Genomic DNA, 57,671 nt, shown 5'->3' with positions numbered 1-57,671 from the left:
TGGCGCGGCGGCAGTTTCTTATTGTCGTCAGTTCGGGAGCCCTGGCGGGCACGTTCGTGGCTGACCGTCCCCTTCAGCTGCCCCAGGCGCTTCCCGAAACTCCGTCCCAGTCGGTGAACGTTAAGGCATTCGGGGCACGGGGCGACGGTACAGGCGACGATAGTGGCGCGATCAATGCCGCGCTGGAATTCGCCTACCGACATTCAGTAGCAGTCGTCATACCTCCGGGGCGGTACAGAACAGTTAGCGGAATTGTTCACAAGAGCGGAGTGACAGTACGGGGAGCCGGCGCCGGCTCGACAACGATCGTCAACATGTCTCCGATCCGCAACATGGCACAGGCAGTGGCATGGCACCTGGGGACGTACGGACCGGGAAATGCGGCGTCCTCCGTGCACCGTGAACCCGGAATCATCATCGAGGACACCGCCGAGGGGTCAACGAGCGTTAAGCTCAGCGACCAAGCGGCGGGAGCACAACTGGCTCCCGGCGACCTGGTCTCGCTCGAAGGAGGCAATGTCAACAAGTCAGTGGAATCCCCGCGGACTCCCAACGCCGTGGCGCGGATCATCAGGTCGGAGCCTGCAACGGGCCTTGTCTTCCTTGACGGGCGCGCACCGAAACTGGCCACGGTCGAGGGGCGAAGGCCGGTTCTTCGCAGGCTGAACTCCGGGCTGGTTCCTTCGCTTGGGCCTGATGCAGCCAGCGGCGGGACGGCCCACCTCACTGTGAGGGCTGCACTGTCTGGCGTGACGATTATCAGCGCGGCGGAGGGATATCCACCGATTAATCTCGCATGCGCCGAGACGACTATTTCTGACGTTCAGACGGAGGGCTGGACCTCGCTGTCCGGTAATCCTGTGGTGAGATGCGTGTTCAAAAACATCGTCGGGCTGTACAACCATGGGGCTGTGGAGCTCGCTTACATGTCCCACGACAACCAATTTGAGAATTGCCAGTGGACCCGGACCGGGAGGGACCCCTCGCCGGGCACATCATTCGGAGTCTGGGTGAACCCCAGCGAGGGCGCCCGGGACAGCTCCTTCACGAACTGCAGCGTCAGCGACATGACTGAGCAAATGACAGAGGCTGCGCTGCCTGCGCTGGAACTCCACGCAGGCTGCCGCTGGGCCGGCGGCACAGTGGCCTCGTCCCGGTCCCGCTTGGCCGTTCTTGCATACTCCGGAGCAGTTGTCGAAGGAACGACCATTGTGGCGCATCGGGGAAATGCAGTTGAAATTGGCGGAAACAGCATCGTTAGCGGTTGCAAAGTGGAGACGTTGGGCGGTCCGCCGGCGAAAGGAATCCATGTTTCCAAATGGGGCCGCGGGGCCCGGGTGAGCGGCAACGTACTCGGAAGGACCGGAGCCAGGACGCCTTCCGATACGATCATCGACGAAGGCGTGCAGACAACGCTGCTCAACAACGAAACGTACTAGTTCGACACCTCCACCGGGCGCCAGGCGCGTTGATGGCCGCACCCCGGGCACGTTGTTTCCTGCCCGGAGTACGGCCAACGGAGCCTGTCCACTCCTTCGCTCGGCCGGCTAGCCGACCAGCCCGGCGACACCGATCGCCGCGGTGGCGGCTCCCAGCACCATGGAGACGGACACCAGGACAACGTGGACCGTCAGGAACTTCGTGGCCTTGCCGGCGGCGTCACGTGCCCGCGGATCCTTCATGACGCGGCGGAGGAACTGCGGCCACACCACCAGGGACCAGATGCCGGCAATGATCAGGACCCAGGCAAGTGCTGCGGGAAGCTGCACGGGTTAATGGCTTTCCAGCCAGGCCTGGGCCTGCTGCGACTGGATGTTCAGTGCCTTGCCCACCATGGGCTCCGCGGCGTCGGCGATCTTGCCGCCCAGGAACGGGACAGAGGACGTGACATTGCCCTCCAGTTCCACGCGGGTGCTGCCGCCATCGGCGATAAGCCGCTGAACTGCACTCACGTCCAGCGGTGCCCCGGCAATCTTCAGGCTGATGCTGCTCTGGCGGGAGCCGTCTGCGGCGGGAGCTTCCCACGACTCAAGCTGGGTCACAGTGAGGCTGTCACCCACGAACTTGCGGGCAATCTCAGGCAGCCGGGTGGTGGGCAGGGTGCGCACCGAGGTGGTGCTGAACGCGCCGGCAACATCGCCGTCGACCTTGAACGATTCAAGGGTTCCGCCGACCAGTTCGCTGGTGTGGCGCTGGAAATCCTCGTTGGCGAACACAGCGGCTACGCGATCGACGCTGTGCGGCAGGGTGGTGGAAGCACTCAGTGCCATTGTTCCTCCATTGGGTTGGGGGTATGGGGCATCGGTTTTTTGCCTCCCACATCCTACGGTGCGGAGCGCGCCGACTCCGATTCTGCTTCTTCCAGCTTTGACGCGGCGGCCGTGATGTTGTGCGACATGGCGGGAAAGATGACGCTGTGAAACGGCAGCACAGCGAGCCAGTACAGCCTGCCGCTGAGGCCCTTCGGGAAGAAGATGGCACGCTGCCGGTAACGGCTGCCGGCGCCTTCCGGCTCCACCGAAAGCTCAAGCCAGGCCCGGCCCGGGGCGCGCATCTCTGCCCGCAGCCGCAGCAGCCGGCCCCGTTCGATCCGCTCAACCCGCCACCAGTCCACCACTTCGCCCCCGGCAAGCAGGTGCGGATGCCGGCGGCCGCGGAGCAGCCCGGCCCCGCCCTGTAGCTTGTCCAGCCAGCCGCGGACGCGCCACGCCAACGGCAGGGAGTACCAGCCGTTGCGGCCGCCGATGCCCTCGATGATGGTCCACACATGCTTCGCGTCGGCGGGGCTGGAAAAGCTCCGCTCGTCCAGGTACACACGGTGTCCGGCCCAGTCCGGGTCGCTCGGGAGCGGGTCGGCGTCCGCACCCGCGCTGGCCCAGGTGGTCTCCACCTGGGCATCCCGTTCCTTGCCCAGGGCGAGGGCCACGGCCTGGCGGTACGAGGTCAGGCCGCCCTCGGGCACCGGGATGTACCCGTCGACGTCGTTCTCAGTCGCCACCGCGTCGTGTTGGAGTGATTGGACCAGCGGCAGGGACATGGACAGGGGAATAGGCGTGGTCAGGGCGACCCACATGCCGGCCAGTTTGGGCGCAGGAACGGGCAGCGCCAGCACCACGCGGTGCGGCAGTCCTGCCTCGGCCGCGTACTCCTTCATCATTCCCGCGTAGGAGAGCACCTGCCGGCATCCGATGTCGAAGGTGCGGTTGATGGGCCCGTCCAATGACGCTGCGGCAACGAGGTAGTGCAGCACGTCGCGGACCGCGATGGCCTCGATCCGGTTCCGCACCCAGCTCGGCGCCGGCATGAAGGGGAGGGTCTCTGCAAGATGCCGGATCATCTCAAACGAGGCCGATCCGGAACCGATCACGACGCCGGCCTGGAACACCACCGCGTCCACCGGACTCGAAAGGAATACCTTGCCGACGGCCTCCCGGGACCGCATATGCGTTGAGAGCCGGGCGCCTTCAGGATGCAGGCCGCCGAGGTAGACAATCCTGCCCACGCCGGCGTCGGCAGCGGCTTTCGCCGCAGTTTCCGCCATGGCTTTTTCTTTGGTCTCGAACCCGGCGCCGGCGGCCATGGAATGGACCAGGTAGTAGAGAACGTCGACGTCGTCGAGCGCCGCCCGCAGCACCTCGCCGTCGTCGAGGCTGCCCTGCACGACCTCGACCTGTTCCAGCCACGGTACCCCGGCTATCTTTGCCGGTGTCCGGACCACCACTTTCACGGCGTGCCCTGCCTCGAGGAGACGGGGCACGAGCCGCCCGCCGATGTAGCCGGTGGCACCGGTGACAAGCACGGTTTTAAGACTGCCGTTCATTGGGGGTCTCCTTGGAACGTCGCGGAATGCCTCGGTGCAAAGCCAGCTTAGCAATCCACGTTTTCGGACGTATTGCCCCCTACGGACCCAAGGCAGGCCGGAGGGAGCGTAGTCACGGCGGCTCGCGGTAGGCTGGGAAGACCCGGGATTCTCGCGAATTTCGGGTTTTCGTGTTGCCTGCTTTCAGCGATCATTTCAGGAGCGTCCGCCATGAGCCTCAACGGCCCGTCACTCACCGGCCTGCGCCGCGCGCTGGCCGGAGACAAAACGTTTGCCCGCGTGCAGGCTGAAGCGTCCCGGGGCTTTGGAACCCGCAGTGAGGATTACCAAATCAGCGCGCCGGCCGGCCTCCGCGCTGCCCTGCTGGCGGAGATGTCCGATGGCCTCGCCTCGGTCCCGGCCGGATCCGCAACGGCAACGAACGACGGCGGCGGGTCGCCGTTGGTGCTGGCCGTCACGGCAACCGGCCGCGAAGCCGAGGACCTCACCGCCGCACTGCGCGCATATCTTCCGGCCGACTCAGTGGCCGAGTTCCCCAGTTGGGAAACCCTTCCGCACGAACGGCTGTCCCCACGCTCCGACACCGTGGGCCGCCGCCTGTCCGTGCTCCGCAGGCTGGCGCACCCCGAAACTGCTGCCGGCGGTCCCTTGCGCGTGGTGGTGGCTCCCGTCCGCGCGGTAGTGCAACCGATCGTCGCCGGACTCGGGGAGCTCAAGCCCGTCACGCTGCGGGTGGGCCAGGAAGTGCCTTTCAGCAGCGTGGTGAAGAACCTGGCAGACGCCGCCTACGCCCGGGTGGACATGGTCACCCACCGCGGCGAGTTCGCCGTCCGCGGCGGGATCCTCGACGTCTTCCCGCCCACCGAGGACCACCCCGTCCGGGTCGAGTTCTTCGGGGACGAGGTGGACCAGATGCGCTGGTTCGCCGTCGCCGACCAGCGCTCGCTGTCTTCACCCGGCCTGCACCATCCCACCGAACTGCATGCGCCGCCGTGCCGTGAAATCCTCATCACCCCATCGGTGATGTCCAGGGCCGCCACGCTCAAGTCCCAGCTGCCCGCCGCGGCGGACATGCTGGAAAAGATCGCCGGCGGCATCGCCGTGGAAGGGATGGAATCCCTGGCTCCCGTCCTGGTGGATGCCATGGTCCCCTTCGTGGAGCAGCTGCCCGGCGGGTCCATTTCCGTGGTGATCGAACCGGAAAAGGTCCGCACCCGCGCCCACGACCTCGCAGCCACCAACGAGGAGTTCCTGGAAGCTGCCTGGTCCACGGCGTCCGACGGCGGCACCGCGCCTTTGGCGCTGGACACCGTTCTGAACTCCCAGGCCTCGGCTGCGCTCCACTCAGCCAGCTTCCGTTCCTTGGCTGAGACCCGCAGCTCGGCCCTCGGCCAGGAGGTCTCGTGGTGGTCCATCACCTCGCTGGCCACGGACGAAGAGCTGACCCCTGATGTCGACGTGCTGAACCTTCATGCCCGTGAACCCCGCGGGTACCAGGGCGACGTGGCCGAGATGATGGACTTCATCGGCTCCCACGTCCGGGACCAGTGGCGGATCGTGGTGGCCACGGAGGGCCCCGGACCGGCCCAGCGCCTGGCCGAGCTTTTCCACGACGCCGACATCCCGTGTGCGCGGGTGGACTCCCTGGACAACGAACCCCAGGCCGGCATCATCGAGGTGACCACTGCCGCCGTCGGACGTGGTTTTGTCCTGGATGGCCTCAAACTGGGCCTGCTGACCGAAGCGGACCTGCTGGGACGCACGTCCGCCGGATCTACCAAGGACATGCGGCGCATGCCGTCCAAGCGGCGGAACGCCGTGGACCCGCTGCAGCTGCTGGCCGGGGACCATGTGGTCCACGAACAGCACGGCATCGGCCGGTTCGTGGAGCTGATCCAGCGAAAGGTGGCGGGCGGCGGCGACGGCGTCCGCGAATACCTGGTCCTCGAGTACGCGCCGTCCAAGCGCGGCGCTCCGGGCGACCGGCTCTTTGTGCCCACCGACCAGCTGGACCAGGTCACCCGCTACGTGGGCGGTGACACCCCGGCCCTGAGCAAGATGGGCGGCTCGGACTGGGCGAGCACCAAGTCCAAGGCGCGAAAGGCCGTCAAGGAGATCGCCGGCGAGCTCATCCGGCTGTATTCCGCCCGGATGGCGTCCAAGGGTTTCGCCTTCGGCCCGGACACGCCGTGGCAGCGGGAACTGGAAGAGGCCTTCCCCTACGTCGAAACCCCGGACCAGCTGACCACCATCAACGAGGTCAAAGCGGACATGGAGCGCGAGATCCCAATGGACCGGCTGGTGTCCGGCGACGTGGGGTACGGCAAAACGGAAATTGCAGTCCGTGCTGCGTTCAAGGCCGTCCAGGACGGCAAGCAGGTGGCGGTGCTGGTGCCCACAACGCTGCTCGCCCAGCAGCATTACGAGACGTTCACGGAACGCTTCTCCGGCTTCCCGCTCCGGGTGAAGCCGCTCTCGCGCTTCCAGGCGTCGAAGGAGGCCAAGGAGACGGCCGAAGGTGTGAAGAACGGTTCGGTTGACGTGGTGATCGGCACGCACCGGCTCCTGTCCAAGGACTTCGCGTTCAAGGACCTCGGCCTCGTGATCGTGGACGAGGAACAGCGCTTCGGGGTGGAGCACAAGGAAGCGCTGAAGAAGATGCGCACCAACGTGGACGTCCTGGCCATGAGTGCCACGCCGATCCCGAGGACGCTGGAGATGTCCCTGACGGGAATCCGCGAAACGTCCACTCTGGCCACCCCGCCGGAGGAACGCCATCCCGTCCTGACCTACGTCGGACCGTACACGGACAAGCAGACCTCCGCTGCGGTCCGCCGTGAACTGATGCGCGAAGGGCAGGTGTTCTTCGTGCACAACCGCGTCTCCACGATCGAGCGCACTGCCGCCAAGATCCGCGAACTGGTGCCGGAAGCCCGGGTGGAAGTGGCCCACGGCCAGATGTCGGAAAGCCGGCTGGAACAGATCATCGTGGATTTCTGGGAGAAGCGCTTCGACGTGCTGGTGTGCACCACCATCATCGAAACCGGCTTGGATATTTCGAACGCCAACACCCTGATCGTGGACGGCGCGGACAAGTACGGGCTCTCCCAGCTCCACCAGCTGCGCGGACGCGTGGGCCGCGGCCGGGAACGTGCCTACGCCTACTTCCTGTACCCCTCGGAAAAGCCGCTGGGCGAGGTGGCGCTGGAACGGCTCAAGGCCGTGGCCACCCACAATGAGCTCGGCGCCGGCATGCAGCTGGCCATGAAGGACCTCGAAATCCGTGGTGCCGGAAACCTGCTTGGCGGGGAACAGTCCGGCCACATCCAGGGGGTGGGCTTCGACCTCTACATCCGCCTGGTGGGCGAAGCCGTGGCGGACTTCCGCGGCGAGGCCGAGGAGAAGGCCGCGGAGATGAAGATCGAGCTGCCCGTCAACGCGCACCTGCCGCATGATTACGTGCCGGGCGAGCGGCTGCGCCTCGAGGCGTACCGCAAGCTGGCGGCCGCGCTGACGAATGAGGCCATCGACGAGGTACTGGCCGAACTCGTGGACCGCTACGGCGAGCCGCCGCTGCCGGTGCAGAACCTGATCGCCGTCGCGCGTTTCCGGGTGGGGGCCCGGGAAGCGGGGCTGTCCGACGTCGCCCTGCAGGGAAACTTCATCAAGTTCTCCCCGGCGCAGCTGCCCGAATCGAAGACCATGCGGCTCAACCGCATGTACCCGGGCGCGCAGTCCAAACCTGCCCTCGACGCGGTGCTCATCCCCAAGCCGAAGACTGCGAGGATCGGCGGCCGGGACCTCCAGGATGCTGAGATCCTGCAGTGGGCCAACGGAGTGATCCGGAACATTTTCTCCGATGCACCTGTTTCCCTCGAAAAGGCAGGTAGCTAACCCATGATGGGAGGACACCACGCCGCGTCGGGAGCCGCGGCGTGGGTGGCTATTGCGTCAACGGGGCCTTACACGCTGGGCTGGTATCCGCTGGACGCCACCGGGATCCTGATCGGCGGCATGGCGACGGCGGGAACGGCGCTGGTGTGCGACTGGGACCACCGGCACAGCACGGTGGCCAATTCGCTGCCGCCGCTGTCGAACGTGATTGCCGTGGGAATTGAAAACGCCAGCGGCGGGCACCGGCAGGGCACGCACTCTGTGCTCGGGGCGGCCTTCTTCGTGCTGCTCGCCACGCTGGCCGGGCAGATCCAGCTGCAGACGGACTGGGGACTGCTGTCGGTGGGTGCCGGACTGCTGTGCATGTTCATGATCAACATTGCGGCCAAGGCGCTGAAGCTGTTCCCGAAGGCCGGCTTCGTCAGCAACTGGCTCTTCGCCCTGACCATGGCCGGACTGGTGGCCTGGTTTGCGCCGGACCAATGGACGTGGCTGCCCGTGTCAATGCTGACCGGCGTGGTGGTGCACATCGTGGGGGACATGATCACCACCGGGGGAGTGCCGCTGCTGTGGCCGATTGTGATCAAACCGCCCAGGTTCCTGCGGAAACTGCCCGTCCTCAACGACGTCTGGAAGGCCAACGGCGCTTTTTCCGTTCCGCTGCTGGGGCGGGCCGGCTCGAAGCGGGAATGGCTCGTGCTGATCCCCGTGAGCGCCTACGCCATGGTGGGAATGTGCGTGGCGGCCTGGGCCCTGGCCGAGGCGCACTTCCCGGCCGCCCTGGCGCTCGGAAGCACCCTGGTCAACAGCTTGTTCGGGACGGCGTAACGCCGAGGCCGGAATGCAAGAGCGCTTAAACGGCTGAAGCCCCTGGACAGTCCAGGGGCTTCAGCCGTTTCAGCGCGTCATGCTTAGTGCTCGCCGGCGGAATCCGAACGGCCCAGGATGGTCTGCGGGATCCAGAACGCGGAGGCGAAAAGGCCCAGGCAGACGGCCATCGGCCACGGGTTGCCCAGCGTGAGGAAGGACAGGGAGTAGATGGAGCCGAGGAACAGGGCCATCATGACCACAAAGACGGCGATGCTGCCTGCGAGGCTGTTCTCGTTCTGAGGGGTCTTGGGGCTATCAACGGACTTGGACATTCATTCCTCCTCGGCCCCGCAGGGCTCAAAACGCCCCGAAGGGCTCAAAAACTGTGGCGGTTCCGGACCGTATCAGTACGCGGACGAACCCTGTTCGCCTTTGACGATCGCAATGCCGGAGCTGGCGCCAATTCGGGTTGCACCTGCAGCAATCATAGCCTGCGCGTCGGCCAGTGAACGCACACCCCCGGAGGCCTTGACGCCCACCTTGGGGCCCACCGTGCGGCGCATCAGCGCTACGTCCTCCACCGTAGCGCCGCCGCCGTTGAAGCCCGTGGACGTCTTGACGAAATCCGCCCCGGCCTCCACGGCCGCTTCGCAGGCAAGGACCTTCTGGGAATCGCTGAGCAACGCCGTCTCGATGATCACCTTCAGGACGGCCTCACCGGAGTGGACAGCCTCGGCGACAGCCTTGATGTCGTCAACCAGCGTGCCTTTGTCGTCCGCCCGGGCAGCCGCAATGTTTATCACCATGTCCACTTCGTCGGCCCCGTCCAGGACGGCGCCCCGGGCTTCGAAGGCCTTGACGTCACTCGGCGTGGCACCCAGCGGGAAGCCGACCACTGAGCAGGTCAGGACGCCCGAACCCTTGAGCGCCGTGGTGACGGTCTTGACCCATACCGGGTTCACGCACACGGATTTGAAGTGGTACTCGGCGGCCTCCGAACACACCTTGAGGATCTCCGCTTCGCTGGCCTCCGGCTTCAGCAGGGTGTGGTCGATGAAGGAGGCGATTTCTGCCGGTGCGGTGACCCCGGGTGCGGTGGCGCCGGAAGCGGTGGCTTCAGGCAGCCCGGCCGCGGTGGCTTCGTTGCTCATGATGGTCCTTCCTGGTGGGTGCCGGGCCTCGTGGGCAACAGGCGCCGTGTTCTTCGGGGCTTCTCAGGTGACCATCTTGCCACAACGGCGCTAGGCGGCAGCCGGGACAGGTTCCTGCATGGTTGCCTGCATGAGCCGGGCAGCGCAGACGCCCGCAGCCGAGCCTGACGCCACCAGGAGCCCCAGTCGGACACCGTCGAACGAGGCGGCGTCGCCGATGGCCCAGATTCCCGGGACGGAGGTCCGGAAGTCCTGGTCGATCACGACTCCGCCGTTTGGCGCCGTTGCAACACCGGCGCTGGCGGCGAGCGCGTCACGCGCCACGCGCTCTTCGGCGAGGACCACCAGGTCGCCGTTCATGCTGCTGCCGTCGTCGAAGACAATCCCGGCGGCGGGCACCGCCGAACCGGGCAGCGCCGAACCCGACAACCCCGGGACCACTGCGGCGGGCCGCATCGTAGTGCGGACAGGGCGTACGCCGCGTGCCCGCAGCACCGCCTCCGCCTGGCCTGCCTCGGGCCCGGTTCCCACCAGGATCCCCAGCGGCCGCCGGCCCAGGACCCGGGTCACTTCTTTGACGGCGTTGCCGATCCGTACGGCGTCATCGATGGTGGAGTAGCTGAGGCAGCGGCCAGCGCCGTCCACGGGGGCGAGTGCCGGGGCCGAGCCGGTGGCAATCACCAGCTGGTCATAGCTGAACTCCATGCCGTCCGCCGTGGTCACCATCCGCTGGCGTGCGTCGACGAAGCTGGCGGGCTGGCCGAAACGGACGGAAACCTGGGGCAGGGCGGCGAGTTCCAGCAGCTCGGAGGGGGCGTCGTCCCGGTTGCTGAGGATGGTGATGCTGCCGGCGAATCCGGGGCGGTCCAGCTGGCTCACCAGAGCCCTGGCCGCCGGACCTGCGCCGGCAATGACCACGCGCGGCAACGGGGACGCCTGGATTTTGGTGGAAGAAGAGATGGACGCTGCCGGAGCGGACATGTGAAGGCCCTTTCGCTGCTGAGGCCCTTGTTTGGCCTGGGTTGGTGATGGAAACCAGCGTAGGCTTACGGTTTTTCGCGGGTGTTTCCCGGCTGTTGCCGGAATATCGCCGTTTGTTCGCCACTGTTTACCGAGCGGTAACAAATGTGTTCAGCGGTACCGGCGGAACGCCTCCCGCACCCCTCCTGCAGCGACTGCTGCAACGACGGCGGCCCTGTCCGCGGGCCCGTGGACACCGGCCGGTTCCACGGACGCGATGAGCGCGGCCGCATCTCCCAGCCCCATGGTGACAGGAACGTCCAGCAGGGATCCGACCGTGAGGTGCGCCCGGCGGGTATCGTCCCAGGCGTCCGGGCCCGGATCGTCGTGGAAAACCCGAGCTACGGCCAACCGGTGCCAGGCGCCGCCGGCATGGACGGAGGCCCGGTAGGTGACGGATTCGCCCCTGGCGTCCACCCGGCCGCCGGCAAGGAAAATCCTCGGGCCGAAGGGAGCATGGTCGATGAACCCGGTGAGGCCGGCCGGCGCGCCTGAACCGTCGAGGGGCAGGGTCACCGTGAGCGTAAGGCGGACTTCCTCGCCTCCGCCCTGGTTTCCGGCGCGGCCGTGAAGGCGCTCAGTGAAGCGGATGCCGGGCGGAGGCTCCACCATTGCCGTGCAGGAAGCATCCTTGGGCAGGCCCTCGGCGGTCATGGCCTTCAGGTAGCTGCGGGCATCGCGGTAGCCCATCCCGATCAGGGTGTCGGCGTCGATCCGGTCCAGGTAGAACTCCGGATCCAGCGGCAGGGGGTTCTCCGGCCTGACCACGTGGAGGATGAAGTCCCGTCCGGCCGCCGCTGCCGCGTCGAAGTCGGCCAGGAGGGCGCCCATGGCGCTCATCTCGATCATGTGGACGTACTGTTCCAGCGGGCCGTCCCCCCAGTAGTCGGTGTTTCCTATGCACCAGATAAGCCACACTTCGTCTGCTTCGCGGCGGAGCGCTTCGGCCACATTGGCATCCCGGATCCAGACCGCGTCCGTCCAGATCTTCCCGTCCCGCCGCAGCGGGGTGAGGAAGATGGGAAGCGACATCCCGGCTGCCATGAGTTCTGCGTCCACGTCGCGGGCATCGATGGCGTGGCAGCGCTTCGCGGTGAACTCCGCCACGTTGAAGGTACCTTCGACGGCGCCCGGGAGGGCGGCGCGGCGCCGGATCTCGCCGTCGTTGATCCCGAGGGCCGGGAACACTTTGCCGAGCAGGCCGTCCGCGTCACCGATCGCGGGCAGCGACCACGGCCCCTTGACGTAGTCTCCCGGCGGAAGAGCCGAGCCGAAGTCCCTGACGTTGACACCGGACCAGTTCCGGCACATGTCCTCGGGTGACACTCCGGAGAGCAGCATCCCCGCCGTCAGGATGCCGCCGGATGTCCCGTCCACGTGGTCAAAGTGCAGCCCCTCTTCGGCCAGTGCCCGCACCACTCCGGCCTGCCAGGCCACCCGCATTCCACCGCCGGCCAGGACCAGCGAGCGCTTCACGGACCCCTCCTCCCGCCGGGGCCGCCGTGCTCCCAGTAGACCCGGCGCAGGTAAATCAGGCACAGCGCCGCCGTCGCCAGGTCAAAGACAGCCACGGCCAGCGCCACGGGTGCGAATACGCCGTTCATGACGCCGACGGCGACGGCGGCGCAGGCGCCCGCCTTCTGGACGCCTGACCACAGCAGCACCTCCGGAGCCGGCGTCGGACGCAACAGCGTATGGAGCAGGAGTCCGCCCACCACCACCATGAACATCCCTACGGTGGCGAACAGCTGGCGTGCCGCCGTCGTCGGCTCCGCCCCCAGCAGCTCCAGGACGGGGCCGCCGAACGGTATCTGAACCGCGCCGGAAAAGATGGTGATGACGGCGACCGCGGCCAGGACTGCGCGCAGCGGATCTGCCCCGATCCAGGTGCCGATGCCGGGAAAGGACGCGCCGGACGGGCTTGCCGCCCCGCTCATGATGCCGCCCCGCTCATTCGAACGCCTCCCACAGCCGGCCGCGGTCCACCAGCAGCCAGACGATGGCCAGCCAGGTGAGGGTGGAGACGTAGAAGCGGATGTCGTTGAGCAGCATCCAGCGCCGCAGCAGGGAGCGCAGTTCTGCGTCGTCGGCGAAGTCTCCGCCCCTGATCCTGATGTTGACGGGGATGATCATGGCCTGGCCCACCACCGTCAGGACGATGATGCCGAGGAGGCAGAGCACCGCGGGAATGACCCGCACGGTGCCCCACTCCGTCCAGGCCAGGATGATGCCGGAGATGAACATCGGCGGCACCACCACCGTGAAGAACTTGGTTGCCTGGCGGGTGGGAATGCCGAAGTGCATGTCAACGTTGCCGCGGTCCAGTGACTCCCAGGTGGGGTAGAGGAAGAACTTCAGGACCCACATGGTGCCGACGTACATGGTTGCGCCGAACAGGAAATACAGCGCGTTGAGCAGCAGGAGCCAGTTCACGGAGTGCCTCCGGTGGCGGCGCCGTCCGAAGTACCCAAGGCCGTGGCGCTCCGGTCCGGCGCGGGCAGCCAGTCCTGGCCCTGGCCCATTCCCGCCACGGATTCGAGCGGGTCGCCGCCGCGGATCCGGGCGGCCTCCTCGGCGGTTGCGGCGGTCAGGAACCAGGCCTCGAAGTGGTCGTCCAGTACTCCGTGGGCTTCGGGGAGGTACGCGGTGAACACCGGCTTGTCCGCCGGCCGGAGGGCTTTGAGCGGGGCCACGCCGGGTGCATCACCCAGGACCAGCCGTGCTTTGGCCTCCCGGCCCAGTGCGATGTCGCCGGTGGCTTCGAAATAGATGTCGGACTTCATCAGCATCCCGCGGAAGGCACAGTAGTTGGATGCCGCCAGCTTGAGCGGGATGCTCATCGGCCGGGGGCGCTCAATCTCGATGAAGCAGCCGAACTTCCCGGCGTCGTCGTACTGGGCGGAGACGGCGGATTCGGTCACCAGAAAATCCAGGCTGGCCTGGTGCTTCGGCATGCCCCAGATGCCTTTTCCGCCCTTGACGGAGACTTCGCTGCTCACGGGCAGGTCCACCACGAATTGGCCCAGCCCGAACGTTTTTTGGAACGCGAGCGGCAGCAGCGGAGGTGCCGGCCGGGAGCCGTGCGTGACGGCAATCGCCAGCGAATACTCGATGTATTGGCCGATGTCGGTGGACCTGTAGTTCACCACGGTCACCACCAGGAGCCCTTTGCCGCCAAGACTGAACGGCCTGAGCTCCGTTCCCGGCAGGACGGCCGCGGCGGCCCTCTTGTCGATGGGGAAGGCCGCCATCAGCACGGGCGAGTCGTCCGAGTTGACGGGCATCGAGTACTTGATCCCGTCCACCCTCGCGTGCTGCCCCCGCAATCGTTCCTGGCGCCGTGGCACAGGGGAAGGCACCAGCCGCAGCAGGGAAGCGGCCAGACCGGTCAGTTGGTTCATCTGTTCAGCTCCTTGAGGATGACGGGATAGGTGTCCGCCCAGGCGCGGGCACCGAAAAATACGTCCAGGTGCCCGTACCCGGGCAACAGATGGAGGGAGTCCTTGCCGGGGCGGTGGCCCTGGAAGAAGGCGAAGGTCCGCTCCTGGCTTTCGGGGAGGAAGCAGCGGTTGTTGCGCCCGGCCAGGAACGAGAACCTCGCGTCCGTCTGCGGGGCTTCGGCCAGGAAGTCCGCGGGCAGCTCCGGGTGGTTTCCAGCGGCCACCATCCGCCTGGCCAGCACGCTGCGGCCCATCTCGGACAGGAAGGTGAACGGCACCTCGGCAAACTCGCCGCTGATCCAGTCGTGGGTGGCCTCGTCCAGGTTCTCGTGGGACCACAGCGCGGGCCGGCCGCTGCCGTAGGTGAAACTGACCAGCCGGCACACCAGGTTGTCGCATTCGTGGTGGGTGGCCTTAACTGTCGACCTGAGCATGCGGGAGAAGTACCCGTTGGACTTGTAGCCCCACGCCGGGGAAAGGTACGGAGTAAACGGCTTCAGCAGCTCGGCGAGGTACGAGATTTTCACGACCGACCACAGCGGAATCACCGGATGCAGCGACACGGCGTTCGAGACCACGGTGTCCACCCGGGGAAGGAGCCCCGCGACAGCCGCCATGGTGAAGGAAACGGACCCCTGGCAGTGGATCACGGCTTTGAGCGTTTCGGCGCCGGTCGCTCCCAGGACATAGTCGACGGCGGCCGGGTGGTCGTACACGGCGGCGTCCCCCAGCGTCCATGAGAGCGGTTCAAAATCGATCGACGCCCGCCAGTTCAGGAGCCAGACGTCCCAGCCGTCCTCGAGCAGGGCGTCCACCAGGGTGCGGGGCAGCGGCGGGCGGAACAGCTCGGCACGGACCCCCGCTCCGTGGACCAGCAGCACCGGACCTTTGGCCGGCGCCCCGGCGTCGGGCGGCACGGCGGAGGTGACGTGCACCAGGGTCAGCTGCATTCCGTCCCCGGCGGAAAACGGAATGACCTCCGTTACGTGGTCCGCCCGGGTGATGGTGTGGGGGCTGGTCATGACGGAAATCCCTCCCTGGCAACGGTCACCGGCGGTTCGAAGAGCCGGAGCGGCGGCAGCCCGTCCGCGGGCACCGGGCGGAGGCCGCCGTCGTCGTTTTCCTTCAGCTTCCAGTCACGGCAGATGCGGTCCACTGCCACCGGATAGACCGTGAGGTCGCCGTTTGCCGCAATCCGCATCCGGAGGAAGCCCTTGTGGTCTTCGATGGCCTGGCCGGACATGGCCCATGACGCCACCTCTCCGCTCGTGGTGCCCAGGATGAAGAAGGCGAACGCTTCGCTACCCGCCGCAAACCCGGTAAGGAACGCGACGGCGAGCACCAGCGCAAGGGTCAGGAACGGCGGCCAGTCAGCCGGCAAGGGCAGCAGGAGGACGACGGCGATTCCCGCCCCGAGCGCGGAAAGCTGCCAGAGCGCGCCGCGGACAGCCGTGAACCCCGCGCCGTGTTGCCGGCGGCCAAGCACAGTGCGGAGGGCGGCCACGAACAGCAGGAGGAACACCGGGACGGCAAACACGGCCAGCGCCATGAGCCCGCCGGCGGTCCGGAGGCTCTGAAGGCTCTCGCCAAAGGCGAGGCCGCGGAAGGCGCTGAACACGGTCCATAGGGTCAGGACAGCCACCAGGTGCCCCAGGCCGAGCGCCGAGCCGAAGCCCGGGTTCCGCACCGGCAGCCAGAACGGTGACAACGGATTGGCCAGCCGTCCGCGGAACTGCATGGAATCAGCCCGGCCCGGAAAGGTTGATGGAGCCAGGACGAAACGGCGGCCGGGGCAGGGGGCGCTGTGGTCTGTGGTGCTGCCTGTGCTGGTGCCTGTGCTGGCGCCTGCGCTGCCGGTGGGCGCCGCCGTCGGCTGATGGGCCGGAAGTGTGAGTTCCGCGGGGAGCCACCGGGCGTCCGCAAGGAAGGCGCCGCCGAGTCCGCAGGTGATGAGCTGGATCCGGCGCGGGTCGGCCCCGTCCAGGGCACCGTCCCGGGCGCCGGCAGGTGTGCCTGCCGCTGCCGCCGTATCCGCGGCCGTGTCGCTGTCCGGTTCGAGTTCCTCGTAGCGCGAATAGTGGTGCAGGTCCCCGGTGAGCCACAGCCGCACGGAAGCCCCCGTTTCCTCGAACACCCCCGTGCGGCGGTTGAAGCGGCGCCGGAGGTAATCTTGTTCGAAGAAATGGACCTGCCGGAACGCATCTGTATCCTCCGCTTCCCGCACCCAGTAGGGGGCCGCCACGCAGAGAACGACGGCGTCACCCGGCAGAAGCTGCGTGGTCATCGCGTTGTAGAAGTAATCGAGCTGGGGTTCGTCGATGTACTGTCCCAGCTGGCTGTCCAGCCCCACGAGCCACCACCCGGGGGAGTCGTCTCCGCCCGTCAGCCGCAGGGCGAAGTAGCTCCGCGTCTGGATGGTCCGCCAGCCGCCGATGTTCCGTTGCCGGGTAAACAGGCGGATGAAGGACGTCAGGCCGTCGTACCAGTCGTGGTTGCCGGGCAGGGCCAGCAGGACGCCGGCCCGGCCGGGAGAGCGGCCTCCGGGAAGTGCCGTCCGGTACGGCCCCACCATGCGGTCCTCGTATGCGGCGGGCGAAGCTACGGGGTACACCTCATCACCGCCCAGCACCAGCACCTGGCCGCGGCGAAGCGTGCGCCCGGCCACGGTGAGTGAGTCTTCGGCCAGCAACGATGCCACTGTGTATGTGGGATCAAAGCCGTCGCCGAGGTCGGCTGTGAAATCGAGCCACATCTCGGCCGGGCGGGGCGGCGTGCTTCGCAGGTCCAGGTCGCGGACCACCGGCTGGGCAGGCTGGCCGGGGACGGGCAGCCGGTCGAGGTCGAGTTCGTAGCGGGGAAAGCCGCCCTCCAGTTCGCGTTTATCGCCGAAGTCGGCGAAGACGGATGCCAGCACAACCCTCACGGCGGTCCGGCCCAGCTGGGCCGGGGCGAGCCAGCGCACGGCATCCCGGGGAGTGAAGCCAAGTCCGTTGCTGTGCTGCGCCAGCTCAGCCCGCTTCATGCCCGGTGGCCCTTCATTGCCGGCCGGAGACCTTGCCGGCGGATCCCCGGTGGGCGGTTCCCCGGTGGACGCTTCTCCGGTTGGCTGATCCCCGGTGGACGCTTCCCCGGTTGGCTGATCCCCGGTTGGCGGGGCGGCCGTACACCTGCCACAGTTCGCCGAGGAACAGCTTGCCGAAGGCGGCAAGGGCGCTCGCCGGGGCCGGGCCAACCGCGCGGAAGGTGGTCAACTGGCGGGCGAAATCCCAGGGCCGGATGTATAGCATGCCTGCCCCCGCCACCGGGTTTTTGTCCACATAACGCGAGCTTAGGGCCCCGGAAGTCCCCGTATCTGGACGAAAACTCATAGGCGCCTCGGTGGTGGGGTCCGGGCGCGGCGTGTGATCCGGGTCCGGCGTGTGGTCCGGCGGGGGTACGTGCCCGCGGAGGACGGTGACGTAGAGCGTCGTGGTGTCGCCCCAGACGTCGAGCCCGGGATCATTGCGGATGTCCTTGTGCCCCACGAAAGTCAGCGGAGTCCCGCCGGGGTCCCGCAGCCAGAGCCGGTAAAGCATCTTCCGGCCGGCCGCGCCGTCGGCCTTTCCAACCCCGTCCGGACCGCCGTCCTGGACAAAGCCGTCCTGGACAAAGAGATTGAACCAGCCGCGTTCCACGGGCAGGCGGCCACCGAACTGGTCGGCGAGGACGTAGCCTTCCGCTGCCGCCGGGTGCAGCGGATCCCGGACAAACACGTCAATGTCCGGGGCGGTGATGGTCAACTCGAACATCATCCGACGGCTGCGGTCCCGGCCCAGGCTGCGGCCGGTCTCGGGATCGGCAACTCCGGCGCTGAACCACCCGTGCATCTGTTCAGTGAAGCTGACGGACGTGGGTCCGGTGGCGGCGGCTTCGGCTTCCTCCTCGATTTGAGCCTCCTGCAGGGCTTCGCTGGCAGGCATCCCAACGGCAGGCACCCCAACGGCAGGAAGCCCGACGGCGGAGGGTCCGACGGCGCCCGGCACCCCCAGTGCCCGGCCCGCGGCCCGCGGTCCAAAGATTCTTTCTTCCTCCGGTGCCTTCGCGCCTTTGGTGGCATCCGGCACCAGTGCGCGCGGCGGGGCGACAGCGTACTCGGCAGTCCCGCCGTCGCCAGTCCCGCCGTCGGCATTCCGGTTCGGGAGGTTGGCGCTGTCCAAGCCGCCCCGCTGATTGTCGCCTGCCCGCCCGTTCAGGATCCGGTCGCAGGTGCGCTCGGCGAAGGCTGCGATGGTGAGGGCCGGATTGGCGCCCACCGGCCCGGGCATCACCGCGCCGTCCACCACGTACAGCCCGGGGTAGCCGAACACCTCACCGAAGGAGTCGCACACCCCTTCGCTGCTGTTCCGCCCGGCCGGGGCGCCGCCCAGCGGATGCACCGTGATGACGCGCTTACTCCACCAGAGCGGATTCTGCTTGAAGCTCCCGCCCAGTTCCTCGGCGATCGCGTGCATGGTGGCCTGCATCCGGCCGAAGTAGGAGGCGGAGGTGGCGAGGGTCCAGTTGATGGCCAGCCGGCCGCCCTGCAGGGTCATGACCCCGTCCGGTATGTCCCGACCCATGCCCAGCAGCGGCACCGACGACGCCGAAAGCCGTCCATCACCCAGGGCAGCCGCCAGGTCGGCGGAGATGTTGGAACGTTGGGCCTGGAACAACCGGTCCTTCAAGAGCTGGACCATCACCTTTCCGGCCCGCTTCGCCACCTGGCGGAACTGTCCGGTTTCGAGGAGCCAATTCATGAACGAGGGGTATCCGGCATCCTCGATGTAGTAACCGCGTCCCTCGCCGCCGTCGGTGGAATCGGCGGTCCGGATGGCCGTGGTGATCACCGGCCCGATGCTGCCGGAGAGCGTGCGCGTAATGCCGTCGGGGTCCTTGGCGTCCAGGACGAAGCCCAGCAGGTCCCCGTTGCCGCTAAACCGGGTGCCCAGGGCGGGGCTCAGCGCCGGCAGCGACGCCCGGTTGCGCAGCAGCAGGAACGTGGTGCCGAAGGCTCCGGCGCCGAGGATGAGCCGGCGGCAATGGATGACCTGTTCGCGCAGGAGCCCGGGCGTGGCGTCGGCCGGATCATGGATGACGTAGCGGACTTCATAGCCGCCTGCCGCAAGGGGGCGGATGCCGCGGACGTCGTGGTGGGTCCGGATGTCCGCCCCGGCAGCCTTGGCCGCGGAGATGTAGTTGTGGTCCAGGGTGTTCTTGGCACCGGCGTTGCAGCCGATGTCGCACTCGCCGGAGAGCGTGCACGTGGTGCGTACTGCCCCTTCGCCATGGACGCTTCCGTACGGGGCGGGCGGCAGCACGTGGTTCCTCACGGGTGCGGCGCCGGGCTTCGGGGAGAAGGTGACGGCGATGGGTGGCCGCGTGATGCTGAGCCCCAGGGCCCGGGCGGCGGTTTCCATGGCCAACGTCTTCGGGGTGTCCTGGTAGGGATAGGGAACGGGGCGGAGCATGGCTTCGGCGGCGTCGTAGTACGGATCGAGGTCCTGCCTGCTGAACGGCCAGCTTTCGTAGCCGCCGCCGGGCACGGGAGATTCCTGGACGAACCAGTTTTCGTCCTTGCGCAGCAGTACGTTCGCGTAGATGAGGGAGCCGCCGCCCAGCCCGCTGGAGACAATCCCTTCCAGGCCGCGAAAGGTCCAGGCGTCAAAAAGCCCGTAGAGTCCTCGGTCCGGATCCCAGAAGTTCCGGCCCATCTCGGACGGTGTCCTGGCGAAGCTCCCCGGCGGGTACGCCTTGCCCCGTTCCATGAGGACCACGGACTGGCCGCCGGCTGCCAAGCGGTAGGACGCTACCGATCCGCCAAAGCCGGAACCCACCACCACGGCGTCCACAGACTCCGCGGGATCGTCGCCGCCATTCACCACCGGTTCCACGCAATTCCCCTCGGAAGAGCAGACCCGCCGAACCACCCTGCGGCCGCGCATCTGAACGGTGCGGTACCTGCCATGGGGCGGTCAAACGCAAACCCTAGCGACATGTTCCCACTGCGGCCCGGGTCTGTCCACGGGCGGCGGAGCCGGCAGGGGCGGCGGGAGGCGCTAGACCCGGATCCGGTATCCGCGCTTGACGACGGTTTCAACCATCCGGCCGTCCGGAAGTGAGGAGCGCAACCGGCTGACGGTCATGTCCAGCGCGTGCACGGAGCCGCGCAGTTCGAGCAGGTCGGAAAGCGATTCCCGCGAGAGGACAGCGCCCTCGGCCCCGAGCAGGGCCCGCAGCAGCAGGAGCGGTGCCGGCGCCATTTCGACCGGTTCGCCATTGATCCGCAGCGACCGTCCGCGGAGCTCCACGCTGCCGGACCGGGTGTCCAGGCGGCGCACGTGGTTCAGGGCGAGATGCTCGCATACAAGCCGGATCAGGGCCCCCATCCGGAACCGTTCAGGAATGAGCGGGGACAGCCCGGCGTCGAGCAGCGGCTGCGCCGTGATGGGACCGACGACGGCGGTGGTGACCGTGGTCTTGAGGGCGTCAACGAGCTGCTTGTAGAGGCCCATCTCGTGGGCGGTGCTCCACATTGCGTCGACAGCCGGTGCGCTGGTGAAGGTCAGGACGTCCAGGTTGCCGCTGCAGGCGGCCTCGATCAGCCGCGGCAGCTTGTCCTCGCCGTCCGGCTTGACCCAGCGGTAGGGCGTAACCGTGAGGACGGTGGCGCCGGACATCTTGAGGCGTTCGAGCTGGCGGACGTCAGTGTAGCCGTGCAGCTGGACTGCCACGGTCTTGCCGCGGACGCCTTCCTTCAGCAGCATGTCCACTAGCGTGGCCGTGGTTTCGTCACTGCTGATCCCGACGTCGGCGAGTCCGGCGGCGCGGACGGCACCGCGCGCCTTCGGTCCGCGGACAAACATCCGGCAGGCAGCGAGGGTCTCCAGCAGTTCGTCGCCGATGCCCGAAGCGTCGGCCGCCTCGCACCAGCGGCGCATGCCGTAGGCGGTGGTGGCGATGCAAAGATCGGGCTTGGCAGCGATGATGGCGCGGGTGTCATCGATGAGGCGCATGTCCTCCTGCACCGGCGCGATCTTCAGCGCAGGCGCGTGCAGCACCTCCGCTCCGCGCCGTTCCAGGGCCTCGATCAGGTCCTGGGAACGCCGATGCGACGTCACGCCGATCCGGAACCCCTCCAGGGGCGCGTCCGGGCCGTCGGCAGCAGGGGAGTCCTGCGGGCCGGAAGCCGCGGGAGCCGTAGCGGGGGCAATAGAGTTCAAGGCGCTCATGGTGTTACTTTCACGATCCCATCAGTGACGCTGCGAGGCGGTCGAGATCGGCCGCCGCCTCGGCGTGCCCGCGGTTGGCTTCAGCCACCCGCACCACCTCGCCGATGACAAGCACTGCCGGGTTGGTGCAATCGGCGGCCGCTGTGACAATCGTACCCAGCTGGGCGATGGTGGTGCGCTGTCCGGGGCGGTAGCCGCGTTCGACGACGGCCATCGGCATGTCTGCCCGCATGCCGGCCCGCCGCAGTCCGGCGGCCAGCTGGTGCAGTGTTCCGATGCCCATGAGGACCACGATGGTCCCGCCCAGCCCGGCGAGGTGGGTGAGCTCCTTCTCGGTCAGCGGTGCGTGGCCGGACACCACGGTGAACATGTGGCTGACTTCGCGGTGCGTCACCGGAATTCCGGCGGCCGCCGGAACGGAGATGGCGCTGGTGACGCCGGAGATGACCTTGACCGGTACGCCGGCTGCCACGCAGGCTGCCACTTCTTCGCCGCCGCGGCCGAATACGTAGGGGTCGCCGCCCTTGAGCCGCACCACGTTGTTGCCGGCCAGCGCGCTTTGCACCATGAGCTTCTCGATGTCGCCCTGGCTGACTTTGTGGTGGCCGGGCTGCTTTCCCACATCCACCAGCTCGGCCGAGGTCAGGGACGGCAGCTCCTGGTAGGGTGCGAGCCGGTCGTAGAAGACGACGTCGGCATCGCGCAGTGCCTTGACGGCGGCCACAGTCAGCAGCTCGCTGACGCCGGGGCCGCCGCCCACCAGGGTCACGTGGCCGACTGCGCCTGCGGCGGATTCCATCGAAACCGGGATGCCGGCTTCCCGGCACCGGTCCAGCAGTGCGTCCCAGCCGGGCTGGGCGTCGTCGACGGCGGCCACGAGGAACAGACGTTCGGGCAGCGGTCCGTCGGAGCTTGCGCCCTCCGGGGTGCTGAGGCGGGAGACGACGGCGCCGGCAGCCTGGTAGCGGCGGACCGCCTGCCGTGCGGCGTGGTCTGAGCCGGTGACCAGGACTTCACGGCCGGTGAGATCAATGCTGAGCTGCATGGCTATACCTCGTTCTCGTCAATCAGTTCTCAGTGGAGGGCCGCATGGGGATGGAAGAGCCGATCAGGACCTTTCCTTTCTCCTCAGCCGTGGCGGGGCGCATCTGGCCGCGCTCGTCCGGGACGAAGGTGATGGAGTCATCCTTCTGGTCCGGAGCGTTGACGAAGGAGCGGAACCGGCGCAGGCGCTCGGGATCCTTCAGGGTGTCGGCCCATTCGTCAATGTAGGTGTCGACGTGCTTGGCCATGGCTGCCTCAAGGTCCTCGGCAATGCCCAGGGTGTCCTTGACCACCACGTCCTCCACGTGCTTGATGCCGCCGTCGAGCTCTTCCTGCCAGCGCGCGGTGCGCTGCAGGCGGTCGGCGGTGCGGATGTAGTACATGAAGTAGCGGTCGATGTACTTGATCAGCGTCTCGTCGTCGAGGTCCTTGGCCAGCAGCTGGGCGTGGGCCGGGGTGGCACCGCCGTTGCCGCCGACGTACAGGTTCCAGCCGTCAGCCGTGGCGATCACGCCGACGTCCTTGCCGCGGGCTTCGGCGCATTCACGGGCACAGCCGGAGACGCCCATCTTGAGCTTGTGCGGGCTGCGGAGGCCGCGGTAGCGCAGTTCCAGCTGGATGGCCATGGCCACCGAGTCCTGGACACCGAAGCGGCACCAGGTGGAACCGACGCAGGACTTCACCGTGCGCAGGCTCTTGCCGTAGGCCTGGCCGGATTCGAAGCCGGCGTCCACCAGTTCCTTCCAGATCTCCGGCAGCTGCTCCAGCCGGGCACCGAACATGTCGATGCGCTGTCCGCCGGTGATCTTGGTGTACAGGTTGTACTTCTCGGCCACGGCGGCGATGACGCCGAGCTTCTTCGGGGTGATCTCGCCGCCGGCGATGCGGGGGACCACCGAGTATGTGCCGTCCTTCTGCATGTTGGCGAGGGCGCGGTCGTTGGTGTCCTGCAGGGTGCCGCGGCCGGCATCCAGGACGTAGGCGCTGTTCTGGCTTGCCAGGATGTTGGCGATGGTCGGCTTGCAGATATCGCAGCCGGCGCCGGTGCCGTACTTGGCCATGATCTCTTCGAAGGAGGTCAGTTCCAGGACGCGGATGGCGTCGAACAGTTCCTGGCGGGACAGCTCGATGTGCTCGCACAGGGCCTTGGAAACTTCGACGCCGGACTTGGTAAGTTCCGTTTCCAGGAGCTTCTTGAGCATCGGCACACAGGAGCCGCACTGGGTTCCGGCGCGGGTGCAGCCCTTGAGTTCGCCGAGTTCCTGGACCGGTGCGTTGCCCTCGCAGGCGCCGCAGCCGTTGATGGCGTCACGGATGCTTCCGGCGGTGACGTTGTTGCAGGAGCACAGGGTGGCGTCGTCCGGCAGTTCCGTTTCCGGGGCGTCGCCGCCTCCGGCCGCGCTGAGGAACGCGCCGGGTTCGGCCGGAAGTTCGCGGCCGAGGAGCGGACGCAGGCTCATGTACGGTGAGGCGTCGCCCACGAAGATGCCGCCCAGCAGGGTCTTGGCGTCATCGGTGGTGACAATCTTCTGGTAGACGCCGCGGGCGGGGTCGGCGTAAACAATTTCGAGGGCGTGCTCGGTCTTGGCAAACGCGTCGCCGAAGCTGGCAACGTCCACGCCGGACAGCTTCAGCTTGGTGGCGGTGTCGAAGCCGGGGAAGGTGGCATCCCCGCCATGCAGGCGGTCGGCCACGATCTCCGCCATGGTGTTGGCCGGGGCAACAAGGCCCAGGCACATGCCGCCGAAGTTGGCTACTTCACCGATGGCCCAGATGCCCGGTACTTCGGTGGCGCAGTAGTCGTTGATGACCACACCGCCGCGCTGGCCCAGGCTGAACAGCTGTTCCTCGCCCTCGGCGGCGCGGAAGAGTTCATCGCGGGGCCGGACGCCGATGGCGACAATCACCATGTCGGCGTCGATGATGCGCCCGTCGGCCATGAGGACGCCTGTGACCTGGCCGTCGCCGTCGGAGAGGACTTCCGACGGGAAGACGCCGCCGTGGACTTCAAAGCCCTTGGCCTTGATGAGCCGGCCCATTGCCTGGCCCGCTCCTTCGTCCAGCTGGGTGGCCATCAGCCACTGCGAACCGTCGATGACGATCGGCGTTGCACCGAGCTGCTCCGTGCCGGCGGCCGACTCGAGGCCGAGGAGGCCGCCACCGATGGTGACGGCGTTGACCTTGCGGCCGAGCTTTTCCGTCAGCTCGGCGATGGCCTTGTTGATGGCCCAGACGTCTTCAAGCGTGCGGTAGACGTGGGTGAGCTCGGCGCCCGGGATCGGCAGGCGGGCCGCATTCGAACCGGTGGCGACCACCAGTTCGTCGTATTCAAAAGTGTTGCCGGCAGCGGTTTCCACCGTCTTGGCTTCGGCATTGATCTTGACCACGCGCTCGCCGGTCTTCAGGTCCATGGAAGCGTGGTCCCACATGGCGGCCTCACCCAAGGTGAGGTCATAATCCATATCGGTGAGGGCCTTCGAGAGAGCTACGCGGTCGTAGGGGAGGTGCGCTTCCTCGGTGAGGACAGTCACATGCCAGCCTTCAAGGCCACGGGCATGCATTGCATCCGCAAAACGGTGGGCCGCGGGGCCGCCGCCGGCGACCACGATGCGGCGTGGTGTCTTTGTGCTTGAAGTCTGTCCGGTCACTGTGGGCCTTTCGCATGGGGCGCAGCGGTGATCTGCGACCATCTCAATCGAGGTGTCCATCCAGACTAGGCAAGGGCAGTTTCGCTTCAGTTTCCCTTATGTTTCGTGAACTTAACTTCTGCATCACGAATGGATTTCCGGACAGGTGAGTTGCCTTTTACGTGCCGGACACATTGACTGCACGCTGTTGAAACACCGCAGCCCTAGCTTGGTGATGTGGCCGCGTCGGCGGTCCGGGCCCGCTGCGCATCCCAAGAGCGCCGGGCCGCAAGCAATGCGAGAGGGGCCGGAAATGACCGCAATACTTGAACTTGACCACCAGACCGCCGGATTTGCAACGGGCTGGAACCGTGTTTGCGCCGTGGAGGAACTGGAGCTGGCATGGGGTGAGGCTGCACTGATCGCCGGCCGCCAGGTGGCGCTGTTCCGCACCGCGGCCAGCGAGGTGTTCGCCGTGGCGCAGGAAGATCCCGCCACCGGGGCGCACGTGATGGCACGCGGCATTGTTGGCTCGCGCGGATCGCGCCCCACCATTGCATCCCCGCTGCACAAAGAGGTCTACGACCTGGAAACCGGCGAATGCTTTGGCACCGCCGGACTTCGCCTCCCCACGTTCCCGGCCCGTGTCGTGGACGGCTTCGTCGAAGTCGAGCTCTAACCTACAGCCCCAGGGCCTCCCGCACGTCCCCCAGAACGCCGTCGAGCGCTGCCCGGGCCGCCTGCCGCGCTCCGGGCAGCTCTGCAGCGGAGCCCACGCTTTGAATGACCTCCAGGTAGCACTTGAGCTTCGGCTCCGTGCCGCTGGGACGGATGATCACCCGGCTGAGATCCTTCGTCAGGTAAAGCAGGCCGTCCGTCGGCGGCAGGTTTTCACTGCCCTCGGCCAGGTCCCGGAACGCTTCGACGGCGGATCCGCCAAATGATTCCGGGGGATTGACCCGGAGCCGGTTCATCATGGCGTCCAGCAGGCCCAGGTCCGCCACGCGGATGCTGAGCTGGTCGCTGGCGTGCAGACCGTGCACCAGGTACAGCTCGTCCAGCGTGTGGAAGATCGTCTTGCCGTCCGCCTTGGCCGCAGCTGCGAGTTCCGCGATGAGCACCGCCGCCGAGATGCCGTCCTTGTCCCGGACGAGTTCGGGTGCCACGCAATAGCCCAGTGCTTCCTCGTAGCCGTAGAGCAGGCCGGGAACGCGGGAAATCCATTTGAACCCGGTGAGGGTTTCCTCGTGGGCATACCCGGCCGCAGCGGCAATCCGTGCCAGCAGCCGCGAGGAAACAATCGAGTTCGCGAAGACGCCCTGGGCCGTGCCCGCAGTGCCGCCCGCAGGGCCCTCACTGCCGGCGGCAAGCCTGGCCACAACGTGCGCGCCCAGCAATGCGCCCACCTCATCACCGCGTAGCATGCGCCACGCCCCCGAATCCGGGTCCTTGGCTGCCACGGCTGCGCGGTCGGCGTCGGGGTCGTTGGCCAGCACAATGTCCGCGCCCACACGGGCTGCCGTTGCCAAGGCAAGGTCCAGCGCGCCGGGCTCCTCGGGATTGGGGAAGTTCACGGTGGGGAAGTCAGGGTCCGGCTGCGACTGCTCTGAGACCAGGGTGACGTCCCCGAATCCGGCGGCGTTCAGCACGGAAACGGCGGTTTCTCCACCGACGCCGTGCATGGGCGTCAGGACAATTTTCAAGTCCCGGGCCGGGAACTGCCTGGAAAGGGCCAGGCCAGCCACCGCTGCCTGGTAGTCCGCTGCGATGGACGGCTCAAGCACGGTCCAGCCCGCAGGCGCCAGCTTGATCGATTCCACCGTTCCCACGCGGCCAATTTCCGCGGCGATCCGCTCATCGTACGGTGCCACGATCTGCGCGCCCCGGCCGCTGTTCTCCACCGCATGCCGGCCGAGGTACACCTTGTAGCCGTTGTCCTGGGGAGGGTTGTGGCTGGCCGTGACCATCACGCCGCCGTCGCAGTCCAGCGCCCGGACGGCGTAGGCGAGCAACGGCGTGGGGAGCGCCTGCGGCATCAGGAAGGTTTCGATTCCTGCGGCCGTGAAGATGGCCGCCGTTTCCTCGGCGAAGATATCGGAATTGTGCCGGGCGTCGTAGCCGACGACGGCGCGGGGTGCGGTTCCGGGAGCGGCTTCCCCGACGGCGGCGGTCAGGAAAGCGGCGAAACCGGCGGCTGCGCGCCGGACAACCACGCGGTTCATCCGGTTGGGGCCGGGGCCAAGCTCCGCGCGCAGCCCTGCCGTGCCGAACTGCAGTGTTCCGCTGAAGCTGTCCGCGAGTGCCTGACGGGCGGAGGGAACTCCGTCCTCGGAAAGCCGGATCAGTTCGGCCAAGGCTGCGGAAGTGGCGGGATCCGGGTCCTGGGCGGCCCAAACCCGGGCATCGCTCAGCAACAGCGGAAGTTCGGCATCGGAAGACGTCATAGGAACAAGCTATCGTCTAACCGCAGCAAAGCGCTGCGCGGGAAGCACCCAAACGCATCCTTGACACCAAATTTTCCGGACAAGTAGTGTCTGAAAAATGAAGATGGGGCAGGGCGTCGAGTGGGCCCTGCACTGCTGCGTCGACATGTCCTGGGCGCCCCCGGGAGAGGCGGTCAACAGCGGCCGGCTGGCGGAGTTGTACCAGCTCCCTGCTGCCTATCTGAACAAGCAACTGCAGGCACTGGTACGGGCTGGCATTCTGTCCTCCGTGTCGGGACCGCGCGGGGGCTTCCAGCTGGCGCGGCCGGCGGAAAAAATTACCGTGCTGGACGTGGTCCTGGCCATTGAAGGTCCGGAACCGGCCTTTCGCTGTGATTCGATCCTCGCTAACACCCCGGGAGCGGATCCCGGCGCAGACTACCTCCGCAGCTGCCTGGTGTCCCAGACCATGCGGCAGGCCGAGCTTGCGTGGCGGCAGACGCTGTCCCGGCAGACCATTGCGGGCATTGCCGCCTCACTGGAACGGAAGTTTCCAGGGTCGCGGGTGGGCACGCTTCGCCGGCTGATGCCCGCCAGGAACCACAGGTAAAAACCCGGCGGGCAGCAGCGGTAAGCTGCTGTCAGAGCTTGGCGATGATGTCCGCAAGCAGCCTGGAGATGCGCGGACCGGCGGCATGCCCGGCTTCCAGGACTTCCTCGTGGCTCAGCGGCACGGGGCTGATGCCGGCGGCAAGGTTGGTGACCAGTGAGATGCCGAAAACCTCCATGCCGGCATGCCGGGCGGCAATGGCTTCCAGCGCTGTGGACATGCCGACGAGGTCGGCCCCGATCCGTTTGGCATACTGCACCTCCGCCGGCGTTTCATAATGCGGGCCGGTGAACTGCGCGTACACGCCTTCATCGAGGGACGGGTCAACGTCGCGGGCCAGTTTCCGGATTCGGGCGGAGTACAGATCTGTCAGGTCAACGAAGGTCGCGCCTTCCAGTGGTGAGGCGGCGGTGAGGTTGATGTGATCTTTGATGAGCACTGGAGTGCCCGGGGCCCAGCTTTCGTTGAGGCCGCCGCAGCCGTTCGTGACCACGAAGGTCTTGCAGCCTGCCGCTGCAGCCGTCCGGACTCCGTGCACCACGGCGCGGACCCCCTTGCCTTCGTAGTAGTGGGTGCGGGCGCCGAGCACCAGGGCGCGCTTGCCCTCCCTTGTGAGGACCGACCGGATGGTTCCCACGTGGCCTTCCACGGCAGGCGGGGAGAAGCCGGGGACCTCGTCCGCGGACAGCGTGGCCGTCGTTTCGCCGATCAGCTCCGCGGCCTCGGCCCAGCCTGAGCCGAGCACCAGCGCGACGTCGTGGCTGTCGACGCCCGTCTCCTCCGCAATGTAGTCGGCGGCAGCGCGGGCTGCGTCAAAAGGGTCCGTGTTCAGGAATTCTGTATTACTCACTGATACAAGCTATCGTGCCCGCGATGCCCTGCCCAGCAGTGGCGCAGCTCCCTGTTATTGGTGTGCGGCCGCCGATGGGTAGAGAATAGATCATTGTGACTACGCATCCGGATTTCAGCTCGCCTCGCATCGCAATTCTCGGCGGAGGGCCAGGCGGCTATGAAGCCGCAATGGTGGCCGCCTCGCTAGGGGCGCAGGTCACCATCATTGAGCGTGCGGGCTTGGGCGGCTCCGCGGTGCTGACCGACGTCGTACCTTCCAAGACCCTGATCGCGACGGCGGATCTGATGACCCGCGTTAGCGGTGCCGGGGAGCTGGGGGTCAAGTTCGACGTCGACGGCGGGGACTTCGTTCCGGTCATGCGCGCCGATCTCAAGCACATCAACGACCGCCTGCTCGGCCTCGCGCGCCAGCAGTCCCGCGACATCCAGACCGGCCTGGAGCACCAGAATGTCCGTATCCTCAATGGTTCCGGCAAGCTCGTGGACAACCACACCCTCGAGGTCCTGACCGCAGAAGGAACGGAAACCGTCGAGGCGGACGCCATCCTTTTGACTGTCGGAGCGCACCCGCGGGAACTGCCCACGGCACGGCCCGACGGTGAACGGATCCTGAACTGGGCACAGATCTACAACCTGGATGAACTGCCGGAGGAACTGATCGTGGTGGGCTCCGGCGTGACGGGCGCTGAGTTCGCCTCCGCATACAACGGCCTGGGCTCGAAGGTCACCCTGATCTCCAGCCGCGACCGGGTGCTTCCCGGCTCCGACACGGACGCCGCCGAGGTGCTGGAAGAAGTCTTCGAACGCCGCGGCGTGAAGGTGCTGTCCCGCTCGCGCGCCGAGACCGTGGAACGGACCGACGACGGCGTGATGGTCACCCTCGGTGACGGCTCGAAGGTCAGCGGCAGCCACTGCCTGGTGTGTGTGGGCTCCATCCCCAACACGGCGGGCATCGGCCTGGAGGAAGCCGGCGTGGCGCTGACCGAGAGCGGCCACATCAAGGTGGACGGCGTCTCCCGCACCACAGCCCCGAACATCTACGCCGCCGGCGACTGCACCGGCGTCCTGGCGCTCGCCTCGGTCGCCGCCATGCAGGGCCGCATTGCCATTGCACACTTCATGGGCGACCAGGTGACACCCATCAAGCTGCACCAGGTGGCGTCCAACATTTTCACGTCGCCGGAGATCGCCTCCGTGGGTGTCTCGGAGGCCGAGATCGAGTCCGGCAAGTACCAGGGCGACATCATCAAGCTCTCCCTGAAGAGCAACGCCCGGGCCAAGATGCGCAACGTCAAGGACGGCTTCGTCAAGATCTTCGCGCGCAAGGGATCAGGGACCGTGATCGGCGGCGTCGTGGTCGGGGCGAACGCGTCCGAGCTGATTTTCGCGATCGCCATCGCGGTGAAGCAGAAACTGCACGTCGACGACGTCGCCAGCACCTTTACGGTGTACCCGTCACTCAGCGGTTCCATTTCTGAAGCGGCCCGGCGCCTGCACGTCCACATGTGATGTGCGGGGGCCGGGTTGCCGGCTGCTCATCCTGGCGGCGACGAGGAACAACAGACCGCTGATCAGCGGAACCACGCTGATCGCGGAGAGGGCAACCACTCCGGATAGGCTGCCAAGCGCTGAAAACCCGAGGGGTCCGAGGCCGAGAGTGACCAGCAGCCACCCCGCGGCGGCAGTCCGGTCCAGCCCCAGGACGGCAGCCGGAAACGCGAGGACAAGAACTGCCACCGCGCGGACAGGGCCGTTGGCGTTCTCGAACTCCCGCCACGACGCGGAGTCCAGGGCGAACCACACGCCGGCGAGGACCAGCAAGGCGGTCAGCACCGCCAGCACGCGGGCAGCCCATGCGGGGCGCAGCCAGGCAAGCACGGCGAGCGCCGTCATGGGGACAGCCCAGGACAGCACCAGCAGGAATCCGTCGGCGCCCCCCGGATCGGCCAGGGCGAAGCCGCTGATGAACGTGCCGGCGAGGACCATGAAGGCGGCCATAATGCCCGCTGCGGTCCAGACCAGCGCGCGGACCCGGATTGAACGGTCCGGCTGCCGCATCCACACCGTCCCCATGACGGCGGCAGCCACAAGGAGTGCGGCCGCGGCCAGGTAGATCGTAACGGCGAACATGGCAGCCCTCCTGCAGACGCACGGACCGTAGCTTCCATGACACGCAGGGGTGCAGTCCGAAGGCAAGGGGCCTAAGTCCCGCAGGGGAGCCGGTATCCAGTTTCGGCGGCCCGCCTCACCTCACCTCAGGCGGCGGCTGCCGCCTGGAAGTGTTTTTCGATGATGTCCTTGATGTCGGAGTGGCAGCCGCCGCAGCCGGTTCCTGCGCGGGTGGCGCCGGAAACCTCGGCCACGGTTGAGCAGCCATCGACAACGGCGTCCTCGATCTTCGTTCCGGTGACCCCCGCACAGCGGCACACGGTACGCCCGGGGTCGCTGGCGCCGGCGGCAGCCAGCTGGTCCGGTCCGTCCAGCCGCAGCAGCAGGGACCTGTCGGCGGGGAGCTCATCGCCACGCTCGAACAGGGACACGAGTTCCGCCGCGGTGCGGGGCATGCCCACCACCACCAGCCCTTCCAGCACGCCGCCGCGCGTCGTCATCTTGACGTAGCGGCCGTGCTCGGGGTCAGCCCACTGGGCAACCTGCAGCCGCGGGCGGCTGCTGACCGCGCCGGCCATCAGGATCTCGTCGTCCCACGGGTCGGCAGTGTTGTCGCCGGCCACGGCCATGTTCATGCCGCGGGCCTTGAGGACGATCACGCCCGGCTTTTCCATCGGCAGCTCAGGAAGGAGCTCCGCTGCTTCCACCGGCCCGGCCTCAACTGGTCCGTCACCGGTACCCTCGGCTGAACACTCGGCAAGGAGCGTGAGGTACTCGGCGAGCCACTCGGCTTGGCGCCAGCCCGGGCCAACCAGCCCGGACGGCCCGCGGGCTGCCCGGCAATCACTGCAGGACGGGTCCGGGCAGCGGACTTCGGCGCAGTCGCCGATCGCGAAAATGTGCGGCTCGTGGTGGGCCCGCAGCTTGTGGTCCACGAGGATGCCCGAGGCCGTGGACAGCCCGCAGCCCTCCGCCAGCTCCACGCGCGGACGGACGCCGCAGGACAGTACCAGCAGATCGCCGTCGATCGCTGACCCGTCGTCGAGCAACAAGGCGGAGAAGCCGCCGCCGGGAGCGTTGTGTTCAACGCCGGTGGAGCGCGCATTGCCGGCCATGCGGACGCCGCAGTTGCGCAGGCTGGCGGCCAGCACCGCACCGCCGCCGCGGTCGATGTTGCGGCCCAGCGGATGCGCTCCGTTATGCACCACGGTGACAGTCGCCCCCTCTTCGGCGGCGGCCAGGGCCGTCTCAAGTCCGAGGACGCCGCCGCCCAGCACCACAACGCGCTTGCCGCCGGCAACGGCCTCACGAAGCACCTCGGCGTCGCGCAGGTCGCGCAGGGCCGTTACGCCGGCGGGCAGCACGGGCGCCGCCGGATCCGGGTTGATTCCGGTGAGGTTGGGGATTACCGGGCGCGAGCCCGTCGCGAACACCAGCCGGTCGTAATGCGGGGTGCTGCCGTCGGTGAGGACCACCTGCTGGCGGGCGCGGTCCACCCGGCGGACGCGGACGCCGAGCCGGACGTCCACGCCGTCGGCGATCAGCGCCGCAGCGTCGGAGAGTGCCAGCGCACCGGCAGTGGTGCGCCCGACGCCGAGGTCGGCCACCAGCACGCGGTTGTACGCGGCGTCGGCCTCCTCGCCAATGACCGTCAGGCGGGCCAGTCCGCTGCGCACGGCGGGCAGCAGTTCATCGACCAGCCGTGCGGCAACCGGACCAAAGCCAACAATTACAATCTGCTCACTCATGAGGCCTCCGATGTTGTCTGAAGAACGCTGTTCTGAAGTCCGTCCGCGGCCACCCGCACCCACACCTTGTTGAACTTGAATTCGGGCATCCCGGAAATGGGGTCCGTGGCGGCCTCCGTGAGGCGGTTGGCACTTTCGAGTTCGGGGAAGTGGAACGGCAGGAAGACCGTCTCCGGCCGGATCGCCGTGCTGAGCTCGGCGCGGCAGAGCACCTCGCCGCGTTCGTTGGCCACCGAGACGAATGAACCGTCGGTGATGCCCATAGAGGCAGCCGCTGCAGGGTGGATCTGCATCCTGGCCTCCGGCTGGGAAGCCAACAGCTCGGATACGCGGCGGGTCTGCGCCCCGGACTGGTAGTGCTCCAGCAGGCGGCCGGTGATGAGCGTCATGCTCTTGGCGCCCTGGCCTGTCATGTCCGGGCCGGGGTTCGCGGCAGGAGTACGACGGCGGCGCGGCGCCACCGGGGTCATGACCGCCTTGCCGTCGGCATGCGCAAAGCTGTCCAGGAAGAGCCGCGGCGTGCCGGTGCTGCCGGCGGGGTAGGGCCAGTAGGCGGCTTCGCCGCGGTCCAGCATGGCGTAGTCGATCCCTGAGTAGTCAGCGAGACCGCCGGCGGAGGCCAGGCGCAGTTCCTCGAACACCGTCTCCGGATCCTCGCTATAAGTGGACGGAGCCTCGAGCGCTTCGGCGAGCCGGGCCATGATCCATAGTTCGCTCCGGGCACCTGCCGGCGGCTCCAGTGCGCGGCGGCGGCGCAGGACGCGCCCCTCGAGGTTGGTCAGCGTGCCTTCCTCCTCGGCCCACTGCAGGACCGGGAGGATGAGGTCGGCTTCGGCCGCCGTCTCGGAGACGAAGAAATCGCAGACCACCAGGAAGTCCAGGCTGCGAAGCCCGTCGATGACGGCGTTGGCATCGGGGGAGGCCACGGCGATGTTGGAGGCGTGCACGAAGAGGCAGCGGACCCCGTCGGGCTGTCCCAGGGACTTCAGGAGCTGGACGGCGGGGAGGCCGGGGCCGGGAATCAGGGATTCCGGCACACCCCACACCTTGGCCATGTGCGCGCGGGCAGCGGGGTCGGTGATCTTGCGGTAGCCGGGGAGCTGATCGGCCTTCTGGCCGTGCTCGCGGCCGCCTTGCCCATTGCCCTGGCCGGTCAGCGTGCCGTAGCCGCTGCGCGCCGAACCCGGCAGGCCCAGCAGCAGGCTCAGGTTGATGGCGGCGGTGGCGGTGTCCGTTCCGTCCACGTGCTGTTCCACGCCGCGGCCTGTGAGGATGTAGCTTCCGCCCCGGGTGGCACCGTGGGCCAGCCTGCGGGCCGTCTCGCGGATCATGTCCGCGGGCACGCCGGTCAGGGACTGGACGCGTTCGGGCCAGAAGGCGTTGACGCTGCGGGCCAGGGCTTCGAAGCCGCTGGTGCGCGCCTGGATGAATTCGGTGTCCGCCAGACCTTCGTGGATCACCACGTGGGAAAGGCCCAGCAGGAGGGTGAGGTCCGTGCCCGGCAGCGGCTGGAGGTGGAGGCCGCCGCCGTCGGACGTGAACGCCGCCGTGGCTGAGCGGCGGGGATCCACCACAATCAGCCCGCCGGCGTCGCGCACTCCCTGGAGGTGCTGCACGAAGGGCGGCATGGTCTCGGCAACGTTGGAGCCGAGCATCAGGATGGTGCTGGCGGTGTCCAGCGCCTCCAGCGGGAACGGCAGCCCGCGGTCAACGCCGAACGCCCGCATCCCGGCCGCGGCCGCTGAGGACATGCAGAACCGGCCGTTGTAGTCGATCCTGGATGTGCCCAGGGCAAGCCGGGCGAACTTCCCCAGCTGGTAGGCCTTTTCGTTGGTCAGGCCGCCGCCGCCGAATACGCCGACGGCGTCCGCGCCGTAGCGGGCGCGGGTGTCCTTGACCGCAGCAGTGATGAGCTTCAGGGCGTCATCCCAGCTGACAGGTCGGTGGACGCCGTCGGAGCCCTTCAGCATGGGCTCGGTGACACGCCCGGGGTGGCTCAGCAGCCAGGCCGATGTCCAGCCCTTCCGGCATAGGCCGCCCCGGTTGGTGGGGAAGTCGCGTCCGGACACTTCCAACACGGGTGCATCCAGTTCCGGCGCTGCCTGGTTTGGCGCAAGGTTTGCGGCCGGAGCCGGCACGGGGTCTGACCCCGGCTGGGTAGCCGGGGTCAGACCGGTTGCGGCAGGGGCCGCCGGGGACTTCAGCGTCATGGCGCACTGCAAGGCGCAGTAGGGGCAGTGCGTATCGGCGCTTTTGGTCATGTTAGACGTGTCCCATCGCATTTCGGTTGGCGTTGCGGATGTAGCAGAACCAGCACACGGCCAGCATCAGCACATAGGCTCCGACGAAGCCGTAGAACGCCGGGGTGTAGGAGCCGCTGGCGGTGTTCGAGGCGTTCAGCACCTGCGGGATAACGAATCCGCCGTAGGCGCCGATGGCGGAGATGAGTCCAAGGGCCGAGGACGCCAGCCGCTGGGTCTGCACTGAGCTGGCGCCCTTGCGTGCGGCGCGGCTGTTGGTGGCGAAGATGACCGGGATCATGCGGTACGTGGCGCCGTTTCCGAAGCCGCTCGCGGTGAAGAGCATGAGGAACAGGGCCAGGAAGAGCCAGAAGTTCTTCAGCGGCAGGGTCCAGATCATGGTGAGCGTGATGACCGCCATGGAGGCAAAAGCGGTAACCGTCATGCGGGCGCCGCCCATCCGGTCCGCCATGCGTCCGCCGTACGGGCGGGCCAGCGAACCGACCAGCGGGCCGAGGAAAGCCAGGGAGAGTGCGACCGTTCCCACTCCGATGGAGGAGAAAGCGGGGAAGTAGTCCTTGATGAGCTTGGGGAACACACCGGCGAAGCCGATGAATGAGCCGAAGGTGCCGATGTACAGCAGCGCCATGACCCACAGGTGCGGTTCCTTGAGCGCGGCCACGGATCCGGCCACATCGCCCTTGGCGCTGGTGAGGTTGTTCATGTACTTGAAGGCACCGAACGCGGCAAGCAGGATCAGCGGGACCCACATGAGGCCTGCGACGGGGAGGTTCACCGTGCCGGCGGCCAGGACCGTGATGGCGATCGGAACTGCGAGCTGTGCAATGGCGGCGCCGAGGTTTCCGCCGGCGGCGTTCAGGCCGAGCGCCCAGCCCTTTTCGCGGGCCGGGTAGAAGAACGTGATGTTGGCCATGGAGCTGGCGAAGTTGCCGCCGCCGAAGCCGGCAAGGGCAGCGACCAGGAGCATGACTCCGAACGGTGTCTCCGGGTTGGAGACGCACAGCGCGAGCCCGGTGGAGGGGATCAGGAGGAGCAGCGCCGAGACGATGGTCCAGTTGCGGCCGCCGAACTTGGGAACCATGAACGTGTAGGGGATGCGGAGTGTGGCACCCACCAGGCTGGGCATGGAGATCAGCCAGAAGATTTCAGAAGTGGAGAACGTGAAGCCTGCTGCCGGGAGCTGGACCACCACGATGGACCAGAGCTGCCAGACGACGAAGCCGAGGAATTCGGCGAAGATGGACCAGTTCAGGTTCCGGCGGGCGATGGAGCGTCCGGCTGATTCCCACTGGTCCTTGTTCTCCGCATCCCAGTTGGCGATCCAGCGGCCGGGGCGGATTTCAAGGGCGGGGGCGTCAGCGGTGCGGGTAGTGCCGGGCTGTGCGCTGGATGATGTGGCAACGCTCCCGTGCCACGGTTCGGAGCCAGTTTCAGGGGAATTGCCGGCTCCGGCATCTCCGTTGCGTTCAACAGTCACGGTGTACCTCCTTGGGGGGTTTGTTGTCCTTCCACGGTAGAGACGGCGCGTTTCGTGAACAGTCGCCGTTTGTTAACGTGCTGTGAAGTTTGCCTATCAGGGCTTCTGTGGGGGCGTTAGGCCGGGCCGGGCAGCCCTTATCGTGAGACGATCCGCGCCGTCCGCATCATGGACCCTTTGTCCAGTCGATGGACCAGCGGAACTATTATTGAGACCTATGTATCCCTTAGCCGGGCAGCCTCCTGGGATGGACGCCCGGTTCTCACGAAAGCGTTACTACATGTCTTCCACTGCCACTTCACCCCAGCCGGGGTCGGCCAAGCAGGTTAACTCGCGCGGGCGGGTGATCGTCGCCAGCCTGATCGGCACCACCGTGGAGTTCTACGACTTCTACGTCTACGCCACGGCGGCCGTACTGGTGTTCCCCAGGCTGTTCTTCCCGGGACAGAATGAAACGACCCAGCTGCTGAGCTCGTTCGCAGTGTTTGGCGTCGCGTTTATCGCCCGTCCGCTGGGCTCCATCGTTTTCGGCCACTTCGGGGACAAGTTCGGCCGCAAGGGTACCCTGGTGGCCTCGCTGCTCACCATGGGCATTGCCACGTTCCTGATCGGCTGCCTTCCCACGGCGCTGGTCCCGGGCTGGGGTTTCTGGGCCCCGGCGCTCCTGGTGGTCATGCGCTTCGCCCAGGGCCTCGCGCTGGGCGGCGAATGGAGCGGCGCAGCCCTCCTGGCCACGGAGAACGCCCCCGCCAACAAGCGGGCGATCTACGGGACGTTCCCGCAGCTCGGCGCGCCCATCGGCTTCATCATTGCCAACGTGATCTTCCTTGTGGCCAGCTACGTCCTTTCCCCGGCCGCCTTCGAAGCCTGGGGCTGGCGTGTTCCGTTCCTGCTGAGCGCGGTCATGGTGATCATCGGCCTCTACGTCCGGCTGAAGCTCATCGAAACGCCGGCCTTCACCAAGGTCCTGGAATCCAACGAGGTGGCCAAGCTCCCCATCGGCCGTGTCTTCAAGACCAGCTGGCGCCCGCTCATCCTGGGCACGTTCATCATGCTCGCCACCTACGTGCTCTTCTACCTAATGACCACGTTCACGCTGACGTACGGCACACGCCCAGCCACCCTTGACGCCGCCAAGGCGGCCGCGGAGAAGGCCGGCAAGCCGATGACCGAGGCAGCCGCCGCGGCGTTCGTGCCCGGCCTGGGATACACCCGCAACGACTTCCTCTGGATGCTGATCGCCGGCGTCGTGTTCTTCGGGATCTTTACCCTGGTCTCCGGGCCGCTGGCGGAGAAATACGGCCGCCGCAAGATGCTGCTGGCCGTGACCGGCGGAATCTTCGTCTTCGGGCTGCTTTTCGTCCCGCTGTTCAGCGGCGGCTTCATCGGCACCATGGCACTTCTCGTCATCGGCTTTTCCCTGATGGGGCTCACATTCGGGCCGATGGGCGCGCTGCTGCCGGAACTGTTCCCGACCAATGTGCGCTACACCGGCTCCGCCGTCAGCTACAACGTTTCCAGCATCCTGGGCGCCGCTGTGGCACCGTTCATCGCGGTCGCGCTCTGGGAAGAGGCTGACGGCAGTCCCGTCCTGGTCGGTATCTACCTGACCGTCATGGCGGTCCTGACCCTGGTGGCGCTGTACCTGAGCAGGGAAACCCGCGACCTGGACTACGAGAACAACGTAGCCTGACCCGTCTCGCCTTTCACAACAAGTGCCCGGCACTCCTTCAGGGATGTGCCGGGCATTTGCTGTTCCGTGCCTGCTTTCCTGTGACTGCTGTTCCGCGCCGCTAGCGCGCGTAGAGCTCCACGAAATTGCGGAGGATCTTCATGGGTTCCGTCGCGCTGAACTGCCGGGCATTCTCCATGAGCATCTCGGCAGACTCGGGCGGAAAGTATCCGGCATGGCGGTAAATGTCGATCCGTGTAATCAGCCCCTCCGCATCGAGCTCCGGGTGGAACTGCGTGGCATACAGGTTGTTTTTGATCCGGAACATGTGCACCGGGCAGACCGCGGAGCTGGCCAGGAGCACCGCGTGGGAGGGCAGGACGGTGCAGCCTTCCTTATGGCCGGTGAAGGCCGTAAAGCTTTCCGGCAGCCCGCGCAGGAGTGGGTCCTGGAGCCCTTCGGCCGTCAGCTTGATGGTGGTGCCGCCAAGCCCCTCACCGTAGGTCCGGTCGATGACCGCTCCCTGGTGCAGGCCCAGCGTTCCGACCCCGTAGCAGGCGCCGAGGAACGGGAAATCCGCAGGCACCAGGCGGTCCAGCAGCAGGGAGAGCTCGCGCTCCACCCGATGCTGGGTGGCGGTTTTGTGCTCAGGCGTGTCGCTGGACGTGAAGGGGCTGCCGCCCACAATCACCCCGGAATAGCCGGAAAGGTCCAGTTCCGGCAGTGGCCCGGCTTCCATCCGGATGCGCATCAGCTGATCGGGCTCGAGTCCGCCATAGCGGAGGTAGGCCTCGTATTCTTCCTCGGCGGCCTTGTCCTCGGCGCGCGATGCAAGCAACAGAAAAGGCTTCACACGCTAAGTCTGCACGGAGCCGCCCCCGGGCGCCATGGGCGCGCCGGGGGCGGCGGTGAATGCGGTGGTGGTACCCGGGGCGGGCTTAGTCCTCGATCGTGGCGATCACGGCGCCGGCGGAAACCGTCTCGCCCGCGAGGGCGGCCAGGCCCGTGATGGTGCCGGCCCGGTGTGCCGTGAGCGGCTGCTCCATTTTCATCGCTTCAAGCACGACGACGAGATCGCCTTCGGCCACCACGTCGCCTTCGGAAACGGCCACCTTCACGATGGTTCCCTGCATGGGGGACGCCAGGGCGTTGCCGCCGGCGGCTGCCGCCGGGCCGCCCGAACGGGTGCGCTTCCTGGCCTTTGCCGGTTTGGCGGAGCCGCCCGCGGCGCTGAAGCTGCCAAGCGACGCCGGAAGCACCACCTCAAGGCGCTTGCCGCCCACCTCGACGACGACGCGCTGGCGATCGCCGTCGTCGGCCGCTTCACCTTCGGTGCCGTTCGGCGTCCAGGCCGGAATATCGTTGACAAACGCCGTCTCGATCCAGCGCGTGTGGACCTTGAACGGTCCCTCCTCGGGGGCGAAGTCGGGGTTGGTGACGACGGCGAGGTCGAAGGGGATGACGGTGGGGATGCCCTCGACCACCATCTCCTCCAGGGCGCGGCGGGAGCGCTGCAGGGCCTGCTCGCGGGTAGCGCCGGTGACGATCAGCTTGGAGAGCATCGAGTCGAAGTTCCCGCTGATGATGTCGCCCTGTTCGACGCCGGAATCGATCCTGATGCCCGGGCCGGTGGGGTTTTTCAGCGTGCTGATGGTGCCGGGGGCCGGCATGAAGTTCCGGCCCGGGTCTTCGCCGGTGATGCGGAATTCGATGGAGTGGCCACGGACCTCGGGGTCGTCGTAGCCCAGCTTTTCGCCGCGCGCCAGCCGGAACTGTTCGCGGACCAGGTCGATTCCGGTGACTTCCTCGGAGACACAGTGCTCTACCTGGAGGCGGGTGTTGACCTCCAGGAAGGAAATAGTGCCGTCCTGGCCCACCAGGAATTCACAGGTTCCGGCGCCGAGGTAGCCTGCCTCCTTGAGGATGGCCTTGGAGGATTCGTAGAGGCGGCGGTTCTGTTCTTCGGTCAGGAACGGCGCCGGAGCTTCTTCGACCAGTTTCTGGTTGCGCCGCTGCAGCGAGCAGTCACGGGTGGAAACGACAACGACGTTGCCGTACGCATCTGCGAGGCACTGGGTCTCGACATGTCGGGGCGCGTCAAGGAAGCGCTCGATGAAGCATTCGCCCCGGCCGAAGGCGGCGGTGGCCTCACGGACGGCGGATTCGAAGAGCTCGGGGATTTCCTCGCGGGTGCGGGCCACCTTGATGCCGCGCCCGCCCCCGCCGAAGGCAGCCTTGATGGCGACCGGCAGGCCGAACTTGTCCACGAATTCAAGGATTTCTTCGGCGGATTCCACCGGATCAGCAGTTCCGGGAACCTGCGGTGCGCCGACCTTCTCGGCGATGTGACGGGCCTGGACCTTGTCGCCGAGAGCGGAGATGGCCTCAGGGGACGGTCCGATCCAGGTGATGCCGGCGCCGATCACCATGGCCGCGAACTGTGCATTTTCTGCCAGGAAGCCGTAGCCGGGGTGGATGGCGTCGGCGCCGCACTGGTGAGCCACCTCAATGAGCTTTTCCATGACCAGGTAGGACTCCGCGGCGGTGTTGCCGCCCAACGCGTAGGCTTCGTCCGCGAGGCGGACGTGCAGGGCGTCGCGGTCCGGGTCCGCGTATACAGCCACCGAGGAGATGCCTTCATCGCGGGCGGCGCGGATGATGCGCACAGCGATTTCACCGCGGTTGGCGATCAGGACTTTGCTGAGCCGCTTGGAGCTCGTCAGGGCGGCACCTGCGTGGCTTGGGGCGGTGGACTGCTCTGGGTTTGCGGACTGCTCCGATTTTGCTGACAAGGCGTCTCCTTCTTTCCTTCAGGGAGCCTAGCGCGATTTTGAGGGTTCCGCCGATATTACTTGCGGATTCCGCGCGTAAAGCTCCTGACCTTTGTAGGGAAGCTACAAAGAGTCGCGAAATGCCTCACTCAGCCCGGACTTCAGCCGGGTCGATGGCGTTCCCGGTCCAGAGTTCGGTGATGCCCACCTTGGCCTGGCCCAACAGGCCGCGAAGGGTGGAAATGGAGAGTCCGACGACGGTGTGGGGGTCGCCGTCGACCTTTCGGATGAAGGCCCCGCCGTACCCGTCGATGGTGAAGGAGCCGGCGCACTGGAGCGGCTCGCCGGTGGCGATGTAGGCGTCGATTTCCTCGCCCGTCATCTCCATGAAGTGGACCTCGGCGGACGTCACGGAGCCGATGGTGGCGCCTGATCCGGCCGATGCCGGATCATCGGGCTCGGTGTCGCGGCAGTCCACCAGCCAGTGTCCCGTGTGCAGCACGCCCATGGCGCCGCTCATGCGGAGCATCCGCTCCTTGGCGACGTTGGATGTGTAGGGCTTGCCGTGCGCCTCGCCGTCGAACTCGAAGACGGAATCACAGCCGAGCACCAGGGCGCCGTCCGCTTCGGGCAGCGAGGCGACAGCCTCAGCCTTCGCACGTGCCAGCAGAAGCGCGGTGTCATGTGGATCCGTCACACCGTAGCGGGCCTGGACGGCATCTTCGTCCACATCGGAGACGAGGATTTCGTGCCGGATGCCTGCATGGCTCAGGAGTTTGGTGCGGGCGGGGGACTGGGAGGCAAGAATGAGGCGGGTCACGGTTCCAGACTAGTTCGAACGGGCACAGTCTCGAAGCGAGCGGGGAACCTTTTCGCTCCCGGGACCCAAAGCGTCCCCTGCCCGAAACCGAACGGGCTAATAATGTCGCAGGTCACCACGAGACTTGAACCATGTACGGCAAACAAGCAGCCGAAGCGGCTCCGGGGACCAAGGGGTGCGGGTGCGCTTGCACGTGCCCTCCGGGGCAGGCAGCTGCAGATACGGCGCTCCCGCTCAGCGGGGCGACCCCTGAGGAAGAGAGCGCCGGCCTGCTCGATGAGATCCGGGCCCTGGAGGACAAAAAATCTGTCTTAGCCGCCCGCCAGGCGCGGCTTTCAGTCGCGTTTGATCAGCAGCAGCGCCGGCGGCAGGCCGCCGCAGGGATGCCCGCAGACCAGCTTGGTGCTGGAGTCGCAGCTCAGATCGCCCTCGCCCGGCGTGAATCCCCGGCCAAGGGCAGCCGCTTGCCGTCGATGAGGAGCTCGCTCCCGACACAGGAACTCTGCCCGGTGTAGGTGACCGGGCTTTGGTGGCGGCGGCACGCGCTGTGTACCGGCGGGACCCGCGCTCCGTCACGCAACGCGCGGCCCACGCTTCCACCCAGCGTCACGTCAGTCTCCGCCCCGCTCCCGACACCATGTGTTACCTGACCGCACTGTTGCCGGTCGCTCAAGGTGTAGCTGTCCGTGCCGCCCTGAGCGGGCAGGCCGATTCCCTCAGGTCGGAGGGCGATGAGCGTTCCCGCGGGCAGATCATGGCCGATGAGCTGGTCGAACGTATCACCGGCACGCGGGGCGGGATCTCCGGGATCGAGATTCAGCTCGTCATGACCGATCGCACGCTCTTCCAGGCGACAGCGAGCCTGTTCGTCTCCCCGGTTATGGCATTGTTCCTGGAGGCTCGGCCCGCACCACTCTCGGGGATGCCTCGGACCGGGCTTTCAAGGTGTGGCTGCGCCGCCTGTACACGGCCCCCGCCACGGGCGAGTTAGTGGCGATGGACTCCCGGGCCCGGCTCTTCCCGGCGGGACTCCGCCGCTTCATCCAGGTCCGCGACGATACATGCCGCACGCCCTACTGCGACGCCCCCATCCGCCACTACGACCACGTTGTTCCGTGGCACAGCGGCGGCGTTACAACGCAAACCAACAGTGCAGGGCTGTGCGAGGCCTGCAACCATACCAAAGAAACGCCGGGCTGGAAGGCGCAGCCGGCGACGGGCCAACAGGCCGCCGGCGGGGCCCGGCATGGCATCCAACTAACAACCCCAACCAGCCATCATTACCACTCCACCGCACCCCCACTTCCGGGGACAACGCTTTCGGGTTCTCAGGCCGGTAGCCCCATCACAGACTCCCGCCGCCGGAAGGAACTCCGCCACCACGCCAAGACCCGACGGCGTGCACTTCGGGCAGCTCCATTAGCGGCGTAGGTGGATTGATAAACCTAAGTCAACGTGCCCCCACCTCTGCCGGCTCTGCGGAGGCGGCCGGTGCCCGCTGGCGGAGCTTCGCACCCTCAACATCCACGTCCGGCAGGAGGCGGTCCAGCCAGCCCGGCAGCCACCAGGCCTTGTCGCCCAGCAGGTACATCACCGCCGGCACGATGGTCATGCGCACCACAAAGGCGTCCACCAGCACGCCGAACGCCATGGCGAAGCCGAGCGGCCGGACCATGTTGAGGTGCGAGAAGATGAAGCCGGCGAACACGCTGACCATGATGACGGCGGCAGCAGTCACCACGGCGGCGGCATGGCTGAAGCCGCTCCGGACCGCGTGCCTGGCTGACTCCCCGTGCATGAACGATTCACGCATGCCCGAGGTGATGAACACCTGGTAGTCCATGGCCAGTCCGAACAACACCCCGATCAGGATGATGGGCAGGAAGCTCAGTACTGCGCCCGGATTTTCGACACCGAACACCGTCCCCAGCCAGCCCCACTGGTACACGGCCACCACGGCTCCGAAAGCCGCGGCGAGGGACAGCAGGAAGCCGCCGGTGGCAAGCAGGGGCACCACGATGGAGCGGAAAACCAGCAACAACAGGACCAGGGAGAGCCCCACTACGATGGCCAGGTACAGAGGCAGCGCGTCGCCGAGTTTCGTGGAGACGTCCACATTGCCGGCGGTCTGGCCCGTGAGGCCGATGCCCACGCCTGTGGCGTCGCGGATCTCCGTGTTCCGGGCCCGAAGCTCCGAAACCACCTGCACGGTGCTGGCACTGGCGGGACCGTCCTTCGGAATCACCTGGAACACCGCGGTACGGCGGTCCTCGCTGAGGGCCACCGGTACGGCGGCGGTGACGTTGTCCACCCCGCGGAGGATGTCCGCGACGTCGTACTGTTTGGCCTGCGCTTCTTCTTCGGTCAGTCCGGCGGGGAAGTCGCCAACCACCACAACCGGGCCGGTCATGCCCGCGCCGAAAGTGCGGCCGGTGACGTCGTAGGCCTTGAAGGCCTGGGATTCCACCGGTTCCGAACCGCCGTCGGGAAGTGCCAGGCGGAGTTGGCTGGCCGGCAGCGCCAGGACGCCGAGCAGCACCACGCCGGCCAGCAGGGCCATCACGGGGTGCCGGGTGACCAGGCCGCCCCAGCCGTGGCCGCTGCGGCGTTCATCCCGGGCCCGGTCCTCCCTCTCGTGGCCGGGGGCGGCATTGTGCCGCTCGGCCTTCGCCCAGGCCCGCTTCGAGATCAGCTTGCGGCCCACCAGCGAGAGCACTGCCGGGGTGAGGGTCAGGGCGACGACGACGGCGACGGCCACCGTTGCTGCGGCGGACAGTCCCATGACGGCGAGGAACGGCAGCCCCGGAACCACCAGGGCAGCCAGCGCAATAATCACGGTCAGGCCCGCGAACATCACGGCATTGCCCGAAGTGCCGGTGGCCAGGGCTACGGATTCCTCGGCGTCCATGCCGGTCAGCAGCTGGCTGCGGTGACGGTTGACGATGAACAGTGAGTAATCGATCCCCACCGCCAAGCCGAGCATGAGCGCCAGCATGGGGGAGATGGAACTCATGTCCACGGCGCCGCTGAGGGCCATCGTGCCGCCCACGCCCACAGCCACGCCCACCACGGCCATCAGCAGGGGGAGCCCCGCGGCAATCAGGGTACCGAGCATCACGATGAGCACCAGGGCGGCGATGGCGATGCCCAGGATTTCGGAAATTCCGAACAGCTCGGAGATATCCTCCGTGATGTCCTTGCTGGCAAGGGCGGTAACGCCCGCGGAGGACGTCTCCCTGGCGATGTCCTGGACCTGCTGACGCACCTCGGGGGTCAGCCCGTTGATTGATGTCTTGAACTGCACCTGGGCGATCGCTGCTGTACCGTCCTCCGACACGAAGCGCATGCCCTGGGACGCTTCGATCTGGCGCTTGCCGAGCGCAAGCTTCGCGGTGCCCGCCTCCAGTTCGTTAGTGCCGGCGTCGAGCTTTGCCTGTCCCTCGGCGAGGGCGGCCTTCTGCTGCCCGAGCTGCGCCTCGATTGCGGCAGGGGGAAGGCCTGCCGCGGTCATCTGCTGCTCCGCGGCCTCAAGCTGGGCTTTTCCCGTGGCAATCTCAGCGGCGGCTTTGTCCAGCCGGGCCCTGCCCGCGGTGGCCTGCTGCTCACCGGCGGCGAGGTCTGCGACGGCCCCGTCGAGCTGCGCCTGGGTGGCGAAGGGATCCACAATGCCTTGGACGTCGGGAAGGGTTTTCAGCTTTGCCAGGGCCCCCGCAACGGCATCCTTACCGGCCTGGCTGAACCGGCCGTCCCTGGCCTCAAACACGATCGTTGCCGAGCCGCCGAAGGCCGCGGGGATCTCCTGCTTCAGCTTGTCCGCCATCTGCTGGGTTTCCGTGCCCGGAATCTGGAAGTTGTTGGACATGGTGCCGTGGAAGGCTGCAGCGGATCCACCTACGGCCACAAGCACCGCCATCCAGAGGGAAATGACCAGCCAGCGGCGGCGGTACGAGAACTTGCCGAGTCGGTAGAGGAAGAGGGCCATGTCAGTGCCGATCTGTGGAGAGGTTGGCGGTGGGCGTAAAGCCTGAGCCGAGGAGGCCCATGGCGTCGATCAGGAGCTGGCGAAGTTTCGAAAGCGACTTGGCTGAAAGGTCCGCGCCGTGCTGGGCGAACCAGACGTCCATTGCCGCCTTGCCGCAGGAGATCACGGAGCCGGCCAGGGCGCGGAGGTAGAGCTCGTCGAGTTCCCCGCCGGAGGTCCGGGCGAAGCGCTCGCGGGCTGCCTCGATGATTTGCGCGGTGCAGTGGTCCCACGCTTCGAGTTCGGAGCGGTTGAGCTGCGGATTGGACTGCGCCAGGCTATAGAGCTCGGCCATCGGGGCCACCGTCATGGGGTCGGCCAGCTGAACCAGGGCGGCCCTCGCGGATTCAAGGATCGGCTCATCAGCGGGCCTTAGCCGGAACTGCGCCAAGGCGTTGTCCAGGAAGCCGTGCGTCACCGAAGCCAGGGCAGCTTCCGTGCTGCTGAAGTAGTTGAAGAAGGTCCGGCGGGAGATCGCTGCCGCCTCGGCGATGTCCTCGACAGTGAAGTTGCCCGGACCCTTGCTGCGCAGTAGCTGTAAGGCTGCGTCCGAGATGGCTTGGCGCGTTGCGGCCTTGTTCAGTTCGCGGCGCGAGGGGGAGGTAGCCGGCTGCTTACTGTCAGCAATGGCGGGCGGGGTTGTGGACATATGATTACACTATGTGCATTTTTACACTCTGTGCAAGTTCTTGGCAGCACCGATTCACAGCCTCCTAACAGCTTCATGACAGCTCATCCTTATGTGGTTGCCGCAGTCTTGGGGAAGGGAGGTGAACTGTATCTACCACCGGAAACGGCCGCACTGCGGCGGCAGATCGAGGAGACGTGCCATGTCAAGCAGAAAGCAGTTGGGCCTGGGCCTGGGCGCCGCGGCCCTGGTTATCGGAGCCGGGATTGGCGTCAGCGGCTTCGCGTCGGCGGCCACCACGCCGACACCCACGCCGACAGCAAGTGCGTCGGCCGGCGCGAACAATGACGGCCACGAGCGCGGGCACAAGGGTGGCCGCCACGGGCACGGAGGCGGTGTGGATGCGTCTGCGCTCGCTGCCAAGCTCGGTGTCGATGAGGCTAAAGTCACCGACGCCCTGAAGGCGTTCCGTGACGCCAACAGGCCCCCCACCCGCCCGGCCGAGGGCGAAAAGCCGGACCCTGCCGCCATGGAAGCCGCCCTTGCCAAATCACTCGCGGAGTCACTGGGCATTGACGAAGCCAAGGTCACTGCCGCGCTGGAGGAGTTGCGCGCCGAGGCCCAGTCGGAGCGCGCAGCGGCGCTGAAATCCCGCCTGGACAACGCCGTTGCCGATGGCAAGCTAACCCAGGCCGAAGCGGACGCCGTCACCAAGGCTGTGAAGAACGGCGTGATCGGCGGTCACTAGCCCCTACGTGGCCACCCGAAGACACACCGAAAACGCAGCAGTCCCCGGGAGACCTCCCGGGGACTGCTGCGTAACTGACCGATTCGGTGACTAGGCCTTGGCGTCAGCCAGTGCGCGGCCCCCGGCGGCAGGTGCCGCCGTCGGATCCGTAGCCGAACCGTCAACGGCGCCGGCGGAGTCATCGGCGAAGGGATCACCGTTGCGCGGTGCGTTGTACAGCGACTCGTCGAGGATGCCCTGGCGCTTGGCAACGATCGCGGGGACGAGCGCCTGCCCGGCGACGTTTACCGCGGTGCGGCCCATGTCAAGGATCGGATCGATCGCCAACAGGAGGCCGACGCCGGCCAGCGGCAGGCCCAGCGTGGAGAGGGTCAGGGTCAGCATGACGACGGCGCCGGTGGTGCCGGCCGTTGCGGCAGACCCCAGCACGGAGACAAGGGCGATCAGCACGTACTGGCTGAAGTCGAGCTGGACCCCGAAGAACTGGGCCACGAAGATCGCGGAGATGGCCGGGTAGATCGCGGCGCAGCCGTCCATCTTGGTGGTGGCTCCGAGAGGCACGGCGAAGGAGGCATAGGCGCGGGGGACGCCCAGGTTCCGTTCGGTGACGCGCTGGGTCAGGGGCAGGGTGCCCACGGAGGAGCGGGACACAAACGCCAGCTGCACAGCCGGCCAGACGCCCGAGAAGTACTGCTTGATGGACAGGCCGTGCGTACGGACCAGGACCGGGTAGACCACGAACAGCACCAGGGCCAGGCCTGCGTAGATGGCGAACGTGAACTTGCCCAGCGAACCGATCGTGTCCCAGCCGTAGACGGCCACGGCGTTGCCGATGAGGCCGACTGTGCCCAGCGGCGCAATCCGGATGATCCACCACAGCACCTTCTGAATGACGGCGAGGGCGGAGGCGTTGAGGTTGAGGAACGGCTCGGCGGCCTTGCCCACCTTTAGGGCGGCCACGCCGACGGCGATCGCTATCACCAGGATCTGCAGGACGTTGAAGCTGACGGCGGTGGTGGCCACGCCGTCGGTGACGGTGGTGCTGGCGCCCAGGCCCAGGAAGTTCTTCGGGAACAGCCCGACCAGGAAGGACCACCAGTCACCGGACTTGCCGGAGTACTTGGCCTCCTGGGTGATGCCGGTGTTGGCGCCCGGCTGCAGCAGAACGCCCAGGCCGATGCCGATCAGTACGGCGACCAGCGACGTGATGGCGAACCAGAGCAGTGTGTTCCACGCCAGTTTGGCCGCGTTGGAGACCTGCCGGAGGTTCGAGATGGAACTGACAACGGCGGTGAAGATGAGGGGGACCACGGCGGTCTGCAACAGCGAGACGTAGCTCGAGCCGATGGTCTGCAGGGTGGCGCCGAGGGCGTTGGGGCTCGCCTTGGTGCTGCCCGTGTACTTGGCGAGGAGGCCAAGGCCCAGGCCGACGATCAGGGCGGCGATGATCTGGAAGCCGAACGATCCGGCCCATTTGGGCAGCCGGAAACCGGTGTTTCCTGCGGGGGAGGGGGTGCTGGTTTGAGTGGTCACCCGAATACGCTAGGCGTCTTCCCCATACCACCACGAACGCACGTTGAGAAATGTTACGGGAATAAAAACGTCATTATGGCGGAACTCCCTCGAAAAACGGCGCATTTCGGGCCTTTTTGTGAAGTTATTCCCGGCGCGCTTGTGGCAAACGTCTCGCCACGGCTGGGAGTTTTTGTCCAGATAACGCGACTTCCGAGGCGTTTACCTCGCGTTATCTGGACAAAAACTCGCCGGCGCTTGAGGAAGTGGAGCACGCCGGCGAGGAGTGGGGCACCCCGGCCCTTGCTACCCCAGCAGTGCGCGCTTTAGGGTGTCCAGGCCCACCGAGCCGATGTTCAGGGCCTGGGTGTGGAAGGTCTTGAGGTCGAAGCCGGGGCGGGCCTCGAGCTCGGCGCGGATCTGCTCCCAGAGGCGCTGACCCACCTTGTAGGACGGCGCCTGGCCCGGCCACCCCAGATAGCGGGCGAACTCGAAGTTGAGCTGGCCCTCGCTGATCGCCAGGTTCTCCTTCAGGAAGTCGTAGCCCTTCTCCGGGGTCCAGGTGCCGCTGCCCCAGCGTTCCGGAACCTCCCGTTCCAGGTGCACGCCGATGTCGAACACCACCCGCGCGGCCCGCATGCGCTGCATGTCCAGCATGCCCATATGGTCGCCCGGGTCCTTGAGGTAGCCGAGCTCCTGCATCAGGTTCTCGGCGTAAAGTGCCCAGCCCTCGCCGTGGCCCGACGTCCAGCACACATTGCGGCGCCACTTGTTGAGCAGCTCCCGCCGGTAAACGGCCGTTGCGACCTGGAGGTGGTGCCCGGGAACGCCTTCGTGGAACACCGTGGTGGTCTCGGCCCACGTGGTGAAGGTGTCCTCGCCGGCGGGGACGGACCACCACATCCGGCCCGGGCGGCTGAAGTCGTCGGACGGTCCCGTGTAGTAGATGCCGCCCTCGTCCGTGGGAGCGATCAGGCACTCGAGGGTCTTCATGACGTCCGGAATCTCGAAGTGCACGCCCGCGAGATCGGCCACGGCTTTGTCCGAGAGGCCCTGCATCCAGGCCTTGAGCGCATCCGTGCCCTTGAGCTGGCGCGTGGGATCAGTGTTGAGGATCTCCTTGGCTTCCTCCACCGAGGCGCCCGGGCGGATTTCGTTGGCGACGCGTTCCTGTTCGGCAATGAGGCGCTCAAGTTCCTGCACGCCCCAGGCATACGTCTCGTCAAAATCCACCGCCGCGCCAAGGAAGCCCCGGGATGCCAGGGCGTAGCGCTCACGGCCCACGGCATCCTTGGCCGGGGCAACGGGCAGCAGTTCAGTGGACAGGAAATCGGCCAGCTTCGCGTAGGCCGCGCGCGCCGCGGCAGCGCCGTCGTCGAGCTTTGCCTGCAGTTCCCGTGAAAACGGGGCCTTCTGGGCGTCCGCGCCGGCAGCCAGCTTCGCGAAGAAGCCGTCCTCGGCGGCGTATTTGGTGGCCTGCTCAATGACGATGGACACCTGCCGGGCGGCCGAGACCTTGCCCTGCTCCTTGGCGGACTGCAGCGATTCGATGTAACCGTCGATCGCGTCCGGAACGCTGTGCGCGCGGCCGGCGATGTGCTCCCAGTGCTCGGTGGAATCGGTGGGCATCAGGTCAAAAATTGCCCGGATGTCCTGCGCCGGCGAGGAAATGTTGTTCAGGTCCGCGGTGTCCCAGCCGGACTCGTGGACTTCGATTTGCAGCCCCAGCCGTTCCCGCATCGCATCCAGCGTGACGGCGTCCACCTCGTCCGCCGGCTCCAGCCCCTCCAGGGCACCGAGGGCCTCCCGCGCCGCCGCGATGAACTCTTCGATCCCGGCCGGCGAGAAGTCCTGGAATTCAGTTTCGCTCCCGGGCACGCCGAGTGTGGTTGCGAAGCTCGGATTGAGCCTGATCAGGGTGTCCGTGTACGCGTCTGCGACGGCGTCAATGGCGGTTTGGGGGCGCACGGAGGCTGCGGATTCGGTAGTCACTCCACGAGACTAACGCTTTAGCCTCGGCTGCGCCTCCAGGCGCCCGGCCCCGGAGTGGGGGCCAGCCGCAGCTGCTGCCGGCGGACCCAGTGGCGGACGGTGGGCTTCTTCTCACCTTGCGCCGCTGCGCTACCGAGCGAAAGTACGACGGCGGTCAGCGCCGCGAGCTCCACGTCCGTCGGTTCGCCCTTGACCACGGAGAAAAGGGGTTCGGCAGCTTCGGCGGCCGGCTCAACTGCCGGCTCGGCGTGGTTGGGGATCACAGCGGGATGTTTCCGTGCTTCTTGGCGGGCAGGCTGGCACGCTTGTCCCGCAGGGCGCGCAGGCCCTTGATGATCTGCACCCGGGTTTCGGACGGAGCGATGACGGCGTCCACGTAGCCAAGCTGGGCCGCCTGGTACGGGTTGAGCAGCTCTTCCTCGTACTGCCGGATGACGTCGGCGCGCTTGGCCTCGACGTCGCCGCCGGCCTCCGCGACAGCGGCGAGTTCGCGGCGGTACAGGATGTTGACGGCGCCCTGGGCACCCATCACGCCGATCTGCGCCGTGGGCCAGGCCAGGTTCAGGTCCGCGCCGAGCTTCTTGGAGCCCATGACAATGTACGCTCCGCCGTAGGCCTTGCGGGTGATCACGGTGACTTTGGGAACGGTGGCTTCGGCGTAGGCGTATAGGAGCTTGGCGCCGCGGCGGATGATCCCCTGGAATTCCTGGTCCTTGCCGGGCAGGAAGCCGGGAACATCCACCAGCGTGATGATGGGGATGTTGAAGGCGTCGCAGTGCCGCACGAAGCGCGCGGCTTTTTCCGAAGCCGAGATGTCCAGGGTGCCCGCGAACTGCATGGGCTGGTTGGCGACGATGCCCACGGTGTGACCTTCGATGCGGCCATAGCCGATCATCACGTTGGGCGCGTAGAGGGACTGCATCTCCAGGAAGTGGCCGTCATCGACGATCTGCTCCACGATCTTGCGCATGTCGTAGGGCTGGTTCGCGGAGTCCGGGATGAGCACGTCGAGGGCGAGGTCGTCGTCGTCGATGTCCAGTTCCTGCTGGTGCTCCAGTACCGGTGCCTCGGACAGGTTGTTGGAGGGCAGGAAGTCCAGGAGTTCGCGGACGAATTCGATGGCGTCCCCTTCGTCCGCGGCCAGGTAGGTGGAGGTGCCGGTGGTGGCGTTGTGCTGCCGCGCGCCGCCCAGTGTTTCCATGTCGACGTCCTCACCGGTGACCGTCTTGATGACGTCGGGGCCGGTGATGAACATGTGCGAGGTCTTGTCCACCATGACCACGTAGTCGGTCAGGGCGGGGGAGTAGGCGGCGCCGCCAGCCGACGGGCCCATGATCAGGGAGATCTGGGGGACGACGCCGGAAGCGTGGACGTTGTTGCGGAAGATGTCCGCGAACATGGCCAGGGAGGCGACGCCTTCCTGGATGCGGGCCCCGCCGCCGTCGAGGATGCCCACCACAGGGCAGCCGTTGCGGAGCGCAAACTCCTGAACCTTGACGATCTTCTCGCCGTTGACCTGGCTCAGCGAGCCGCCGTAGACCGAGAAGTCCTGGCTGTAGACCGCGACGGGACGGCCATCCACAGTTCCGTAGCCTGACACCAAGCCGTCGCCGAGCGGCTTCTTTTTCTCCATGCCGAAGGCAGTGGAGCGGTGCACGGCGAGTGCGTCGAACTCGACGAAGGATCCCTCGTCCACGAGATGATCGATGCGTTCGCGCGCGGTGTTCTTGCCGCGGGCGTGCTGCTTCTCGATGGCCTCCGGGCCGGATGGCTGCTCTGCACGCGCCTGGCGGTCGCGGAAGTCTGCGATCTTTCCCGCTGTCGTTGTCAGATCGTGGCTCATCAAGTGTCTCCGGCTCTGTAGCTGATTGTCGCTGGTCCTGTGGTTCGGGGGCGCCTTAAGTAGCTTCCGCACAAAAACAGGACCCTGCTGGCTAGTCTAATGAGGCAGTTGGCCCGGACCGCTGTAGAAACCCTACAATTTTCTGCCCTTGAGCAGCGGCAAGCAGTATGTTACCCGTAAGTAACATACTTCGGTTAGAGTGTCCCTATGACTTCAAGCAACGATGCTTCGGGCACCGCCGCAGCGCCGTACCAGGCCGCCGGTTCCCTCCAAGGCCGAACGATTTTAATGTCGGGCGGGAGCCGCGGCATCGGCCTGGCCATCGCCGCCCGCGCCGCAAGCGACGGCGCGAACATAGTGCTGATGGCCAAGACCGGCCAGCCGCACGCGAAACTCGAAGGAACGGTCTACAGCGCCGCTGAACAGCTGGAAGCGGCCGGCGGCCAGGCGCTCCCGATCGTCGGCGACGTGCGCAATGACGAGGACGTGGCCGGGGCGGTTGCTGCCGCCGTCGAACGCTTCGGCGGAATCGACATCGTCATCAATAACGCTTCCGCCATTGATCTGTCCACGACGGACGCAGTGGACATGAAGCGCTACGACCTTATGCAGGACATCAACGTCCGCGGGACCTTCCTGCTGTCCAAGCTTGCACTGCCGGCGCTCCGCCGCTCATCGTTCGCGAACATCCTGACCCTCTCGCCGCCCCTGAACCTCGATCCGAAATGGGCCGGGATGCATTTGGCCTACACCATGGCCAAATACGGAATGAGCCTCACCACCCTTGGCCTGGCGGAGGAACTCAAGGGAGACAGCATCAACGTCAACTCACTCTGGCCCTGCACCCTGATCGATACCGCAGCCATCCGCAACATGCCGGGAGGCGGGAACATGGCCAAGGCGGCACGCGGGCCCGCGATCATGGCCGATGCGGCGCATGCCGTTCTGACGGCTGGCAACGCCCTCCGCGAAGGCGGCTCCCGGAGCGGCAATTTCTACACCGATGAGCAGGTGCTTGCCGCGGCGGGTGTGACGGATTTCTCCCCGTACAGCCTCGGCGCGCCGGAGGATCAACTGGTCCCTGACATTTTCCTCTGAGAACCCCGCGGCCCGCCGCCGGAGCTTCGGCAACTCGGTAGGATTCAAATATGGAAGCCCCGCAGCCTGCAGACGGCCAGGACCCGATCAACCAGTCGTCCCCTGGGAACAGCCGGGAGGTGCCTTCCGGCCGTGAGCCGGAGTTTGTTGAACGGGATGGACTCAATCGCAGCGAGTTGGGCAGCGAGGATTTCCTCGCTGCCAACGGCATAGCGCAGCTCAAGGTGGTGGACTCGACGGGCTCCACTAACACGGACCTCCTCCAGGGGGTCACTGTGGACCCGCACGCCTGGCCTGACCTCTCTGTATTGACCGCAGAGCACCAGACGGCGGCCCGTGGCCGGCTTGACCGGCACTGGGAAGCTCCGCCGCTGAGCTCCGTCTCGGTTTCCGTCGTCCTCCGGCCGGTAAACTCGGACGGGCGGCCGCTTCCCACCCACACTTACTCCTGGTTCTCGCTGCTGGCGGCCTTGGCGCTGCGGGAAGCCCTTCTGGAAACGGCCGGCATTCCGGCCGAAATCAAGTGGCCCAACGACGTTATGGTCCGGGGCCGCAAGATCGCCGGCATCCTGGCACAGCTCGGGCCCATGGGTGACGGCACCGTTCCGCCGGTGATCCTCGGCACCGGCCTGAACGTGACCCTGACCGCCTCGGAGCTGCCTGTTCCCACGGCCACGTCCGTGCTGCTGGAGAACGCCCGGACAGTTGACCGCACGGCGCTGCTCAAGAGCTACCTTTCGCGCTTTACCGCGCTCTACCGCAACTTCTGCAACGCCGACGGCGACCCAGCCGCCGGGATGGCCGGGGGACCGTCCCTGCACAAGCGGGTTGAGTCCGCGATGTCCACGCTCGGAAAACAGGTGCGCGCGCAGCTGCCGGGCGACCACGAAATCATCGGGCACGCCTCCCGCCTGGATGAATATGGCTCCCTGCTGGTGGTTGACAACGCCAAACACGAGCATGTCGTGACGGCCGGCGACGTGGTCCACCTCCGGCCGTGGACGCCGTCGGGTTCCGGGGGCGGCACCGCGGAAAGCGGATATGCGTAAAGACCTCCTGCCGGGTGAACAGGTCATCACTGTTACCCGGCCCCAGCCCCGGAAGCTCTTTTGGCCGGGGCTGCTGTTCATTGTCACTCCTGCCCTTGGTGCCTACGCGAGCGCCTGGATCGTGAAAGGTGAACCCGCCAGGCTGGTGCCCTTGATTACCGGGGAATGGACCTTTTGGCTTGTCGCACTGTGCGTCTGCGCCGTTGCGTGGATACTGTTGGGGTACTGTCTGCCGCGGGTGCTGAAATGGCACGCCACGCAGTATGTGTTGACCAGCAGACGAATAGTTGCCCGTTACGGTATGTTGCGCAGGCGGGACATCCAGATCCCGCTCGGGTCTGTGCGACACGTGGGCGTCAGCCAGACGTTGTGGCAGCGCGTATTGCGTTCCGGGAATATATCGTTGGATACCGGGCACGGTGCTGACGCCGTGATCCCGGATGTTCCGGAAGCCCTGAAGTTTCGACACTTCGTCCTCGATGCCGTCGATGATCTCCCGGCCGGCGTGATTTTCGAGGCGGACAGGGGCCAGGGACGGGACGCAGACGTGCCGCAGTGCCGGCCGCTGGACAGGGGGGAGCCGTGGGACACGAGAGAAGGTGGAAGAGATGAGCGCTGAGAACGCCGGACCTGCAGACGCGGAGCGGTCTGAGATGCCCTCACCGCCGGACGCTGTCGTGGAGACTGCCACGCTCGAAGCCGCTGTCCTGGATACAGCCGCCACGCTGGACCCTGTTTCGCTGGATCCGGCCAGCCTCGATCCCGTGTCGCTCGGACAGGATCCGCCAGTACGCGACTCCACAGCGCAGAACCCCGCAGCGATGGACTCCGCCCCCCGCCCGATACCGCACGACCCCGCCCCATATGATCCCGCTTCGGCGAACCGGCAGGCCGAGTCCGTAGCGGTGGATGCCACCCCCACCGGAACCCTGTCCGCCGAACGGCTCGCAGCCAAGGCTCTCGAGGCCAGGCTCCTTGGCGGTGAGCGCAAGCTGCGCCGCCGGGAGGTGGCAGCGGGCGCCGGGCTTTCCCTGCTGTCCGCGCGCAAGCTGTGGCGCGCGCTCGGGTTTCCCAACCTGGGCGACGAGGACGTCGCCTTCACCGAACGTGACCAGGCAGCGCTGTCCACCATTGTGGACCTGGTGCGCGCAGGGAAGCTCACCGAAGAAGCGGCCATCTCCGTAACCCGTGCCATCGGACAGATGACTGACCGCATGGTGGTCTGGCAGGTTGAAGCGCTCGTGGAGGACATGGTCCATCGGCAAGGCGTGCCTGACGCGGTGGCCCGCAAACGGCTGGTCAATCAACTGCCGTCCCTCGTCGATGCCCTCGAGGAAATGCTGGTTTACTCCTGGCGCCGGCAACTGAACGCAGGTGTCCAGCGTCTTGCCGTGCGGGCGGAAGCAGGACTGCAGGCCAGTGAAGAAGGCCGTGAGGGTGACGAGGATGACGCCCCCTTGCCGCTCGCGCGGGCCGTGGGCTTTGCGGACCTGGTTTCGTACACCAGCCTGTCGCGGCGCATGAGCGAGAAGACGCTCGCCCAGCTGGTTCAGCGCTTTGAGAATAAGTGCGCCGAGATCATTTCCGTGGGCGGCGGCCGGCTGGTGAAAACAGTGGGCGACGAAGTCCTCTACATTGCCGAGACACCGGCGGCGGGCGCGGAGATTTCCCTCGCGCTGTCCCAGGCCCTGACCGAGGACGAGATCCTGCCCGAGGCCAGGGTTGCCATGGTGTGGGGCCGGATCCTCTCGCGCCTTGGCGACATCTACGGGCCAACGGTCAATCTCGCCGCCCGGCTAACAGCCCTGGCCGACCCCGGCACGGTCCTGGTGGATTCCATGACCGCCGCTGCCTTGGAGAATGACGAGCGGTTTGTGCTGGTCCCCCAGGAGGCCGAAGAAGTGCGCGGGTTTGGTGAAATCCACCCCGTCCTGTTGGAGCGGGGCAGCGGCCGGGGCCTCGTCCTCGACTAACCCGCACGCGAGCTGCTGCCAAGTAAGCTGCTGCACAGGTTTCTAAATTTGATGGTCTTATGAAATAGTCGGAGTGAGCCGGTTGTTTCGCGTAGCGGGTCCTTGCGCGCCCGGACAGCACTTTTTGGTGGGGGAAACTGGTAATGAAACGGCTACTGCGTTCCGTGCGGCCTAAATCAGAACCAGTGCTGCGTCGGCGGCGCAACCGGATTCTCCGCGGCACTGTTTTTGCGGTGGCTGGTGCTGCGTTGGTGGCTGGTGCGGTGATTTATCCGGGGTTCAAGACCACTGAGGTGGAGTTGAACGACGGTGGTGTGTGGGTGGTCAGTAAGTCCAGGAACGCGGTGGGCCGGCTGAATTATCCGTCGCGGGTGCTTGATGGTGCGGTGACTCCTGCCAGCACGACCTTCGATATCCTGCAGAATTCCGGGAACGTGTTTGTTGATGACGAGACGGGTTCGACGTTGAACCAGGTTTCGCCTGCGAGCATGCAGCTGGGCGGGGACAAGCAGTTGCCGGGTGCGGCGGAGGTGAGCTTTGGTTCGGAGGTTATTTCCGTCACGGATGCGGCCAAGGGCAAGGTGTGGGCGTTGTCGCCGTCGACGGTGAACGGGTTTGATGAGGAGGCCAGCGAGCCTGCGGTGGTCGGCTCGGAGGGGCTGGTTTCCGCGGTGGGATCCGATGATCGGATCTATTCCGCGGATCCGGAATCCGGTCAGGTGACGGTGACGTCGGTTGATGCGAACGGTGAAGTGACGGCGTCGGAGTCCGGGACCTGGGACGGGTTGAGGGGTGCCGGGGATCTGCAGCTTGCTGTGGTGGGGGATAAGCCGGTGGTGTTGGATGCGGGGCGGGGGAAGCTGTTCCTGCCGGGCGGGCGTGAGCTGGCGTTGGCTGATGCGCAGGATGCGAGGCTGCAGCAGTCCGGTCCGGCGAGTGAGGCCGTCGCGGTGGCGACGCGGAAGGCGTTGTTGAAGCAGCCGTTGGATGGGTCGACGGCGAAGACGGTGA

At 66.8% G+C, this 57,671-nt stretch carries 44 protein-coding genes and 1 pseudogene (2 of these 45 running past the window's edge); 14 read left to right on the top strand and 31 right to left on the bottom strand.

Annotated elements, in window-relative coordinates:
- Window positions 1-1,439, top strand: partial view of a glycoside hydrolase family 55 protein gene (locus tag J7I92_RS09400; RefSeq protein ID WP_214839759.1) — the 3' portion only. The gene continues 22 nt to the left of window position 1, outside the view; only the last 1,439 of its 1,461 coding nucleotides appear in the window; its start codon lies off the left edge, out of view; the stop codon is at window positions 1,437-1,439.
- Between the two features lie 108 nt (window positions 1,440-1,547).
- Here the strand turns inward: J7I92_RS09400 and J7I92_RS09395 are convergent, their stop codons facing one another.
- From J7I92_RS09395 to J7I92_RS09385, 3 genes are read right to left on the bottom strand one after another with little or no spacing between them, the layout of a single operon-like run.
- Window positions 1,548-1,769: an SCO4848 family membrane protein gene (locus tag J7I92_RS09395; protein ID WP_214839757.1), complete on the bottom strand. Its 222-nt coding sequence runs from the start codon at window positions 1,767-1,769 to the stop codon at window positions 1,548-1,550.
- Between the two features lie 3 nt (window positions 1,770-1,772).
- Window positions 1,773-2,270, bottom strand: coding sequence for a DUF2505 domain-containing protein (locus J7I92_RS09390; protein WP_214839755.1), 498 nt, complete (start codon window positions 2,268-2,270; stop codon window positions 1,773-1,775).
- Between the two features lie 53 nt (window positions 2,271-2,323).
- Window positions 2,324-3,820 (bottom strand): SDR family oxidoreductase, encoded by a 1,497-nt coding sequence (locus tag J7I92_RS09385; RefSeq protein WP_214839753.1) that lies wholly within the window; start codon window positions 3,818-3,820, stop codon window positions 2,324-2,326.
- 210 nt (window positions 3,821-4,030) lie between these two features.
- Between J7I92_RS09385 and mfd the strand changes: the two genes are divergently transcribed.
- Together mfd and J7I92_RS09375 are read left to right on the top strand one after the other, a co-directional pair.
- The gene (gene mfd / locus J7I92_RS09380; protein WP_214839751.1) at window positions 4,031-7,714 is read left to right on the top strand and encodes a transcription-repair coupling factor; all 3,684 of its coding nucleotides are present in this window, start codon (window positions 4,031-4,033) and stop codon (window positions 7,712-7,714) included.
- A gap of 3 nt (window positions 7,715-7,717) precedes the next feature.
- Entirely contained in the window at window positions 7,718-8,542 is an 825-nt protein-coding gene (locus J7I92_RS09375; protein ID WP_214839750.1) for a metal-dependent hydrolase, read from the top strand.
- 83 nt (window positions 8,543-8,625) lie between these two features.
- Here J7I92_RS09375 and J7I92_RS09370 read toward each other — a convergent pair whose 3' ends face one another.
- The 13 genes from J7I92_RS09370 to nirB all read right to left on the bottom strand — a co-directional run bounded on the left by J7I92_RS09370 (window position 8,626) and on the right by nirB (window position 25,074).
- Window positions 8,626-8,856 (bottom strand): hypothetical protein, encoded by a 231-nt coding sequence (locus J7I92_RS09370; protein WP_214839748.1) that lies wholly within the window; start codon window positions 8,854-8,856, stop codon window positions 8,626-8,628.
- Between the two features lie 72 nt (window positions 8,857-8,928).
- A complete protein-coding gene (deoC, locus tag J7I92_RS09365) occupies window positions 8,929-9,675 on the bottom strand; it encodes a deoxyribose-phosphate aldolase (protein WP_251039674.1) in 747 nt (248 codons plus the stop codon).
- 90 nt (window positions 9,676-9,765) lie between these two features.
- A complete protein-coding gene (locus J7I92_RS09360) occupies window positions 9,766-10,656 on the bottom strand; it encodes an FAD-dependent oxidoreductase (protein WP_214839746.1) in 891 nt (296 codons plus the stop codon).
- Between the two features lie 150 nt (window positions 10,657-10,806).
- Complete coding sequence (locus tag J7I92_RS09355) at window positions 10,807-12,171, bottom strand: patatin-like phospholipase family protein (RefSeq protein ID WP_214839744.1); 1,365 nt, start codon at window positions 12,169-12,171, stop codon at window positions 10,807-10,809.
- Window positions 12,168-12,632 (bottom strand): hypothetical protein, encoded by a 465-nt coding sequence (locus tag J7I92_RS09350; RefSeq protein WP_251039673.1) that lies wholly within the window; start codon window positions 12,630-12,632, stop codon window positions 12,168-12,170. Before J7I92_RS09350 ends, J7I92_RS09355 begins: the two co-directional genes overlap by 4 nt.
- A gap of 13 nt (window positions 12,633-12,645) precedes the next feature.
- Complete coding sequence (locus J7I92_RS09345; RefSeq protein ID WP_214839742.1) at window positions 12,646-13,128, bottom strand: DUF1772 domain-containing protein; 483 nt, start codon at window positions 13,126-13,128, stop codon at window positions 12,646-12,648.
- Window positions 13,125-14,096 carry an acetoacetate decarboxylase family protein gene (locus tag J7I92_RS09340; protein WP_214839736.1) on the bottom strand — a complete coding sequence of 324 codons (972 nt, stop codon included), beginning with the start codon at window positions 14,094-14,096 and terminating at the stop codon, window positions 13,125-13,127. The genes J7I92_RS09345 and J7I92_RS09340 overlap by 4 nt, the downstream gene beginning before the upstream one ends.
- Window positions 14,093-15,157, bottom strand: coding sequence for an alpha/beta fold hydrolase (locus J7I92_RS09335; protein ID WP_214839735.1), 1,065 nt, complete (start codon window positions 15,155-15,157; stop codon window positions 14,093-14,095). Before J7I92_RS09335 ends, J7I92_RS09340 begins: the two co-directional genes overlap by 4 nt.
- Window positions 15,154-17,157, bottom strand: coding sequence for a hypothetical protein (locus J7I92_RS09330; RefSeq protein WP_214839733.1), 2,004 nt, complete (start codon window positions 17,155-17,157; stop codon window positions 15,154-15,156). The genes J7I92_RS09335 and J7I92_RS09330 overlap by 4 nt, the downstream gene beginning before the upstream one ends.
- Window positions 17,158-17,170: 13 nt before the next feature.
- Window positions 17,171-20,044: a GMC oxidoreductase gene (locus tag J7I92_RS24360; RefSeq protein ID WP_214839731.1), complete on the bottom strand. Its 2,874-nt coding sequence runs from the start codon at window positions 20,042-20,044 to the stop codon at window positions 17,171-17,173.
- Between the two features lie 165 nt (window positions 20,045-20,209).
- On the bottom strand, window positions 20,210-21,382 hold the full coding sequence (locus J7I92_RS09320) for a uroporphyrinogen-III synthase (RefSeq protein ID WP_214839723.1): 1,173 nt from the start codon (window positions 21,380-21,382) through the stop codon (window positions 20,210-20,212).
- Window positions 21,383-21,392: 10 nt separating this feature from the next.
- The gene (gene cobA / locus J7I92_RS09315; RefSeq protein ID WP_214839721.1) at window positions 21,393-22,427 is read right to left on the bottom strand and encodes a uroporphyrinogen-III C-methyltransferase; all 1,035 of its coding nucleotides are present in this window, start codon (window positions 22,425-22,427) and stop codon (window positions 21,393-21,395) included.
- A gap of 22 nt (window positions 22,428-22,449) precedes the next feature.
- Entirely contained in the window at window positions 22,450-25,074 is a 2,625-nt protein-coding gene (nirB, locus tag J7I92_RS09310; RefSeq protein ID WP_214839719.1) for a nitrite reductase large subunit NirB, read from the bottom strand.
- A gap of 292 nt (window positions 25,075-25,366) precedes the next feature.
- On the opposite strand from nirB, the gene nirD reads away from it, so the two are divergent.
- A complete protein-coding gene (gene nirD / locus J7I92_RS09305) occupies window positions 25,367-25,732 on the top strand; it encodes a nitrite reductase small subunit NirD (RefSeq protein WP_214839717.1) in 366 nt (121 codons plus the stop codon).
- A 1-nt stretch (window position 25,733) separates the two neighbouring features.
- On the opposite strand, the gene J7I92_RS09300 is transcribed toward nirD, so the two are convergent.
- Entirely contained in the window at window positions 25,734-27,497 is a 1,764-nt protein-coding gene (locus J7I92_RS09300; protein WP_214839715.1) for a phospho-sugar mutase, read from the bottom strand.
- Between the two features lie 97 nt (window positions 27,498-27,594).
- Here J7I92_RS09300 and J7I92_RS09295 point away from each other — a divergent pair, with 97 nt between their 5' ends.
- A complete protein-coding gene (locus J7I92_RS09295; RefSeq protein WP_214839707.1) occupies window positions 27,595-28,086 on the top strand; it encodes an Rrf2 family transcriptional regulator in 492 nt (163 codons plus the stop codon).
- A gap of 31 nt (window positions 28,087-28,117) precedes the next feature.
- On the opposite strand, the gene J7I92_RS09290 is transcribed toward J7I92_RS09295, so the two are convergent.
- Window positions 28,118-28,936 carry a purine-nucleoside phosphorylase gene (locus J7I92_RS09290; RefSeq protein WP_214839704.1) on the bottom strand — a complete coding sequence of 273 codons (819 nt, stop codon included), beginning with the start codon at window positions 28,934-28,936 and terminating at the stop codon, window positions 28,118-28,120.
- A gap of 95 nt (window positions 28,937-29,031) precedes the next feature.
- On the opposite strand from J7I92_RS09290, the gene J7I92_RS09285 reads away from it, so the two are divergent.
- Window positions 29,032-30,447 carry an NAD(P)H-quinone dehydrogenase gene (locus tag J7I92_RS09285; protein WP_214839702.1) on the top strand — a complete coding sequence of 472 codons (1,416 nt, stop codon included), beginning with the start codon at window positions 29,032-29,034 and terminating at the stop codon, window positions 30,445-30,447.
- Here the strand turns inward: J7I92_RS09285 and J7I92_RS09280 are convergent.
- From J7I92_RS09280 to J7I92_RS09265, 4 genes are all read right to left on the bottom strand, one after another.
- Window positions 30,394-31,068, bottom strand: a complete 675-nt coding sequence (locus tag J7I92_RS09280; protein WP_214839700.1) for a hypothetical protein — start codon at window positions 31,066-31,068, stop codon at window positions 30,394-30,396. The genes J7I92_RS09285 and J7I92_RS09280 overlap by 54 nt on opposite strands.
- Before the next feature lie 125 nt (window positions 31,069-31,193).
- Window positions 31,194-32,795: an FAD-dependent oxidoreductase gene (locus tag J7I92_RS09275; RefSeq protein WP_214839699.1), complete on the bottom strand. Its 1,602-nt coding sequence runs from the start codon at window positions 32,793-32,795 to the stop codon at window positions 31,194-31,196.
- Window positions 32,792-35,056 (bottom strand): molybdopterin oxidoreductase family protein, encoded by a 2,265-nt coding sequence (locus tag J7I92_RS09270; protein ID WP_214839697.1) that lies wholly within the window; start codon window positions 35,054-35,056, stop codon window positions 32,792-32,794. The genes J7I92_RS09275 and J7I92_RS09270 overlap by 4 nt, the downstream gene beginning before the upstream one ends.
- A 1-nt stretch (window position 35,057) precedes the next feature.
- Complete coding sequence (locus J7I92_RS09265; protein ID WP_214839695.1) at window positions 35,058-36,533, bottom strand: MFS transporter; 1,476 nt, start codon at window positions 36,531-36,533, stop codon at window positions 35,058-35,060.
- 280 nt (window positions 36,534-36,813) lie between these two features.
- Here J7I92_RS09265 and J7I92_RS09260 point away from each other — a divergent pair, with 280 nt between their 5' ends.
- The gene (locus tag J7I92_RS09260) at window positions 36,814-38,226 is read left to right on the top strand and encodes an MFS transporter (RefSeq protein WP_214839693.1); all 1,413 of its coding nucleotides are present in this window, start codon (window positions 36,814-36,816) and stop codon (window positions 38,224-38,226) included.
- Between the two features lie 100 nt (window positions 38,227-38,326).
- Here J7I92_RS09260 and J7I92_RS09255 read toward each other — a convergent pair whose 3' ends face one another.
- From J7I92_RS09255 to J7I92_RS09245, 3 genes are all read right to left on the bottom strand, one after another.
- Window positions 38,327-39,058 carry a glutamine amidotransferase gene (locus tag J7I92_RS09255; RefSeq protein ID WP_214839691.1) on the bottom strand — a complete coding sequence of 244 codons (732 nt, stop codon included), beginning with the start codon at window positions 39,056-39,058 and terminating at the stop codon, window positions 38,327-38,329.
- A gap of 85 nt (window positions 39,059-39,143) precedes the next feature.
- Window positions 39,144-40,928: a biotin carboxylase N-terminal domain-containing protein gene (locus J7I92_RS09250; protein WP_214840164.1), complete on the bottom strand. Its 1,785-nt coding sequence runs from the start codon at window positions 40,926-40,928 to the stop codon at window positions 39,144-39,146.
- 193 nt (window positions 40,929-41,121) lie between these two features.
- Window positions 41,122-41,796, bottom strand: coding sequence for a nucleoside triphosphate pyrophosphatase (locus J7I92_RS09245; protein ID WP_214839688.1), 675 nt, complete (start codon window positions 41,794-41,796; stop codon window positions 41,122-41,124).
- A 131-nt stretch (window positions 41,797-41,927) separates the two neighbouring features.
- Here J7I92_RS09245 and J7I92_RS09240 point away from each other — a divergent pair.
- Window positions 41,928-43,227: pseudogene (locus J7I92_RS09240) on the top strand (HNH endonuclease).
- 19 nt (window positions 43,228-43,246) lie between these two features.
- Here J7I92_RS09240 and J7I92_RS09235 read toward each other — a convergent pair.
- A complete protein-coding gene (locus tag J7I92_RS09235) occupies window positions 43,247-45,778 on the bottom strand; it encodes an MMPL family transporter (protein ID WP_214839682.1) in 2,532 nt (843 codons plus the stop codon).
- A 1-nt stretch (window position 45,779) separates the two neighbouring features.
- On the bottom strand, window positions 45,780-46,466 hold the full coding sequence (locus J7I92_RS09230; protein ID WP_214839681.1) for a TetR/AcrR family transcriptional regulator: 687 nt from the start codon (window positions 46,464-46,466) through the stop codon (window positions 45,780-45,782).
- Between the two features lie 181 nt (window positions 46,467-46,647).
- On the opposite strand from J7I92_RS09230, the gene J7I92_RS09225 reads away from it, so the two are divergent.
- Entirely contained in the window at window positions 46,648-47,193 is a 546-nt protein-coding gene (locus tag J7I92_RS09225) for a hypothetical protein (RefSeq protein WP_214839680.1), read from the top strand.
- 90 nt (window positions 47,194-47,283) lie between these two features.
- Here J7I92_RS09225 and J7I92_RS09220 read toward each other — a convergent pair whose 3' ends face one another.
- The 4 genes from J7I92_RS09220 to J7I92_RS09205 form a co-directional block, all read right to left on the bottom strand.
- Entirely contained in the window at window positions 47,284-48,726 is a 1,443-nt protein-coding gene (locus J7I92_RS09220; RefSeq protein WP_214839679.1) for a dicarboxylate/amino acid:cation symporter, read from the bottom strand.
- Window positions 48,727-49,011: 285 nt separating this feature from the next.
- Complete coding sequence (locus J7I92_RS09215; protein ID WP_214839678.1) at window positions 49,012-50,697, bottom strand: DUF885 domain-containing protein; 1,686 nt, start codon at window positions 50,695-50,697, stop codon at window positions 49,012-49,014.
- 17 nt (window positions 50,698-50,714) lie between these two features.
- Window positions 50,715-50,960: an acyl-CoA carboxylase subunit epsilon gene (locus J7I92_RS09210; protein ID WP_214839677.1), complete on the bottom strand. Its 246-nt coding sequence runs from the start codon at window positions 50,958-50,960 to the stop codon at window positions 50,715-50,717.
- Window positions 50,957-52,540 carry an acyl-CoA carboxylase subunit beta gene (locus tag J7I92_RS09205; RefSeq protein WP_214839675.1) on the bottom strand — a complete coding sequence of 528 codons (1,584 nt, stop codon included), beginning with the start codon at window positions 52,538-52,540 and terminating at the stop codon, window positions 50,957-50,959. Before J7I92_RS09205 ends, J7I92_RS09210 begins: the two co-directional genes overlap by 4 nt.
- A gap of 207 nt (window positions 52,541-52,747) precedes the next feature.
- Between J7I92_RS09205 and J7I92_RS09200 the strand changes: the two genes are divergently transcribed.
- The 5 genes from J7I92_RS09200 to J7I92_RS09180 form a co-directional block, all read left to right on the top strand.
- Window positions 52,748-53,638, top strand: a complete 891-nt coding sequence (locus J7I92_RS09200; protein WP_214839674.1) for an NAD(P)-dependent oxidoreductase — start codon at window positions 52,748-52,750, stop codon at window positions 53,636-53,638.
- 50 nt (window positions 53,639-53,688) lie between these two features.
- Window positions 53,689-54,687 carry a biotin--[acetyl-CoA-carboxylase] ligase gene (locus tag J7I92_RS09195; protein ID WP_214839672.1) on the top strand — a complete coding sequence of 333 codons (999 nt, stop codon included), beginning with the start codon at window positions 53,689-53,691 and terminating at the stop codon, window positions 54,685-54,687.
- Window positions 54,680-55,306: a PH domain-containing protein gene (locus J7I92_RS09190; protein ID WP_214839670.1), complete on the top strand. Its 627-nt coding sequence runs from the start codon at window positions 54,680-54,682 to the stop codon at window positions 55,304-55,306. The genes J7I92_RS09195 and J7I92_RS09190 overlap by 8 nt, the downstream gene beginning before the upstream one ends.
- On the top strand, window positions 55,296-56,660 hold the full coding sequence (locus J7I92_RS09185) for an adenylate/guanylate cyclase domain-containing protein (protein WP_251039671.1): 1,365 nt from the start codon (window positions 55,296-55,298) through the stop codon (window positions 56,658-56,660). Before J7I92_RS09190 ends, J7I92_RS09185 begins: the two co-directional genes overlap by 11 nt.
- A 143-nt stretch (window positions 56,661-56,803) precedes the next feature.
- Window positions 56,804-57,671: the 5' end (the start) of an Ig-like domain-containing protein gene (locus J7I92_RS09180; protein WP_214839668.1), read on the top strand. 5,294 nt of this gene lie beyond the right edge of the window; only the first 868 of its 6,162 coding nucleotides appear in the window; its start codon is at window positions 56,804-56,806; its stop codon lies beyond the right edge, outside the window.

The sequence above is a fragment of the Arthrobacter sp. ISL-72 genome, assembly GCF_018613755.1.
GTDB lineage: Bacteria > Actinomycetota > Actinomycetes > Actinomycetales > Micrococcaceae > Arthrobacter.
This window is presented reverse-complemented; position numbering and strand designations above follow the sequence as displayed.

Excerpts from the sequence above, each read along its gene's own strand:
- J7I92_RS09390 (WP_214839755.1), bottom strand. The coding sequence starts at position 2,270 with ATGGCACTGAGTGCTTCCACCACCCTGCCGCACAGCGTCGATCGCGTA.
- J7I92_RS09385 (WP_214839753.1), bottom strand. The coding sequence starts at position 3,820 with ATGAACGGCAGTCTTAAAACCGTGCTTGTCACCGGTGCCACCGGCTAC.
- mfd (WP_214839751.1), top strand. The coding sequence starts at position 4,031 with ATGAGCCTCAACGGCCCGTCACTCACCGGCCTGCGCCGCGCGCTGGCC.
- J7I92_RS09375 (WP_214839750.1), top strand. The coding sequence starts at position 7,718 with ATGATGGGAGGACACCACGCCGCGTCGGGAGCCGCGGCGTGGGTGGCT.
- J7I92_RS09370 (WP_214839748.1), bottom strand. The coding sequence starts at position 8,856 with ATGTCCAAGTCCGTTGATAGCCCCAAGACCCCTCAGAACGAGAACAGC.
- deoC (WP_251039674.1), bottom strand. The coding sequence starts at position 9,675 with ATGAGCAACGAAGCCACCGCGGCCGGGCTGCCTGAAGCCACCGCTTCC.
- J7I92_RS09360 (WP_214839746.1), bottom strand. The coding sequence starts at position 10,656 with ATGTCCGCTCCGGCAGCGTCCATCTCTTCTTCCACCAAAATCCAGGCG.
- J7I92_RS09350 (WP_251039673.1), bottom strand. The coding sequence starts at position 12,632 with ATGAGCGGGGCGGCAAGCCCGTCCGGCGCGTCCTTTCCCGGCATCGGC.
- J7I92_RS09340 (WP_214839736.1), bottom strand. The coding sequence starts at position 14,096 with ATGAACCAACTGACCGGTCTGGCCGCTTCCCTGCTGCGGCTGGTGCCT.
- J7I92_RS09335 (WP_214839735.1), bottom strand. The coding sequence starts at position 15,157 with ATGACCAGCCCCCACACCATCACCCGGGCGGACCACGTAACGGAGGTC.
- J7I92_RS09330 (WP_214839733.1), bottom strand. The coding sequence starts at position 17,157 with ATGAAGCGGGCTGAGCTGGCGCAGCACAGCAACGGACTTGGCTTCACT.
- J7I92_RS09320 (WP_214839723.1), bottom strand. The coding sequence starts at position 21,382 with ATGAGCGCCTTGAACTCTATTGCCCCCGCTACGGCTCCCGCGGCTTCC.
- cobA (WP_214839721.1), bottom strand. The coding sequence starts at position 22,427 with ATGCAGCTCAGCATTGATCTCACCGGCCGTGAAGTCCTGGTCACCGGC.
- nirD (WP_214839717.1), top strand. The coding sequence starts at position 25,367 with ATGACCGCAATACTTGAACTTGACCACCAGACCGCCGGATTTGCAACG.
- J7I92_RS09300 (WP_214839715.1), bottom strand. The coding sequence starts at position 27,497 with ATGACGTCTTCCGATGCCGAACTTCCGCTGTTGCTGAGCGATGCCCGG.
- J7I92_RS09295 (WP_214839707.1), top strand. The coding sequence starts at position 27,595 with ATGAAGATGGGGCAGGGCGTCGAGTGGGCCCTGCACTGCTGCGTCGAC.
- J7I92_RS09280 (WP_214839700.1), bottom strand. The coding sequence starts at position 31,068 with ATGTTCGCCGTTACGATCTACCTGGCCGCGGCCGCACTCCTTGTGGCT.
- J7I92_RS09275 (WP_214839699.1), bottom strand. The coding sequence starts at position 32,795 with ATGAGTGAGCAGATTGTAATTGTTGGCTTTGGTCCGGTTGCCGCACGG.
- J7I92_RS09270 (WP_214839697.1), bottom strand. The coding sequence starts at position 35,056 with ATGACCAAAAGCGCCGATACGCACTGCCCCTACTGCGCCTTGCAGTGC.
- J7I92_RS09260 (WP_214839693.1), top strand. The coding sequence starts at position 36,814 with ATGTCTTCCACTGCCACTTCACCCCAGCCGGGGTCGGCCAAGCAGGTT.
- J7I92_RS09235 (WP_214839682.1), bottom strand. The coding sequence starts at position 45,778 with ATGGCCCTCTTCCTCTACCGACTCGGCAAGTTCTCGTACCGCCGCCGC.
- J7I92_RS09230 (WP_214839681.1), bottom strand. The coding sequence starts at position 46,466 with ATGTCCACAACCCCGCCCGCCATTGCTGACAGTAAGCAGCCGGCTACC.
- J7I92_RS09225 (WP_214839680.1), top strand. The coding sequence starts at position 46,648 with ATGTCAAGCAGAAAGCAGTTGGGCCTGGGCCTGGGCGCCGCGGCCCTG.
- J7I92_RS09205 (WP_214839675.1), bottom strand. The coding sequence starts at position 52,540 with ATGAGCCACGATCTGACAACGACAGCGGGAAAGATCGCAGACTTCCGC.
- J7I92_RS09200 (WP_214839674.1), top strand. The coding sequence starts at position 52,748 with ATGACTTCAAGCAACGATGCTTCGGGCACCGCCGCAGCGCCGTACCAG.
- J7I92_RS09195 (WP_214839672.1), top strand. The coding sequence starts at position 53,689 with ATGGAAGCCCCGCAGCCTGCAGACGGCCAGGACCCGATCAACCAGTCG.
- J7I92_RS09190 (WP_214839670.1), top strand. The coding sequence starts at position 54,680 with ATGCGTAAAGACCTCCTGCCGGGTGAACAGGTCATCACTGTTACCCGG.
- J7I92_RS09185 (WP_251039671.1), top strand. The coding sequence starts at position 55,296 with ATGAGCGCTGAGAACGCCGGACCTGCAGACGCGGAGCGGTCTGAGATG.